Annotated in this window: 51 protein-coding genes and 1 riboswitch (2 of these 52 running past the window's edge); of the genes, 23 read left to right on the forward strand and 28 right to left on the reverse strand. The window is 58.6% G+C overall.

Annotation, left to right across the window (positions count from 1 at the left end; all coding sequences use genetic code 11):
* Both VNL17_07410 and VNL17_07415 read left to right on the forward strand, forming a co-directional pair.
* Positions 1–236, forward strand: partial view of a CbiX/SirB N-terminal domain-containing protein gene (locus VNL17_07410; GenBank protein HXI83903.1) — the 3' portion only. Its footprint begins 166 nt before the window's first position; 236 of the gene's 402 nt are visible here — the last part of the coding sequence; its start codon lies off the left edge, out of view; the stop codon is at positions 234–236.
* The gene (locus tag VNL17_07415) at positions 233–1,303 is read left to right on the forward strand and encodes a glycoside hydrolase family 99-like domain-containing protein (GenBank protein ID HXI83904.1); all 1,071 of its coding nucleotides are present in this window, start codon (positions 233–235) and stop codon (positions 1,301–1,303) included. Before VNL17_07410 ends, VNL17_07415 begins: the two co-directional genes overlap by 4 nt.
* 79 nt (positions 1,304–1,382) lie before the next feature.
* Here the strand turns inward: VNL17_07415 and VNL17_07420 are convergent, their stop codons facing one another.
* Positions 1,383–2,534 carry a tetratricopeptide repeat protein gene (locus VNL17_07420; GenBank protein ID HXI83905.1) on the reverse strand — a complete coding sequence of 384 codons (1,152 nt, stop codon included), beginning with the start codon at positions 2,532–2,534 and terminating at the stop codon, positions 1,383–1,385.
* A gap of 1,382 nt (positions 2,535–3,916) precedes the next feature.
* Positions 3,917–4,099, forward strand: a riboswitch (cobalamin riboswitch).
* Positions 4,100–4,124: 25 nt separating this feature from the next.
* Here VNL17_07420 and VNL17_07425 point away from each other — a divergent pair.
* Positions 4,125–6,002 carry a PEP-CTERM sorting domain-containing protein gene (locus VNL17_07425; GenBank protein HXI83906.1) on the forward strand — a complete coding sequence of 626 codons (1,878 nt, stop codon included), beginning with the start codon at positions 4,125–4,127 and terminating at the stop codon, positions 6,000–6,002.
* An 11-nt stretch (positions 6,003–6,013) separates the two neighbouring features.
* Positions 6,014–6,760 (forward strand): DUF1559 domain-containing protein, encoded by a 747-nt coding sequence (locus VNL17_07430; GenBank protein ID HXI83907.1) that lies wholly within the window; start codon positions 6,014–6,016, stop codon positions 6,758–6,760.
* A gap of 41 nt (positions 6,761–6,801) precedes the next feature.
* Here the strand turns inward: VNL17_07430 and glmM are convergent, their stop codons facing one another.
* The 4 genes from glmM to folP are packed head-to-tail and all read right to left on the reverse strand — an operon-like array spanning position 6,802 to position 10,651.
* Positions 6,802–8,181, reverse strand: a complete 1,380-nt coding sequence (gene glmM, locus VNL17_07435) for a phosphoglucosamine mutase (GenBank protein ID HXI83908.1) — start codon at positions 8,179–8,181, stop codon at positions 6,802–6,804.
* Between the two features lie 5 nt (positions 8,182–8,186).
* Entirely contained in the window at positions 8,187–8,876 is a 690-nt protein-coding gene (locus VNL17_07440; GenBank protein HXI83909.1) for a CdaR family protein, read from the reverse strand.
* Positions 8,876–9,808 carry a diadenylate cyclase CdaA gene (gene cdaA / locus VNL17_07445; GenBank protein HXI83910.1) on the reverse strand — a complete coding sequence of 311 codons (933 nt, stop codon included), beginning with the start codon at positions 9,806–9,808 and terminating at the stop codon, positions 8,876–8,878. Before cdaA ends, VNL17_07440 begins: the two co-directional genes overlap by 1 nt.
* A 6-nt stretch (positions 9,809–9,814) precedes the next feature.
* Positions 9,815–10,651 carry a dihydropteroate synthase gene (gene folP / locus VNL17_07450; GenBank protein ID HXI83911.1) on the reverse strand — a complete coding sequence of 279 codons (837 nt, stop codon included), beginning with the start codon at positions 10,649–10,651 and terminating at the stop codon, positions 9,815–9,817.
* A gap of 84 nt (positions 10,652–10,735) precedes the next feature.
* Here folP and VNL17_07455 point away from each other — a divergent pair, with 84 nt between their 5' ends.
* Positions 10,736–11,737: an MDR family oxidoreductase gene (locus VNL17_07455; GenBank protein HXI83912.1), complete on the forward strand. Its 1,002-nt coding sequence runs from the start codon at positions 10,736–10,738 to the stop codon at positions 11,735–11,737.
* A 16-nt stretch (positions 11,738–11,753) separates the two neighbouring features.
* Here VNL17_07455 and ftsH read toward each other — a convergent pair whose 3' ends face one another.
* Positions 11,754–13,790 carry an ATP-dependent zinc metalloprotease FtsH gene (ftsH, locus tag VNL17_07460; protein HXI83913.1) on the reverse strand — a complete coding sequence of 679 codons (2,037 nt, stop codon included), beginning with the start codon at positions 13,788–13,790 and terminating at the stop codon, positions 11,754–11,756.
* Positions 13,791–13,933: 143 nt separating this feature from the next.
* Between ftsH and VNL17_07465 the strand changes: the two genes are divergently transcribed.
* The 8 genes from VNL17_07465 (at position 13,934) to VNL17_07500 (ending at position 20,541) form a co-directional block, all read left to right on the forward strand.
* Positions 13,934–14,815: a histone deacetylase gene (locus tag VNL17_07465; protein ID HXI83914.1), complete on the forward strand. Its 882-nt coding sequence runs from the start codon at positions 13,934–13,936 to the stop codon at positions 14,813–14,815.
* 139 nt (positions 14,816–14,954) lie between these two features.
* Positions 14,955–16,427 (forward strand): glycosyltransferase family 39 protein, encoded by a 1,473-nt coding sequence (locus VNL17_07470; GenBank protein ID HXI83915.1) that lies wholly within the window; start codon positions 14,955–14,957, stop codon positions 16,425–16,427.
* Positions 16,428–16,530: 103 nt separating this feature from the next.
* The gene (locus VNL17_07475; protein HXI83916.1) at positions 16,531–17,082 is read left to right on the forward strand and encodes an STAS domain-containing protein; all 552 of its coding nucleotides are present in this window, start codon (positions 16,531–16,533) and stop codon (positions 17,080–17,082) included.
* Positions 17,083–17,160: 78 nt separating this feature from the next.
* Positions 17,161–17,511, forward strand: a complete 351-nt coding sequence (locus VNL17_07480; protein HXI83917.1) for an STAS domain-containing protein — start codon at positions 17,161–17,163, stop codon at positions 17,509–17,511.
* A gap of 22 nt (positions 17,512–17,533) precedes the next feature.
* Complete coding sequence (locus VNL17_07485) at positions 17,534–18,013, forward strand: ATP-binding protein (protein ID HXI83918.1); 480 nt, start codon at positions 17,534–17,536, stop codon at positions 18,011–18,013.
* Between the two features lie 30 nt (positions 18,014–18,043).
* A complete protein-coding gene (gene grpE / locus VNL17_07490) occupies positions 18,044–18,661 on the forward strand; it encodes a nucleotide exchange factor GrpE (GenBank protein HXI83919.1) in 618 nt (205 codons plus the stop codon).
* Positions 18,658–19,824, forward strand: coding sequence for a molecular chaperone DnaJ (gene dnaJ / locus VNL17_07495; GenBank protein ID HXI83920.1), 1,167 nt, complete (start codon positions 18,658–18,660; stop codon positions 19,822–19,824). The genes grpE and dnaJ overlap by 4 nt, the downstream gene beginning before the upstream one ends.
* 3 nt (positions 19,825–19,827) lie before the next feature.
* On the forward strand, positions 19,828–20,541 hold the full coding sequence (locus VNL17_07500; GenBank protein ID HXI83921.1) for a 16S rRNA (uracil(1498)-N(3))-methyltransferase: 714 nt from the start codon (positions 19,828–19,830) through the stop codon (positions 20,539–20,541).
* A 67-nt stretch (positions 20,542–20,608) separates the two neighbouring features.
* On the opposite strand, the gene VNL17_07505 is transcribed toward VNL17_07500, so the two are convergent.
* The 7 genes from VNL17_07505 to VNL17_07535 form a co-directional block, all read right to left on the reverse strand.
* Positions 20,609–21,127: a hypothetical protein gene (locus tag VNL17_07505; GenBank protein HXI83922.1), complete on the reverse strand. Its 519-nt coding sequence runs from the start codon at positions 21,125–21,127 to the stop codon at positions 20,609–20,611.
* Between the two features lie 35 nt (positions 21,128–21,162).
* Positions 21,163–21,579 carry a YcfL family protein gene (locus VNL17_07510; protein ID HXI83923.1) on the reverse strand — a complete coding sequence of 139 codons (417 nt, stop codon included), beginning with the start codon at positions 21,577–21,579 and terminating at the stop codon, positions 21,163–21,165.
* The gene (locus tag VNL17_07515; GenBank protein HXI83924.1) at positions 21,579–22,964 is read right to left on the reverse strand and encodes a hypothetical protein; all 1,386 of its coding nucleotides are present in this window, start codon (positions 22,962–22,964) and stop codon (positions 21,579–21,581) included. The genes VNL17_07510 and VNL17_07515 overlap by 1 nt, the downstream gene beginning before the upstream one ends.
* Before the next feature lie 29 nt (positions 22,965–22,993).
* The gene (locus VNL17_07520; GenBank protein ID HXI83925.1) at positions 22,994–23,899 is read right to left on the reverse strand and encodes a CsgG/HfaB family protein; all 906 of its coding nucleotides are present in this window, start codon (positions 23,897–23,899) and stop codon (positions 22,994–22,996) included.
* Positions 23,900–23,983: 84 nt separating this feature from the next.
* Positions 23,984–25,156, reverse strand: coding sequence for a PEGA domain-containing protein (locus VNL17_07525; GenBank protein HXI83926.1), 1,173 nt, complete (start codon positions 25,154–25,156; stop codon positions 23,984–23,986).
* Between the two features lie 182 nt (positions 25,157–25,338).
* Positions 25,339–26,493 carry a M20 family metallopeptidase gene (locus VNL17_07530; protein ID HXI83927.1) on the reverse strand — a complete coding sequence of 385 codons (1,155 nt, stop codon included), beginning with the start codon at positions 26,491–26,493 and terminating at the stop codon, positions 25,339–25,341.
* Positions 26,490–27,083, reverse strand: a complete 594-nt coding sequence (locus VNL17_07535; protein ID HXI83928.1) for an HAD family phosphatase — start codon at positions 27,081–27,083, stop codon at positions 26,490–26,492. Before VNL17_07535 ends, VNL17_07530 begins: the two co-directional genes overlap by 4 nt.
* Before the next feature lie 121 nt (positions 27,084–27,204).
* Between VNL17_07535 and VNL17_07540 the strand changes: the two genes are divergently transcribed.
* The 4 genes from VNL17_07540 (at position 27,205) to VNL17_07555 (ending at position 34,883) form a co-directional block, all read left to right on the forward strand.
* Positions 27,205–28,743: an alkaline phosphatase family protein gene (locus VNL17_07540; protein HXI83929.1), complete on the forward strand. Its 1,539-nt coding sequence runs from the start codon at positions 27,205–27,207 to the stop codon at positions 28,741–28,743.
* 864 nt (positions 28,744–29,607) lie between these two features.
* Positions 29,608–33,459 (forward strand): chromosome segregation protein SMC, encoded by a 3,852-nt coding sequence (gene smc, locus VNL17_07545; protein ID HXI83930.1) that lies wholly within the window; start codon positions 29,608–29,610, stop codon positions 33,457–33,459.
* Positions 33,460–33,521: 62 nt separating this feature from the next.
* Entirely contained in the window at positions 33,522–34,064 is a 543-nt protein-coding gene (locus tag VNL17_07550; GenBank protein ID HXI83931.1) for a DUF1287 domain-containing protein, read from the forward strand.
* A gap of 48 nt (positions 34,065–34,112) precedes the next feature.
* Positions 34,113–34,883 (forward strand): inositol monophosphatase family protein, encoded by a 771-nt coding sequence (locus VNL17_07555; protein ID HXI83932.1) that lies wholly within the window; start codon positions 34,113–34,115, stop codon positions 34,881–34,883.
* Positions 34,884–34,910: 27 nt separating this feature from the next.
* Here VNL17_07555 and VNL17_07560 read toward each other — a convergent pair whose 3' ends face one another.
* Together VNL17_07560 and VNL17_07565 are read right to left on the reverse strand one after the other, a co-directional pair.
* Positions 34,911–35,363 (reverse strand): hypothetical protein, encoded by a 453-nt coding sequence (locus VNL17_07560; protein HXI83933.1) that lies wholly within the window; start codon positions 35,361–35,363, stop codon positions 34,911–34,913.
* Between the two features lie 121 nt (positions 35,364–35,484).
* Positions 35,485–36,711, reverse strand: coding sequence for a type IV pilus twitching motility protein PilT (locus tag VNL17_07565; protein HXI83934.1), 1,227 nt, complete (start codon positions 36,709–36,711; stop codon positions 35,485–35,487).
* 191 nt (positions 36,712–36,902) lie between these two features.
* Here VNL17_07565 and VNL17_07570 point away from each other — a divergent pair, with 191 nt between their 5' ends.
* From VNL17_07570 to VNL17_07585, 4 genes are all read left to right on the forward strand, one after another.
* Entirely contained in the window at positions 36,903–38,756 is a 1,854-nt protein-coding gene (locus VNL17_07570; protein ID HXI83935.1) for a hypothetical protein, read from the forward strand.
* Positions 38,753–40,585: a glycosyltransferase family 39 protein gene (locus VNL17_07575; protein HXI83936.1), complete on the forward strand. Its 1,833-nt coding sequence runs from the start codon at positions 38,753–38,755 to the stop codon at positions 40,583–40,585. The genes VNL17_07570 and VNL17_07575 overlap by 4 nt, the downstream gene beginning before the upstream one ends.
* A gap of 349 nt (positions 40,586–40,934) precedes the next feature.
* The gene (locus tag VNL17_07580) at positions 40,935–41,786 is read left to right on the forward strand and encodes an AAA family ATPase (protein HXI83937.1); all 852 of its coding nucleotides are present in this window, start codon (positions 40,935–40,937) and stop codon (positions 41,784–41,786) included.
* A complete protein-coding gene (locus VNL17_07585; protein HXI83938.1) occupies positions 41,783–42,409 on the forward strand; it encodes a hypothetical protein in 627 nt (208 codons plus the stop codon). Before VNL17_07580 ends, VNL17_07585 begins: the two co-directional genes overlap by 4 nt.
* Before the next feature lie 10 nt (positions 42,410–42,419).
* Here VNL17_07585 and VNL17_07590 read toward each other — a convergent pair whose 3' ends face one another.
* From VNL17_07590 to dnaK, 7 genes are all read right to left on the reverse strand, one after another.
* The gene (locus VNL17_07590; protein HXI83939.1) at positions 42,420–42,938 is read right to left on the reverse strand and encodes a hypothetical protein; all 519 of its coding nucleotides are present in this window, start codon (positions 42,936–42,938) and stop codon (positions 42,420–42,422) included.
* An 83-nt stretch (positions 42,939–43,021) separates the two neighbouring features.
* A complete protein-coding gene (locus VNL17_07595; protein ID HXI83940.1) occupies positions 43,022–44,980 on the reverse strand; it encodes a hypothetical protein in 1,959 nt (652 codons plus the stop codon).
* 11 nt (positions 44,981–44,991) lie between these two features.
* Complete coding sequence (gene smpB / locus VNL17_07600; protein HXI83941.1) at positions 44,992–45,441, reverse strand: SsrA-binding protein SmpB; 450 nt, start codon at positions 45,439–45,441, stop codon at positions 44,992–44,994.
* Positions 45,442–45,491: 50 nt separating this feature from the next.
* Positions 45,492–45,731, reverse strand: coding sequence for a DNA-directed RNA polymerase subunit omega (locus tag VNL17_07605; protein ID HXI83942.1), 240 nt, complete (start codon positions 45,729–45,731; stop codon positions 45,492–45,494).
* Between the two features lie 127 nt (positions 45,732–45,858).
* Positions 45,859–47,493, reverse strand: a complete 1,635-nt coding sequence (groL, locus tag VNL17_07610; GenBank protein ID HXI83943.1) for a chaperonin GroEL — start codon at positions 47,491–47,493, stop codon at positions 45,859–45,861.
* A gap of 31 nt (positions 47,494–47,524) precedes the next feature.
* On the reverse strand, positions 47,525–47,812 hold the full coding sequence (groES, locus tag VNL17_07615; protein HXI83944.1) for a co-chaperone GroES: 288 nt from the start codon (positions 47,810–47,812) through the stop codon (positions 47,525–47,527).
* A gap of 116 nt (positions 47,813–47,928) precedes the next feature.
* On the reverse strand, positions 47,929–49,884 hold the full coding sequence (gene dnaK / locus VNL17_07620; GenBank protein ID HXI83945.1) for a molecular chaperone DnaK: 1,956 nt from the start codon (positions 49,882–49,884) through the stop codon (positions 47,929–47,931).
* A gap of 235 nt (positions 49,885–50,119) precedes the next feature.
* Between dnaK and VNL17_07625 the strand changes: the two genes are divergently transcribed.
* Entirely contained in the window at positions 50,120–51,082 is a 963-nt protein-coding gene (locus VNL17_07625) for a D-glycerate dehydrogenase (protein HXI83946.1), read from the forward strand.
* Here the strand turns inward: VNL17_07625 and pdxB are convergent.
* A complete protein-coding gene (pdxB, locus tag VNL17_07630) occupies positions 51,069–52,193 on the reverse strand; it encodes a 4-phosphoerythronate dehydrogenase PdxB (GenBank protein HXI83947.1) in 1,125 nt (374 codons plus the stop codon). The two genes, VNL17_07625 and pdxB, sit on opposite strands and share 14 nt — an antisense overlap.
* 94 nt (positions 52,194–52,287) lie before the next feature.
* Here pdxB and VNL17_07635 point away from each other — a divergent pair, with 94 nt between their 5' ends.
* Positions 52,288–53,973: a peptidyl-prolyl cis-trans isomerase gene (locus tag VNL17_07635; protein HXI83948.1), complete on the forward strand. Its 1,686-nt coding sequence runs from the start codon at positions 52,288–52,290 to the stop codon at positions 53,971–53,973.
* On the opposite strand, the gene VNL17_07640 is transcribed toward VNL17_07635, so the two are convergent.
* The 5 genes in view from VNL17_07640 to VNL17_07660 are tightly spaced (at most 32 nt apart) and all read right to left on the reverse strand, a layout consistent with a single transcriptional unit that may run on beyond the window.
* Positions 53,970–54,683: a gamma-glutamyl-gamma-aminobutyrate hydrolase family protein gene (locus tag VNL17_07640; GenBank protein HXI83949.1), complete on the reverse strand. Its 714-nt coding sequence runs from the start codon at positions 54,681–54,683 to the stop codon at positions 53,970–53,972. The genes VNL17_07635 and VNL17_07640 overlap by 4 nt on opposite strands.
* On the reverse strand, positions 54,680–55,816 hold the full coding sequence (locus tag VNL17_07645) for a putative sulfate/molybdate transporter (GenBank protein HXI83950.1): 1,137 nt from the start codon (positions 55,814–55,816) through the stop codon (positions 54,680–54,682). The genes VNL17_07640 and VNL17_07645 overlap by 4 nt, the downstream gene beginning before the upstream one ends.
* A gap of 32 nt (positions 55,817–55,848) precedes the next feature.
* Positions 55,849–56,757, reverse strand: a complete 909-nt coding sequence (locus VNL17_07650; protein ID HXI83951.1) for a DNRLRE domain-containing protein — start codon at positions 56,755–56,757, stop codon at positions 55,849–55,851.
* 6 nt (positions 56,758–56,763) lie between these two features.
* Positions 56,764–57,600 (reverse strand): substrate-binding domain-containing protein, encoded by an 837-nt coding sequence (locus VNL17_07655; protein ID HXI83952.1) that lies wholly within the window; start codon positions 57,598–57,600, stop codon positions 56,764–56,766.
* Positions 57,597–57,671, reverse strand: partial view of a prepilin-type N-terminal cleavage/methylation domain-containing protein gene (locus tag VNL17_07660; protein HXI83953.1) — the 3' end only. It continues 630 nt past the right edge of the window; the window shows 75 of its 705 coding nt (coding positions 631–705); the start codon falls outside the window, past its right edge; the stop codon is at positions 57,597–57,599. The genes VNL17_07655 and VNL17_07660 overlap by 4 nt, the downstream gene beginning before the upstream one ends.

Here is a 57,671-nt window from a genome sequence, read left to right on the forward strand (position 1 = left end):
GCAAACTCATCCGCCGCGGCGCCAACCACATTTTTGGTTACGCCTTCTTCCTCGTCCCTGGCTCGCACCTGCGCGAAGACATTCCGTTCATTTTCGAACAAACCCTGAAGAAATTCCCCGGCGTCACCTACGAGATCAGCCCGCCCATGATGTCCGACCCCACGATGATCGATTTCGTCGCCAAGCATGTGAAAAGCGCGCTGGCCGCAGAAGCTGAAAAATCGCGCAGTCTATGAATAGCAAGGTGCTGACTCCACGCGTTGCCGGCCTTCTGGCCGCCGTCCTTGTTTACAGCACCGCTGCTGCGCAGGATCCGTTGCCACAGGGCCGCGACAACGTGCACTGGAAGAACATACCGCGGCAAGTCCTGGCATTTTACTACGGTTGGTACGGCAATCCCGCTACATCGGGCCGCTGGTTCCATTGGGAAAACGCGAATGAAACCGCGAAGAAGATCGGGAATTCGACCCATTATCCGGTCTTGGGCCCTTACGACAGCCACGATACCAAGGTGATTGAGCAACATTGTCGTTGGGCCAAAGCCGCCGGTATCAGCGGGTTCATCGCAAGCTGGTGGGCACCGGGAGATTTCCACGATCAGGGCCTGCCGTTGCTGCTCGACGCAGCACAAAAGAACGGACTTACAGTTACCGCGTATTTTGAAATCGTTCATCCGGAAAACGCCCCGAAGCCGGACGGCGCAGTCAAAGACGTGCTCTATCTCCTGGAACATTACGGCAAGCACCCGGCGTGGTTGAAAGTGAACGGCAAACCAGTCGTCTTTGTCTATTCACGCGCGATTAATCAAATTAAAGTGGATGGCTGGCTTCAGGTAATAAACGAGGTAAATAAAAAATACCCCGGTGGCGCGATCTTCATCGGCGATCAAATCACCAAAGGCGCCGCGAGCGTCTTTGACGGCATTCACACTTATAATCCCACCGGCTCCACCGCCGGAAAATCGCCCGAACAGGTCCGCGCCTGGGCGCACGCCGCTTACCCCAACTGGATCCAAATCGCCGGAAAGAATCGCATCGCCTGTCTGACGGTCATCCCGGGCTACGACGACAGCAAATTAGGGCGCCCCGCGCCACGTCCGATTACGGACCGCCGGGACCGCGAAACCTGTCAGATTCTCTTCGAGGAGGCGGTCGCCGCCAATCCCGATTGGATTCTCATCACCAGTTGGAACGAATGGCATGAGGGGAGCGAGATCGAGCCTTCGCTTGAAAACGGCGAGCGCGCACTAAAAACGGTCGCCGCCTTCGCGCCAAATTTCTGTAGGTTGAGGCCGCGCCCATGATATCCGACCCCACCATCATCGACTTCGTCGCCAAGCATGTGAAGAGCGCGCTGGCCGGGACACGCCGCAGTTGATGGTGTTACTGTGTCTCAAGCCTATTGAGTATCGCTTGCACACGATTGACTTCGTCTGTGTGACCCGAAGCCGAGAACCCCGCCAGAGCCTCCTGGTACGCAGCAACTGCTTCGACTTGCCTTTGGGGCTGGTTCGTAAGCAGTTGGCCAAGATTTTCCAAGCAGAGCGGCTTTTCTTCGGCAGACGCGAGCTGTAAAGATTTCTTAATTAGTTCCTCTGCTTCTTCCCAGCGGTTGGAATCGGTTGTCAACATGGCTCCCAGGGCGTTATATGCCAACGCACTATTCGGTGAAAGACGTATGACTTCTCGGCAAGTTTCTTGTGCGTCCAGCAACTTGCCTTGGTTGAACTGATGTCGGCCTTTGCCTTCTAGCAAGAAGTGCGCAAGCTGCTTGGAGGCCATCGCGTACGAGGGAGAGAGGCGAACTGCCTCTCGAAACTCCTGCTCGGCCTCGGTTAGGTTCCCCTGCATCCAGTAGAGCGTGCCCAAATTGCCATGTACGTCATGGAAGCCTGGATTTAGCCGGAGAACTTCTTGAAATTCCTTTTGTGCCTCTCCTAGACGATCCATCTGCATTAAGAACAAACCGAGCGCGTTATGGGTTTTGACTCTCTGCGGTTGAAGTCGCACCGCCTCTCGGTATTCTGCCTCTGCCTCTTTGACCCTTCCCCTTTGAAACAGGATGTCAGCAAAGGTGGTATGAGGCATTGCCAAACCGGGGTCGAGCCGCATGGCTTCGCGAAGATGCACTTCAGATTCGTCCAAACGACCCAATGCGAGAAGTGAGGCGGCAAAATCATTTTGCAACTGAGCGATCGATGGGTTCAAATCGACGGCTTTGCGCATCCACTGTTCCGCTTCCACGGGACGTCCCAGGAAGAACAACGCCCCTCCTAATCCTCCTGCGGCATAGGGAGAACTTGGCGCTAGCGCAACTGCCTTGCGGTACGCACGTTCCTGTTCGTCGTATCGCCCAAGCATTTCCAGCGCGCCGCCGAGATGTTCCCAGCTCCATGCGTCATCTGGAACCAATACAACGCACAGTCGCGTCATCCGCTCGGTGTTGGTCCAATCGCCCGATCGTTCGTACGCGTAAGCCCTTCGACGCAAGTAGTAAGCGAGCCACTCCCGACTGAGCTTAAATGCTGCATACATAAGTGCGATGCAGGCAAATGCCGTGAGGCATACACATGCAACACGCCTACGTCTGTTTATTCCTGTCCGCATGGAACGACATGGGGTCAGGTCCACCTATTATGTGATGAGGCACCGGTGTCAGGTCCCATCATAAAACAGATTGGTTCCCAGCTTACTTTTAACCACTCGCCCCCACCCTAAGTCGTTGCGCAATTTAGTTCAAGATTGCGGTCATTGCCGTGAAGACGTGGGTTGTGATCTAACAGATTGTTGCCGGTGCGTTAGTTTGGAGGTGTGGCCGCTGCGTGTTGCCGCCTAAAGCTGTCCCGGAACTTAAAGAATGCGCCGACTATGCCGGAGCAAACGGCCAACAGACCAATGATCAACAGGGGAGTTACCACGAAGCGTAGAAAGAATGCGTCAGCTTTGTCATTCGGCGTCCTTCGATATAGCCATTTACGCTTCATGGCACGATGCCGCAATATAGCTAGTCCTCCGGGCAAAGTCGAGTTGTGGATGCTGCCTAAAGTCGAGCGACGCGTAGCCGGCTCGTGCGCAGTTTCACCGCCGATGTTTGTTGGGTCAGACGTTGGTCGCGGTCGGGATCAGCCGTACAACGCTTGCAGAACGTCCCGGGGATTACGTGAAGCGACTTTGAGGAGTGCGCGGGCCGGGGCGCGGGGTTGACGTTGCGATGTAGTGGCGCCCGTCCTGGGCGTGTCCCCATTTACGACGCCGGTCCAAGCCGCCGGGACGGCGGCAGCTACAATGATCTTTCTTCTGGACATCGGATTCCGATAATTGTATGATCCGGGGTGTGAGGCATCAGACAAGACGGCGCACGGAGTGCACGCCCTACCAAAAACCATTGTGAACGCCACGAGAGAGGAGAGAGACACCCATATACGTTTCTGCGAAACGAACCCATTTTGTTTTCGCACAGTTTTCGATGGATCGATTGTGTTTGCAGGAACTTATGCGGTTTGCAGACGAGTTTGCAAATGGGTTCGTTCTGGAAAACGAACCCATTTTGGAGGGGGTTTTTGGCGGATTTGGATGCCACAGGAGCGGAAAACAAAGCGAAATCTCGGATTGTGGAGGTACAAATATGGATTGGAGATTGCCGCGAAAACATCATCGCGGGTTTGCCGCAAACGACAGCGGCGTCTCGTCGGACTCGGCCCCGTCCGACTCGGCTTTCGGTCGGATGAAGTGCGCGGTCGGGAGACCGGCGCACAACGGACAGAAGACATTTGTGGAAATGAACGGCGCGCGGTTAGCAACCGCAGCTACAAGGGGACAGAATTATGACGGGCAATCGAACGACGGCGGTTCCGGCCCGAATTTTCTTGAAGTCACATCGGGTTCTGCTTACGCTCCGGGCAGTTCTTTGAGGTGCATTTATGTCTCAACACGTCGGTGCAGGGAACGCCGTGAGATTCGGCGACAGTGGCGCTGCTGTAACTGGTTACGAAAGCCCAACCCCGAAAATATTCGGGGTGAAGAGCCATCCAAACGGAGAAGGCGGGCGAGTAGGTCTGAAGCCAGAAGTCAGAATAACGGCCGACGCGTGATCCAACAATCCTTCGAACCAAAGGAGATCGTGTCATGTTCCGTCCCCAGGCCGTTGTTGTTTCTGCCGCAGTCTTTTGCTGGGCAGCGTTTGTTTCCGCGTCCACTCAAGCCAGCTCTTTCGCTGACTTCGTCGTTTCGTACAACCCCGGTACCAGCCCCGCGGCTGGTTTCACCAATACAACCGCGGTCCTCGGTGCGCCGACCGCTTCGGCAACAGTCACCGCTCCACCTTTCCAAAAAACCCAGATTCTCAGCCTGGGTTTCGGAGGTTCCTTGATCGTGGGGTTCAATTCGCCCGTCAGTAACAATCCGGCTAATCCATTCGGATTGGACTTCACGATCTTCAACAATTCGTTCTTTACCCTGTCGGGCAGTACTATTAATGGAGTCTTCACTCATGCGGGGTTGACCGTCTACGCCAGCCAGGACGATACGAATTTTTATCTCCTGAGCAGTTCCACCAATAACGGGGCCGGAGGTTTGTATCCTACGGCAGGCGCTGGCAATCCATTTCTGCCAGTCAACCCGGCGCTTGGCCTGTCGGCTTTTACGGGTGGAACAACATCGAACGCGTTGGCGTTGTACAACGGTTCTGCCGGAGGCGCTTCCTATGACCTCAGCAGCGCCATCGACACGAACAGCAATCCGGTGAACCTGAACTGGATCTCTTACGTGGAAATTATCAACACTTCCACAAATTCTGTCGGGGAAATCGACGCGTTCGCGGTCGTTCCCGAGCCATCGTCTCTCATACTTGTCGTCACCGCATCCTTGGGTGTGTTCGTGTTCAAGCGTCATCGCCGGCTTGTGTTGGGATTGGCCATCGCTGCATTTGCCGCGCAGTCAACTCTCGCCTCGACCAGCCTCACTGAAAACTTCTCCAGCAATCCGTTTGGCACCTGGTCATTCGGAATCGGAGACAACAGTAACAATCAGTTTACCTGGACCAATACACCCGGCGTTTACACCGGAGACTCAAACGGCGAACTGGACGTGCATCTGAATTCGTCCCTGCCGACGGCGCGGCTCCAGCGCCCGCTCGGCGTCATGGTGACGGACACCAACGACTTCACGCTCACCACGCGCTTTAGTTTTCACATCATCAGCGCGCCGGGTGAGCAAGGGATGCAGATCGCCTTCGGGCTTGTGAACAGTTCGCTCACCGGCGGCGACCGCACCGGCACCTCCACCAACTTCAATAGTGACAACACATTCCACACCGTCGAGTTCAACTACTTCCCGAATGTCTCGACTTTCTTTAACTCAGGACCGACGCTCACGCCCGCAGTGACCGGAGCGCAGACCACCAGCAACGCCGATGCATTCGGCAATTTTGCTTCGATCTTCGGCCCGGATTCCGATCTCGGTGATAACACCAACGGTGTCACGGAGTTGCCGCAGGACGTCACGCTGGAAGCCACGCTGGCCTATGACGGCGCGAGCAAAACGCTGGCGCTGACAGTAAGCCAGGTGAATTCCAACGGCACGCTCACGCTCATCGACACGGAAGTGCCCTCGATGGATCTTGTCGCGAACGGTTACAACACCAACTTCCCTTTCAGGGTCGATACCCTGGCGATCATGGCCTATCAGGATGGGTTTACCACCACGAACGATCCATCCCTGGTCGCGGATCTGCGGTTCCAGGGATTTGATTTCACGACATCCGCCTCCGCGCCCCAGCCGCCGGGCTTCGTGTCGATCAGCATCGTTGGCACAAATGTCTCCCTGGCCTTCCCCACGATCGCCACCTCCCTTTACGATGTTCAGAGCAGGACCGACCTTGCGTCCGGATCCTGGAGCACTATTGCGAGCAACATCGTCGGCACAGGCGGGTTGGTAACTAACATCGATGTTGGCGGGGCCGTGGTGCCTCGTCGGTTTTACCGGGTTGGCTTACAGACCAATTGAGTGAGCCCAATATGAAGCGTCGAGGATTCACGCTGATCGAACTGCTGGTGGTCATCAGCATCGTGGGCCTGTTGGCGGCGATGCTGCTGCCCGCGCTCAAACAGGCGCGCGAATCAGCGCGCGCCTCTTCCTGCGCATCCAACCTCCGCCAGATGGGGTTGGCGACCCAGATGTACGTGGACGATTACGGAAGATACTTTACCTATTTCACCATGCAGGGGGCAAATCGGCTGTGGTATTTTGGCCTGGAGTCACCCTACAACTTCAACGGGCCACCGGGCTCGCGTCACATCGACCTGACAAAGGCGAAACTTTATCCGTACATCCAATCGCTGCATGGGGTCGAGGTCTGCCCCAGCTACAATTATCGCTCGCCGTTGTGGCGACAAAAGTTCGACCAGATCACGTACGGCTATGGTTTCAACATCTACGGCCTCACCACGAACAACGTCGGCAGAACCCAGTCCGACGTGCGCAATCCGTCACGCATCATCTGTTTCGCGGACACGGCACAGATCAACACGTTTCAAGCACCGGCGTCACTGGCTCACCCCATGTTGGAGGAATCTTATTTTGTCGAGTACTCGAACCTGGTGATCCCGACCACGCATTTTCGGCACAACGGCTTTGCCAACGTCCTGTTCTGCGACAGCCACGTCGAACCCATGGCCTTGGCTCCAGGAACGATCGACACCCACCTGCCGCAGGAAAAAATCGGCCGTCTCAACGCAAACGGGGATACGACTTTATTTTGGTAAAGGAACGCAAATCTCCACGCAAAGAACCGCCGCACGCTCGACTATGCGCCGATTCGCTCTTTGATCCGTCCCGCGATTTCGTCAGCGAACGATTTGATCTGGTTGTGGTCGGGGCCTTCAATGAGGAGGCGGGCTTTGGGTTCCGTGCCGGAGTAACGGAGCAGGACACGGCCCCGGCCGTTGAGTTTGCCTTCGACCTCTTTGACGAGCTGCATCACGTCAGGAAGCGTGTCCCACGCGGGCTTGTCTTTCACTCTCACGTTCACCACGACCTGCGGAAACTTGGTGCACACCTTGCGCAGTTCACTCAACGTCTTGCCGGTGTCCATCATAATGCGCAACACTTGCAGCGCGCTGACGATGCCGTCGCCGGTGGTGGTGAAGTCACGGAAGATCATGTGGCCGGATTGCTCGCCGCCGACGTTCAGGTCGTCCTGCAGCATCCGCTCGATAACGTAGCGGTCACCGACCTGTGTCCGCACGACCTCCCCGCCGGCCTGGTGAATCGCGTGGTCGAGTCCGAGATTGCTCATTACGGTGGCCACGAGTGTGTTCTTCTTGAGCGAGCCGCGCGCGAGCCAATCCAACGCCGTGATCGCCAGCACGTCGTCGCCGTCGACGAGATTGCCCGCTTCATCGCACAACTGGACTCGGTCGCCATCCCCGTCGTGCGAGAGGCCGATGTCGGCTCCGTGTTCGCGTATCGCGCGGCAAACCACATCCGGATAGGTGCTGCCGCATTCCTTGTTGATGTTCGTGCCGTCGGGAGTGTCGTTGAGCACGGTGACTTTCGCGCCCAACTCACGCAAGACGCACGGGGTGCTCTTGTACGTCGCGCCGTTGCCCGCGTCCACCACGACGCGCAGGCCCTCCAGCGTCATCCCTTTGGGAAAAGCCGCCTTCACAGACTCGACATACCGGCCGAGCGCGTCATCGATGCGCATGGCCTTGCCGATGGCATCGGCGGTCGGGCGAATCTTTTCGATCTTGCCGCTGAAAACCAAATCCTCGATCTCCTTCTCGATCGCGTCGTCGAGTTTGTAGCCATCATCACGAAAAAACTTGATACCGTTGTCTTCGTAAGGATTGTGAGAAGCGGTGAGCACGATCCCCGCGTCGGCGCGTAGCGAGCGCGTCGTGTAGGCGACGCCAGGGGTTGGCAGCGGACCGATGAGGAGCACGTCCACTCCCATCGAAAGGATGCCGGCGGAGACGGCGTTCTCCATCATATAGCCGCTCAGCCGCGTGTCCTTGCCGACAACGATCTTATGGCGGCCGTGCCCCTTGGCTACCGGAGTGCGCGTCTTGAAAACATGCGCTGCCGCGCGGCCGAGCTTCAGGGCCGTTTCCGAGGTGACCGGCTCGACGTTGGCCACGCCGCGGACCCCGTCGGTCCCGAACAACTTCTTGTCATTCCCCATAAATTTTACGGCCTTTGTTCTATACCCCGCCCCGGCGTGGTGTCAACCGAGCGCCCCACGCCAATCCGTACGTCCACCTCCACCCAATGCCGCTGCGCAAGCCGCTCGGGAAACGCCAGCGGTGTCAACTCAACGCGCTCGCGAAACGAGGTGTGCCGCCCTGTTACGTCGATGGGCAGGGTGGTGATATTGGCCATTCCGCTCAGGAGTGTCTTCGGTCCCCTCACTTTTACGGTCTCGGGCTGGGTAATCACGCGTTCGACGGACAAATTGGGAGGCAGTTCGCCGCCGAGTTGTGGCTGCACCGGCAGGTTGCGCTCAATCATTTCGTCAACGTTGACGGTCACTTCCGCCGGATCGACTTCCGTCACCTGCACGCGCGGAGGATGTCGGACCGAGGACGGTGAGAGCCGCATGGTGATTGATCCCAATTGGTTGGTCCGGGTCAAATCCACCACCGCGGACAAATCCTGCCGCGAGACTTGCCGCACGTCCTCGCGCGTGCCGCGCACGGTCACATTGACCGTCGCGGTGCTGGTGGCCAGCACGGTCAATCCCGTCTTCACCTTGACCTCCAACGGCACGCCGTTGATCGGGCGCCTGTCGCTGGTGATGCCCTTGACGAAAAACCACGCGCACGTCGCCAATACCAACGACGCCACTTTGAGACCCGCGTTATTGGAGATCCAGCCCATTAACGCCGTGCCTCCCCGTGCCGCTCTTCACTGTGCTCCGCTTCCGTCTCCGCGTGGTCACTGAATCCCTCAGCCGTAGTGTCGATCACTTCTCCGGTTCCCGACCGTGTCTCACGGACCGACAGACTGCTGAACACACGCCGTCCCAGTTCCGCCAGCCAGTTGCCGCGACGAGGAACGGAGATCAACGTCGTCGCCAGGAACGCCCGCAAACCGTCGGGATCGAGCCCCTGCACCAAATGGCCGCGGTGGGCGACGGAGATTTCGCCGGTCTCTTCGCTCACCACCACCACGACGGCATCCGAATCCTCGGTCAATCCCATCGCCGCACGGTGGCGCATCCCCGTACTCGCGCTCAACCCCTGCCTCTGTGTCAACGGGAACACGCACGCCGCCGCCACGATCTGATCGCCGCGCAAGACCACGCCACCGTCGTGCAAAGGCGTGTTTGGGAAGAAAATTGTCGTGAGCAACTCCGGGGTGGCCTTCGCGCCAATCGGCACCCCGGTATCGGAGACGCCCCGGAAACCAATTTCGCGTTCGACTGCCATCAGGCCACCGCAACGCTTCTGCGACAGTGAGCGCGCGGTTTCCACCAGGACGTCGATCATCTCTCCGCGTTGCTTGGGACTCGAGAACAATTGGCGGCTGCCGACCTCCGCGAGGGCCCGCCGCAACTCGGGCTGGAAGATGACCAACACAGCGATGGCGAGGAAGGTGAAAAAGCGGCCGAGAATCCAACTGATCACGTCCAACTCGAACAGTTGCGTCAGGCCCACAATGACGAGCAGGACGATGATAAAACCGGTGAGCACCGCTGCCCCGCGCGTCCCGCGGAACAGCAAAAACATATAGTAAATGAATGCCGCCAGCAGCGCGATCTCAAAGACCGGCTTCCAGTACGCGGCGATAAATTCTGGAATGGTTTCCATTGATTGTTATCGGGCCTGCTGCACAGCTTCCACCATTCGCACCACGTCAGACATCTCGGCCACGTCGTGCACACGCAGGATGCGTGCCCCGTGTGCCACGGCCCACGCGACGGTGGCGGCTGTTCCCCAAAGCCGGCCATTTGCCTCACGCGCCGGCCCGGCTCCGACCGGGACGAGCACCTTGCCAATGAATGACTTCCGCGATGTGCCCACCAGCACCGGACAGCCCAACGAGCTGAATTCCTCCAGGTGCGCGAGCAATCGCAAGTTATCCGCTACAGTTTTGCCGAAGCCGATACCGGGGTCAACGGCGATTTGTGTTTTTTTTAGCCCCTGCGCCTCGGCAAACGCGATTCGACCCGCCAGGAATGAGATTACTTCCGCGACCACGTCATCGTAACGCGGTTGTTGTTGCATCGTTTGCGGCGTCCCTTGCATGTGCATCAACACCAAGCCGGCCCCTGCGGTGCACACAGTTTCGGCCATCCGTGGATCGAACCGCAACGCGCTGACGTCGTTCACGATGCGCGCGCCCGCCACCAGTGCCTTCTCCGCAACCGCAGCTTTCGTTGTGTCCACGGAGATGACCAAATCCCGCAAACATTCGATCACCGGCAGGACACGGCCCAATTCCTCATCCGTGCTCACGGACGTGGCGCCCGGCCGCGTGCTTTCCCCGCCAACATCGATGATGTCGGCCCCCGCTTTGGCCATGTCACGGGCGTGCGCAACAGCGCGGTCAACATCGAGAAATTTCCCGCCGTCGGAAAACGAATCGGGGGTGACGTTCAGTACGCCCATGGTGAGCGCGCGCGAAGTGTCCCATTGAAATGTCGCCGCCACACACCCAGCTTACGCTACACGAAGACATACATAAACTGGAAAAACCTTGCCGGGCCGACGCGTCTTGTTAACGTGTGACGACACATGGCACTTCCCAACCCATTCAGAGCCGTGGTCCTCGAGAACTCAAACGGCACTGTCCGTGCCGTAGTTAAGGAACTCCCTGTCAATTCCCTGCCGGAAGGTGACGTTCTTGTTTCCGTTGCCTATTCGAGTTTGAACTACAAGGACGCGCTCGCTGTCACCAACCGCGGCAAGATAGTGCGTCGGTTCCCGATGGTACCGGGCGTTGATTTCTCCGGCGTTGTAGCGGAGGCAACAGCAGGGCCGTTCCAACCCGGCGATCCGGTCGTGCTCACCGGCTGGGGTGTGGGCGAGGAACATTGGGGCGGGTTCGCACAACTCGCGCGCGTGAAATCGGAGTGGCTGGTACCGTTGCATCAGGGATTGACATCAAAACAGGCCATGCAGATTGGCACCGCTGGCTTGACGGCAATGTTCTGCATCATGGCGCTGGAGGAACGTGGTGTGCGACCTGACAAGGGCGAGATCATTGTTACAGGTGCAACGGGAGGCGTGGGTTGTGTTGCGGTGGTGTTGCTGGCAAAACTCGGATACCGCGTTGTCGCCTCGACCGGCAAAGCCGACGCGCACGAGTTCCTGCAATCTCTTGGCGCACATGAGGTCATTGACCGTAGTGAGTTGGTCGCCCGGAGTGACAAGCCGCTGGAGCGGGGACGGTGGGCGGGAGCGGTGGATTCGGTCGGCGGGGAAACGCTCGCCGCATTGTTGCGACAGATGGACCGCGAGGGCTGCGTGACGGCGGTCGGCCTGGCGGGCGGCGCGGAACTTCATGCAACCGTTTACCCATTTATTTTGCGTGCGGTGAGCCTGGTTGGTATTTCTTCCGTGTACACAGCTACGGAACGCCGACGCGCAGCGTGGACACGGCTGGCGAGCGAATTACCAATGGAAACACTCGATCGTCTGACCCGGACAGCGCGACTGATCGACATGCCCGCGCTGTGTGAGCAGATGATCGACGGAAAACTTCGCGGTCGCGTGGTGATCGATGTGAACGCGTGAACCGACCGCGAAACGCTCAGGCATTTGCCGGCGACGGCCCAATGCCGGGCGCTGGGAAAGCTTCGGGCTTGGGCTCTCCCTTGGCCTTCTCAGGCTGGGGCGCTGCCGGGACGGACGCCGACAGTCCCGGAGGACGGGCGGGCGGGTTCTGGAGCTTGCCGGTATCAATGATTTCGGTGATCTCCGTCGCGTCCAGCGTCTCATATTCCAGCAACGCTTCGGCCAGGGCGATCAGCTTGTCCCTGTTGGACACGAGAATCTCCTTGGCACGGGCATAGGCCGCGTCGATGATCCGCCGCACTTCTTCATCGATGTCGCGAGCGGTTTGTTCGCTCACTTCGCGGCCCTTGAAAAGGTCGCGGCCCAGGAACATGTGCTCTTCGTGTTCGCTGACGTTGACCATACCGATCTTCTCGCTCATGCCCCATTCCGTGACCATCTTGCGGGCGATGTGCGTGGCCTGCTTGATGTCGCCCGAGGCACCGCTGGTGGAATCACCGAAGGTCAACTCCTCCGCAATGCGGCCACCCATGATACCGGCGACTTCATCGAGCAACTGCTTCTTGCTTTCGTGATATTTGTCCTTCAACGGCAACGAGAACGTGGCGCCCAGGTACATGCCGCGCGGAATGATGGTGACTTTGTGCAGCGGCTCGGTGAAGTCGAGCTTGAACATTACCAATGCGTGGCCGGCTTCGTGATAGGCTGTGACCTTCTTGTCTTTCTCGTCCATCACGCGGCTGCGTCGCTCACGACCCCAGCGCACCTTGTCGCGGGCTTCTTCGAGTTCTTCCATCCCGACGCCCTTCTTGTCATTGCGGGCAGCCAGCAGCGCCGCCTCGTTGATGAGGTTGGCAAGGTCGGCACCGGAGAAGCCGGGTGTCCCGCGGGCGATGACGGTAAAGTCAACGTCTTTGGAGAGCTTCACGGCGCGGGCGTGAACTTTCAAAATCTCTTCGCGACCCACGAGGTCGGGCATATCGATGACGATCTGGCGGTCAAAACGTCCCGGGCGCAGCAACGCCGAGTCCAGCACGTCAGGCCGGTTCGTGGCCGCAATGATGATGACGCCTTCCTGCGTGTCGAAACCGTCCATCTCGACGAGCAACGCATTGAGCGTCTGCTCGCGTTCATCGTGGCCGCCGCCGATGCCGCTAAATCGCGAGCGGCCGACCGCATCGATTTCATCGATGAAAATGAGGCAGGGCGCGTTCTTCTTGCCCTGCTCGAACATGTCGCGCACGCGGCTCGCGCCGACGCCGACGAACATTTCCACGAAGTCCGAGCCGCTAATGCTGAAAAACGGCACGTCGGCTTCTCCCGCGATGGCCTTTGCCAGGAGGGTTTTGCCCGTTCCCGGCGGGCCGACCATCAACACACCTTTCGGGATGCGACCACCGAGCCGCTGGAATTTCTTCGGGTCTTTAAGGAATTGGATGATCTCCTCGACCTCTTCCTTGGCCTCCGCCATGCCGGCGACTTCCTTAAAGGTGACTTTGTTCTTGTCGCGGCTCAGCATGCGGGCTCGTGACTTGCCGAAACTCATGGCCCCTTTACCGGCGAGCTTGATTTGGCGGATAAAAACAAAATAGATGACGGCGAAAATCAAGATGAGGGGCAACAATCCCGAACTCATAATCGCCATCCACCACTGGTTGGCCTCGGTGTACTCCAGCGAGATGTTGTGCGCCTTGAAAAACTTGTAGATCTCGTCGCTGTATTTGACTTTCGCCGCGAAATTGACGTCTTTCTGTTCAACGCCGTTCTTGGCCGGTACCGAATAGGTACCTTTGATGGTATCCAGCGAAGTCACGCCGAAAACGACGGTGACCTTTTTGCCGACGACGCCATCCTCGACCTTTTGCTCCAGTTGGCCTTCGGAGATTTCTTCGACGTTGTCCTGCTGGGATTGGCGCAACTTCCAGAACAGCGGCACCATAATCAGGACGACCACCCAAATGAGTATCACCCGGTAGGGAAACCGCGGATCGCGGTTGTCGCCAGGGCGTTTCAGTCGGGGCAACCGACCCTTTTTATTGTCGTTATCTTCCATTGTGATAAATCCACCCTAATTTACTTCACCGGAGGGCATCGCGCCACGGCAAAAAAGTTGGGTCAACCTAGCACACGCCTCCGGCCAATGCAACAGGATAGGTTTACGCGGGCGTGGCTTGCTGTTATGATACCAAGCCACGCATGGTTATTGTCCACTCCCCTCGCTGCCTCGATTATGCCGCGGCTGGCCATCCCGAAAGCCCGGAACGCGTCCGCTCCACTGTTGCCCAGCTACAGCGTGAATTTCACACGTGGATGTTGCCCACGCCGTGTTCCGACGAGGACATCCTGCGCGTCCACACCCGCGAACTCCTCGACGCCGTGCGTCTGGGCTCATTCACGGATGCGGACACTCCGTTCTTCCCGGAAATCCCCGAGATTGCGAAACTCTCGGCGGGCGCCGCCATTGGCGCCGTCGAACAAGCGCTCGCCGGCCGACCGGCATTTTCCGTGATGCGCCCGCCCGGTCACCACGCGGAACGCAACCGCGTGATGGGCTTCTGCTATTTCAATAACATCGCCATTGCGGTCGCCCGGGCGCTCCGCCTTTCACCCCACATACGGCACGTCGCCATCCTCGATTTCGACTGTCATCACGGGAACGGCACCGAAGATATTTTTCGCGGCGATGACCGGGTCATGTTTGTCTCCTTGCACCAATCCCCGTGCTATCCCGGCACCGGCCTCACCACCCAAGGCAATTGTCTCAATTATCCACTGCCGCCGGGCACCCGGCCCGCGCAATTTCTAGCGATATTGGACGAGGGCCTCAACCACATCCGTAATTTCCAGCCGGACTTGCTCGCGGTCTCCGCGGGATTCGATGCCTATAAAAATGATCCGATCACCAACATGGATTTGGAGATCGATACCTTCCGCGAAATCGGCCACCGCATCGCGGCGGTTACGCAACCGGCATCGAACGCGTCGACGCTGCCCTATTTTGCTGTACTGGAGGGCGGATACTCCCGCGATTTCGCGCGGTGCGTGGAGGCCTTCGTGAGCGGATGGGAGCGGCACTAAGATTCCGTCTCGACGCAGGCAAATCTGCTGTGCGAAAGTAGTGAAAGCTGCGGTGAATCTGACAATGTGCGTACCGACCGAAAATACCACAACCACACCGTGCCCGTCCGACAGAGGTCTGTGGCTGGCTGTCGTCTGCATGGTCGCCATACTGACCGTGTTGCGCTTCTCGCTCTGCGGCATCGTCGAATTGCTACCCGAAGAAACGTATTATTGGACCTATGCGCAACATCCGGCCTTTGGCTACTTTGACCATCCGCCGATGGTGGCCTGGATCATTACGGTCGGGACGACGCTGTTTGGCGATACCGCATTGGGCGTGCGCAGCGTGACGTTTCTGCTTTGGGTGGCGTCCGCCGGTTTGCTGTTTCTTACGGGCCGGATGTGGTTTGGGCGACGAACGGCACTGGCGGCGACGCTGTTTTTCACTCTGCTACCGATTTACGTCGGGATGGGCCTGATCGTGACTCCGGACGCGCCGCTCGTGTTCTTCTGGGTGGCGACGTTATATATGATGTCGAAGGCGTTACATACTGGCCGTGGCGGTTACTGGCTGCTGGCGGGCGTGACATTCGGCGGCGCGCTGCTCTCCAAGTACTACGCGCTCCTGCTCGCGCCGTCGTTGCTGTGGTTCCTGTTACTGTCACCCAACCACCGCCACTGGCTCCGTCGCCCACAACCATGGCTGGCATTGCCGATAGCGCTGGCAGTATTCAGTCCTGTAATCATATGGAATGCGCGGCACCATTGGGTTTCGTTCCTCTTTCAGTCCACGCGCACCGCGGGACCCCAGAAGAATACCCTGCGCAATATGTCCCTGTTCTGGCTTGTGCAGCTCGCCATGCTCACCCCGCCTTTCTTTGCGCTGTTCGCGGGCGCGGCGACGCGCGGAATCCGCCGTGGCTGGCTGCAGCGCGACGACCACTGGAATTTCGTCGCTTCGTTTTCACTGCCTCTCTTTTTCCTCTTCGCCGCCGCCAGTTTCAAGACGGAGATCCATGTGAACTGGACCGCCCCTGCGTTCCTGACGTTGGCGATCGGCGGGGCGTCGATTCTACTGGAAGGCCTCGGCTACGCGGATCCGACGCGGGCGAAACGCTGGCGCGCGGGCGCGTGGGGGACGATTGCGCTGTGTGCACTGGCCATTGTGCTTGGACATACGAGCCTTGCCTGGGGATTCCCCCGGTTCCTGGCGTACACACACGCGGGCGGCTGGCAGGCAACCGCGCAACAGGTGGACGCCATGCGCACACGGATTCGAAATGAAACCGGCAAGGAACCCTTTGTGCTGGGGATGGAAAAGTATGGCGCCCCGGAAGTAGGTTTCTACCTGCACCAGCCCGATGAATGCGTCAACGCGTACGCGTTGGGTGCGCCGGGGTTGGGCTACCGTTACTGGACGGACCTCGGGAAGTTCGAGGGCCGACCCGCCGTGGTTGTGTTTCCCAAACCCCCCGGCAATTTGCTGGGCCAACTTCGCCTGCATTTTGACCATGTGGGTGAACCAGAGCATTCACAGGTGCGGGCGGGCGGAACACGCCAGCGCCACATGTATCTCGTTAGCTGCACAGGGTACCATGCCAAGGAACAACCGTCTTCGAGTTCACGGTGAAGTTGACAGGGACCCCTGATGAACGGGCTGTGGTGGCGAAATCGCCCTTTCGTTTCTGCGCGTTTCGTTGTATCATTTACCGTGAAATTGCTGAGGTTGCATCATGGGTGAGTTGCCCAAAGGGATTTCTGTCGGCTGCGCGAACAATCGAGTCCACGCCCGCGTGGTGGGCCGTGGAACTTTCCAGAACAGCCAGCCGCTGCGCCAGTTCGCCGAGGAGAAGATCGACCAGGGGCAGGAAGAATTCGTTGTCGATCTCGGCGCCTGTCAAGGTATGGACAGCACCTTTCTGGGTATGTTGGCGGGTATTGGACTGCGGCTGCGGCAAAACGGCACGACAGCCTCCGTCCACATCGTGAACATCAACGCTCATAATATGGATCTGCTCCAGACGCTCGGACTGGATCGGCTGTTTCTTATCAATGCCGACGCACCCGCGTCTCTGTCCGAAGCCGAGTATCACCTGTTGCCTGACACCGACATCACGCAACTCGAACATCCGTTGGACAAGGGTGAGACTACCGATTTGGTGATCGAGGCTCACGACAACCTCGCTCGCGTCGACCCACGCAACACGCCAAAGTTCAAGGAGCTGGCCCGGTTTTTGCGCGAAGCCGTCGAGCGTCGCCACCCTAATGGTCTGGAGAAGAAGTAAACCCGCGTATATGCGAAACGAACAAGCCATCACCTCCAGCGGCGACATCCCTCTGGCAATCCGGAGGACGCGACGCATATGAGGGATTTCCGGATCGATCAAGAGTCTCGCGGCCCCGTGCATCTCGTCCGTCTGACCGGATCGCTGGACATGTATTCGTTCCCGCGACTCGAGTCCCAGCTCAATACCTTGTTTCAGCAAGGCCGGTATTCCCTGATTCTGGATTGCCGGGATCTCGATTATATCGGGAGCGCGGGCCTCGGCGCGCTCATCGGCTTTGCCAAACAGGCGCGCGAGCACAACGGCGATCTCCGCCTGCTCAGCGTGCCCGAACGCATTTATAAAATAATCGAGCTTCTCGGCTTTACGAAAGTTCTCCAGGTCCACCATACCGAGGACGATGCAGTCACCAGTTTTCAAGCGAAGTGAATCATAAATATTTTAAGGCCGCATGGAGTTACCCGAAAACATTCGTCACGAAGAATCAGCGGACAGGCTTTTTATCCAGACGCCGGGCCACGGCAGTTATCTCGCCTATATCCGCGCGATCGTCGGGGACCTCGCCCGCAAGGTCGGGTTTAACGAGGGCGAGGCCGCCAAGGTTGAAATGGCAGTTGACGAAGCGTGTTCCAACGTTGTCCGTCACGCCTATTCGTCGGGCAAGGAATGGTGCTGGCAGCAGCGCGACCCCGAAATCCGGCTCAGCATCCGCGTCGAGGACGGCCGCCTGGTCATTGAGATCAATGACCACGGCCAGCGCTTCGACTTCGCCAATTACCGGCACCCCAGTCTGGATGACTGCCTGCGGGAAATGAAACCCGGTGGCTACGGCATCTGGATCATGCGCAATTTCATGGACGAGGTGCAGTACGATTCCAGCAACCAGACCGGCAATACCCTGCGGATGGTCAAATACTTGAAAAAACCCTAGCTCTCCGCCATTGTAGTCCAGAAGTTTTTTATGAGCAAAAAAGACAAATACGCAAAACCTGCGCCGCCGGTGGACACGGATGAAAGTACGCCTGCGACAGATGACGAAACCACGACAGAGGTCCAGCCCGATTCCATTTCCGTGGAAGAATTGGAGGACTTGAAGACCAAAGCGGCGAAGGCCGACGAGAACTGGGACAAATATCTACGCGCCGTCGCCGACCTTGATAATTACCGCAAGCGGGTCGCCCGCGAAAAGGAGGAACTTGCCCGCTTCACCTCCGAACGCGTTGTCAGTGCACTATTACCCGCACTCGACAACCTCGAGAGGGCCATTGAAGCCGCACAGGCGCACGGCGCGGAAAACTCCTCCCTCCTGGAAGGCCTCACCCAGGTCTACAACCAATTTCGCCGGACGCTCATGGAGTTCGGCCTCCAGGAAATTATCACGGGCGCCGGCCAGCCTTTCGACCCGAACCTCCACGAAGCCGTCAGTCAGGTCGACTCTGCCGCACACGCGGAAGGCCACGTTATTGAGCAACTTCAGCGTGGCTACAAACTCGCCGACCGTCTGCTGCGTCCCGCGCGCGTCGTCGTTAGCAAAGGCTTGCCCGACCCGGCGGGTCCCGACCCTGAAATTTCCGAATGACCAAGCGCGATTATTACGAGGTGCTCGGGGTTGCGCGGGAGGCTTCGGACGAGGAACTCAAGAAGTCCTACCGCAAGCTTGCTCTCAAGTACCATCCCGACAAGAACCCGGGCAACAAGGAAGCCGAGGAGAAGTTCAAGGAACTTGGGGAGGCGTACGAAGCGCTGAGTGATCCGCAGAAACGCGCCGCATACGACCGTTTCGGTCACGCGGCCTTCGGCCCGGGCTCCGGCGCCGGGGCTGGTCGCGGTGGTGGAGGATTTCACGATCCGTTCGAGATATTTCGCGATGTCTTCGGAGGCGGAGCAGGCGGTGGCGGCATCTTTGATGATTTTATTGAGCAGGCGTTCGGCGGCGGTGGCCGCTCCTCGCGCGGCGGCGGACAGCGTGGTAACGACTTGCGTTACGATTTAGAGATAGAACTCGAAGATACGGTGCACGGCTTGGAAAAGGAAATCACCTTTACCAAGCTCGATACGTGTACGGAATGCCACGGGCGCGGCGCGGCAGAAGGTTCCAAGGCCGAAACCTGTCCGACGTGTCGCGGCCAGGGCCAGGTGGCGCATTCGCGCGGCTTCTTCACCGTAGCGTCCACTTGCCCGCGCTGCAACGGTACCGGCCAGATTGTGAAGAACCCATGCAAGCGTTGCGGCGGTGAAGGGCGGATGCAGAACCGCACGAAACTGAAAGTCCGCATACCGGCCGGCATCGAAGATGGCTCGCGTCTCCGCAGTTCGGGCCACGGCGAAGCCGGCGTGCGCGGTGGCGCGTCGGGAGACCTGTACGTCGTCGTCCACATCCGGCCGCACGACATTTTTTCACGCCATGGCGATGACCTGCTTTGCGAAGTCCCGATCAGTTTCCCAACAGCAGCCCTGGGCGGCGAAATCGAAGTCCCGACGCTCAACGGCGCTGCCCGTTTAAAAATTCCGCCCGGCACGCAGGGCGCGACCCTCTTTCGCCTGCGCGGCAAGGGTTTGCCTAATGTGCACGGTCGCGGTCACGGCGACCAGCACATCCGTGTCCTCGTCGAAGTCCCGTCCCGACTCTCCCGCGCCCAACGCGAAAAACTTGATGAGTTCGCCGCGCTCGCGAGCGAGGACTCTTACCCGCAGTTGAAATCGTTCCTCGACAAGGCCAAGCGCTTTTTCGGCGGCAAATAGTCCATGCACCGGTTTTTCCTTCCGAATCTGCAAACGACCGTCCTCGGAGCGGAGGAGGCGCATCACGCGTTGCATGTGTTGCGGCTGAAGACCGGTGATACGGTCAACGTGTTCGATGGTCGTGGGCATGAGGCGCAGGCCTCGATCTCGCAAATCTCCAATCAATCTGTGCAACTGAAGTTGCTCACGCAGTCCAACGCCACGCCGTTGCCCTGCCGCATCACGTTGGCACAGGCGATCCCGAAAAAGAGCATGGATCTGATCGTGCAGAAAGCAACGGAGTTGGGGGTGGCAACGATTGTGCCATTGGTATCAGAACGTTCGGTAGTGAAACTCGACGACGATTCCAAGAAAGTGGAGCGTTGGCGGGAAATCGCGCTCGAATCGTGCAAGCAATGCGGCAACAACTGGCTCCCGGAAATTCAATCGCCGCGCAAGGCGCATGATTTTCTCGTGGCATTGCCGCAGTACGATCTCAAACTCATTGGCTCATTGCAGCCCGACGCCAAACCGCTGAAGAAGATCCTTGGCGACTCCGCAAAGCCGTCGTCCCTCCTGATTCTTATTGGTCCCGAAGGTGACTTCACTCCCGCCGAATTAGGTCTGGCGAAATCCGCTGGCTGCCTGCCGCTTTCGCTTGGCCCGCTCGTGCTCCGCGCCGAAACCGCGGCGATTTACACCCTCAGCATCTTGCATCACGAGTTGCAGAATCGGTAAAAAAACAGGTGTCCATGGCGTACACCATGGACACCGTTTCGAGGCGGTCCCGCAGTAAACAGGCGGACTAGAATCCGGCTCCGGCCCGTTCGGACTGCTTCGTAACTTCTTTCTGCTCTTCCCAAGCCGCTGTGCCCGCTTGATCGGACAGGGACAGCTGGAATGTGTAGGTCGATTGGCGAATGTTTCCCTGGCGGACGCGGTTCTCGATGATTTTGCCGGAGAGCGTGAAATCCGGGTCACTCAAGGCCCCGCCGGTGACATCGGTTGTCGCCTTGCCGCTTTTGTTGAGGGCTACGCGGATATTCTTGGTCAGTAGATCGGTATCCACCTGGCGCGTGGTGTTATTCACGATGCGCCCAACAACCATGACCGCAGGCTTGCGGGTGGATTTGTCAAGAACGCCCGAATTCAACAAGGATTGAATCATCTGGTCTGCCTGGGAGGCAAAATCGTCGGTGTCAATGCCCATGGAGGTGGCTTTGTTGGGTCCTTCCACAACGTGCGGCGAAGTAGCGCAACTGCTAAACGGCAGGGCGGCAAGGGCCGCGATAAAACAATGAACGAGGATTCGTTTTGTGCTCATGATCTGGGCTTCCTTTTGGTTTGTGGTTAACGTGGCTATTTACGGGCAAGCTGAATACGGAAATCCTTCACGGACTCGCTGGGCGCAATGGCCGTGATGTCCACGGTCTGGCCGGGCAGAATCTGGCGATTCATCCATCTCGAACTGGTGCTGCTGACGATCATGCCGTTGGCGTCGAACCACTCGATCAAGTAGGCAAAATTCTGGCTGGATGTGCTCCGGTTCAAGAGTTCCACCTGGATCTTCAAGAGGCCGGTGCTGATCGTGGCTTCATTCACCCCGATGACGCTGACCATGCGGTCGAGGGTCTGGTCCGTAATCACCCGACGATCGGGAACCATCTGGCGATTCCCCACGGGATCCTGCCGTTGAACGGTATTGACGCTGGCGCACGACGAAAGAAATGCGGTGGCGGCCACAGCCACCAAGCTCGACCAAGAAGTGTTTCTCATTATTTCAGTCTCCCTTGCGATACCAACAACGGGGTGCTTTCGTTGGCGGCCTTTACCCAAACCAAATTCACCGTTCCTTCGTTAACCGCCACGCTGGTCTTGTTCCCATTGGGCATCGCGAGTTCGATCTTTCGATCCGCGGGCGTGGAGATGTGGCAAAAATAATATTCCTTGGGCAACGAGCCCCAGCAGCGCAAGTCGGCATGATTGACTGTTCTTAACCAGGTCTCAACAGCGAGACCGGCCACGGCGCCACCAATGCCGCCAAACCCGCCCTTTTTCGCCGCGTTGCCAGCCACCCCGCGCGCAAAATAGGCCGTCAGGGTCGTTGTCATCACCAGGGGCCATTCATCCTTGAACTCGTGGGCCACAACACTGTCCGTGCTCGACAGCAACGCGGCCGTTGCATTCGTGCCGCTGGCGCTCACGGTAAACGGCGTCACGGCCTTGTTCTGGAACCTCAGCTTCGGGAAGGCAACGCTGGCATTCCTCACGCTGCCCATGCCCTGGCCCCCGGCCATATACGCCGGGGTGTTGAGGTGCGTCTCTTCCCGGACCGGTGCTTTGCCGGCTTCAAATATCACATAAGTCATCGGCCCCGGGGATTGGCCGGCCTGTGCGTGGATAACCGCGTCGATATCATCATTGATAAACCGGCTGTCGCCCGACATCGCGCGGACGCGATCAAAGGATTTATGCGACCGTTCGTAATCGGAACTGCCCGAGGCCTGGGTCATGAAGAACAATCCATCCAGGTACACCGTCAGGGGATTGACATAGTCTGCATAGAACTTCATCCCGTCCAGGTCGCCGTACTCCTTCTTCGTCTCGCTCTGGAATTGTTCGTCGCTCTGGACCTTGTCCGTGTCGGCCTGGTTTTGCTGCTTCCCGGCCTTTTCCCGGGCTTTTTCCAAGCGAGCGGCATTCAACTCGACCGCTTCCCGCTGGCGCTCCAGTGCCCGGTTCAATTCCACGCGCGCCTTGTCGTACTGGCCCAATTGGATGTAATTCAGGGCCTTGTAGGTGTTCATCAAAATCTTGTCGGAAGCGTGACCTTCATAGGTCAACGAGGATGGCCCTAGGATGGTGGTCTTGGCCGTATCCGACACCTTGACCTTGGCCTGGTCATCAAAGAAGTTGATGCGATCCTCAGCGAGGTCGAAAGCCTGGTTGCTCTGTTCGTACTTGCCCGCGCACCTCCACGCCGCGCCTTCTTCCAGCTTCAACAGGATCCCGTCCTTGGAATCAGCGATCTTGCCCGCCTTCTTTGCGCATTGTTCGGCAGTCTGCTCGTAGCTGGCTTGATTCTGCGCCCGGCCCGTGATGGTGAGGCTGAGCAGCGTCGTGAAACACAAACCGTAATGGAGGATTTTTCGTGTTCTCATTTTACGATATCGAACCCGCAACACAGTTTTTAGGGCTTGGGCATTCTCAAAATAGCGCCCGTGGCAATTCCGTTGTCCTCACCGACGACCTCAGCCGTGGAGAATTTCGGCTGAACGGCTGTCACCTTGACTTCACCGACCTTGGCTTCTTCTCGTCCAAGGGATTCTTTCGTGTCGGGATCGATCATTTCTTCACCGAGGGCGTAAACTCCCCAAACTTGTCCGGCGGCGATGCCCGTGCCGTCGCCGCGGTTGATCGTGACCTGCTTGTCACGTTTGGCGATGACCTTGGCCGGGAAGATCACGTCCGCCACGCGATTGGCGATCTTCTCCGCCATGGACCGGGCCACTCCCACCAACAACTCATCGCTCAAGGCCGCGTTTTCGTTCCCGCGCTTCAAGCTCAGTAGCCGTTGGTCCTTGCGGATTTGAAAATTCGTCGCCTCCAGCAGCTTTCCCGTGGTCGAATTGTAGATCTTGGCGACTGCCGAAAGACTGAGCACGCGAACCATCGCGCTTTGCCCCGTCTCGCCGACAATCGAGTTCTCGCTGAAATCCTTGAAGCCATCCACGCTGGTGACCAGCAGGTACTTCGCGCCCGCCTCTTTGAATTGTTTCGCCGCCGCCTTGTCGTTGGGGTCCACATTGCCCGAATTGGCGTACTGCTGCTCGGCATGCACTTCCTTGAGATCGCTGCGCGAGATCAACTCAAACTTCCGGCTGGCGTTGATGGCATCAATCAACTGCCCATCCAGCGACTCGATGACCTGTCGCATTTCAACGTCCTTGCCGTCCCGCTTCACGCTCTCGACCAACGACGGCGACGGCTTGACCGTCGAGACCCCCAGCGTGTCCTTGTCCGCCAGTACCGAGGGCACAGCCAAAACGGTCATCCCCAACACTGCCCAGATTAATTTGATCATCGGATTCTTCATGGATCCTCTTCGTGGTTCATTAGCCGTTGACAAATTGGAGGTCATCTCGCAGTTGCCTCAGCGGCCATTCTATTATAATGAATCTCAAAAAATGGTGCGGCGTTTCACGTCGACTTTGACGTCAGATTTCACGTCCACCTTGTACCCGCTCTGGCGGAACATCTGGGCGATCCCCCGAATCTTCTCCGCCTCGGCATCGGTCAATTTCTTGTTGTTCTCCAGGGCCGCCAGGAACGCGGTGTTGTCCTTCCAGCGCTGATACCCGGCCTCGGTCATCTGCAACGCCACCTTGAGTTTCTGGCCGTCGGTGAGGTTAATGGTGCGTTCCCAGGGTTTGAAAGCTTCCCGGCTCAGGCGGATCTTGTGTAATCCGGGCGCGGCCTTGAAGCTGGAGGGCGCCGAACCGATCACCACGCCATCCAGTTCCACTGTCACGTCCAGTGCCTGCACTTCCAGCTTATCCTTGCCGATCGATACATTGTTGCCATCGTCAAGTCGCACATCCGGAATGCTCATCGGCACATTCGCCAGGTCCTGCATCCCGCAAGCGATGCTGAAATCGACTTGATCCTTGGACAATGAAACCACCTTGATGTCCTTCTTCCCAACGCTTGCCGCCACCTGTTCACTGGCGTCATCCAGCAAACCATTGATGAGATCGCTGTCAACCTCCGAGGCGGTCTCCGAGTAGCGGATGGTCTTGCTCGTCTTGATCGTATCGCTGGCCAGCGTGCCGCCGTGCGTCGCATCGAGAATCTTGTAGGTTACGCGAAGATTGTGGATGACATTGACGGTCTTCTCGCCGTAGGCATCCGTGGCCCTCTTGTCGCTCCCGTAGGAGCTGATCGACGCCAAAATCAAATAGTCCACCCCCAACAACTGTCCCAGGCGCAGCACCGAGGAATTGTCGCTCAGCAATTGGTCGGCGTCGGTTGGCTTGCTATCCTTCTTCAAACTGCTTAACGCGTCCGTCGCCACCTCGCGGCTGATGACGGTGAATCCCTTCTCCGTAATGTGGCTGGTAATAAAATCTTCAAACGTCCCGAGCTTGTCATCCAGGCTTTTGTCCGCGCGGTTGGCCACAAAAATGGCCGCCTTGCGCGCATCGCCCGTTTCCGCCATGACTGTGGTCACGAGACAGCCGGCCAGGGACAGTAAACATCCGGCCACGAGAAGGGTGCGGCGGGAATTATTGAATGGTCGCCTCGTTTGTTGGCCGCCATTGAACATCATGATTGACCGGTTCTTCATGCGCATGGACGTCTCCCTTTCCTCAACTAACGAATCGGCTCGTTCCGAGTATCACGGTCAGACGTTCCCCTCAAGAGAAAATTCACCAGCCTGACAGCGTGTGTATAAGGGTGATGCACTCGCGCTTTTCCTCACCATCACCCGCCACCAGAATGCGCATAGACGGGCGGATTTTACAAACTCATTTTTTATCGCCCCAGGTTGCCGCCGTCGGACAAAAGGAACCTCTCCAACACCTGCGCCGCATGGAGAACTTTCCGGCACTCCACGAATTCATCGGCAGTATGGGCCTGGGCGATGTTGTCCGGGCCGAAGGCGACGGCGGGGACGCCGTATTGTGCCAGGATCCCCGCATCACAAAACCAGGGCGCGCCGACGAGCGCACTCTCGGGATGTCCCGTTGCTTCGGCCAGCTTCTGCACAAACGCGTTTTGCGGGTCGGTCCGCAGTGGCGGGCAGTCGCTGAGGATTTCTGTCGTAATTGGAACGTGATGGAACGTCTGGCGCAGAGTCGCAAGAATCTCTTCGTGGTTCTCGCCCGGTACCGTGCGGCGATCGACTTCGATCTCGCAGTAGTCCGGTACGATATTACTTTGCGTGCCGCCGCGGATCGTCCCCACGTTCACTGTGGGCGCACCGAGAACCGGATCGGCGGCTTTTGCCAGCACGTGCGTGTAATCGCCCAGGAGGTACCGGACGACCTCCGCCATTTTCCCGATTGCGTTGACGCCCTTCTCCGGCAGGGAACCATGAGCGCTTCGTCCCCGCGTGACAATCTTGCACCAGAGCGCACCCTTGTGAGTGTACACGATGCGGCCCTCCGTCGGTTCGCCTGCCACCGCAAAATCCACCTTGAACCCTGACTCGGCCAACGCCTTGGCGCCATAATTGCCGCTTTCTTCACCCATCACCGCGCAGAAATACACATCGAGGTCGCCTTCGCGAAATTCTTTCTTCCGAACAGCGTTGGCCAGTGCCGCTAGCATGGCGGCCAGCGGGCCTTTCGCATCGCACGCCCCGCGTCCGTAGAGTTTGCCGTCACGAATCTCGGCGGCAAACGGGTCAATCGTCATCCCCGCCACGCTGACGGTGTCGGTGTGGGGCGCGAAGGCGACGGAACGTTTCGCGCCGCGCGAGGTGAATTTCCCGATGATATTGGGGCGGCCCGGTTCAATTTCACGGAGCTCCACATCGAGCGCGAGTTTACGCAGGACCTCGGCGATATACTCGGCGATCTGCGCTTCGCCCGTATTTTTCTGTGCGGTGCCAGGATCACCGTGGGGACTCACGCTCGGGATCTGCACGAGATCCTGCAGGAGACGTTGGATCTGGTCGTCGTTCACGGTTTGCGATGGGGCGGTTCCACAAGCACCCATTTCATGTTGGCGGCCCGGGCCGCGGCGATGCCGGCGCTCGTGTCCTCGAAGACGAGGCAATGTTGCGGAACGACGCCGAGTTGTCGGGCGGCTTCGAGAAACGGATCGGGCGCGGGTTTGCCGTGACGATAATCTTCCACGGTGACGATGGCCTGGAATTTGCGCAGGATGCCCAGCGCTTCCAGGGTTCGGGTTACGATGTCCCGTGTGCCTCCGGACGCGACAGCCAGCGGTTTCTCACCGTGGAACTGATGCACCAACTCGACCACCGGCTCGATCGGCAGTGTCTGCGGGATCATCTGGACGAACAGGTCATCTTTGTAAGTCGCGGTTTCCCGCACGGGCATCGAACAGCCGTGGCGTTCGTTGAGAATCTCGACAATCCGATCCGTGGGCACCCCGCCAAGTTCGTAGAACAGCGCTTCCGGGAAGGCGCAATTATACTCTTTCAGGGCCGTCAGCCAGGCCTGGTAATGCAGCGGCATCGTGTCGGCCAGGGTGCCGTCACAATCAAAGATGTACGCCTCGAAATCGCCCGGTGGTAACTCAATCTTCATGTCTGTTTACCCAACCACGGAACCTCGCGCTTCCCCCGCTCAAATTCGTCATCATAAAGTAACGTAACACGAACCGCTTTCCCGTTGCAGCCTCGAAAATCGACGCTACAATGCCGCGCTTATGCGCCTTCTTTCCATCATCCTGGCCGCTGTTTTGTCCGCGGCTGTACCCGGATTCGCCGCCGGAAAAGCCGAGCACGTTGTCGTCGTGGTGTGGGACGGTATGCGGCCGGACTTCGTTAACGAGACCAACACCCCGACGTTGTATCAACTCGCGCACGAGGGCGTGTTCTTCCAGAACCACCACGCCGTCTATCTCTGCTCGACCGAGGTCAATGGCACCGCGATCGCGACGGGCTGTTACCCGAACCGTAGCGGCATTCTCGCCAATCGCGAGTATCGCCCCACCATCAATCCGCTGAAGCCCGTTGATGTTCAGGATCTCGCTGCTGTCCGCAAGGGCGACGATGTTACACATAACCATTACCTCCAGGTGCCCACACTTGAGGAAATCCTGCAGCACGCCGGGAGGAGAACGGTCATCGCAGGCGCCAAACCCGTCGTGCTCTTGCATGATCGCCTGGAACAGGGACGGATCTGCGCCGATTGCGTGAACCTGTTCGAACACGCCACTGTCCCCGCCGCCGCTGTGGAAAAACTGGATCTGCCCGCTTTCACGCCCAAGGACATCCCGAATACGCGTCAGGATGAATTCGCGACGCATGCGCTGATCGGCCCGCTGTGGGACAAGGGTGTGCCGGCATTTTCGTTGCTCTGGCTCAGCGAGCCGGACGCCACCCAGCATAACGCGGGTCTTGGCACGGTCAGGGCTTTCAAGGCGCTGAAAGGTTCCGACGACAATCTCGCCCGCGTGCTGCAGGAGTTGACCGCCCGCGGCGTCCGCGACAAGACCGATGTTTTTGTCATCTCCGATCACGGATTTTCGACGACTTCCCGCTCGGTGGACATTGCAGCCTTCCTGAAAAAGGCGGGCTTCAATGCCGTGCGCGAGTTCCTGCAGCCGCCCGTCAACGATGACATCCTCGCAATCGGCAATGGCGGAACGGAATTGTTCTATGTGGTCGGCCATGATTCCAAACTCACTCATAAGATTGTCGAGCTTCTCCAGGCGCAGGATTTCACAGGCGCGATTTTCACGCGCGAGACGATGGCAGGGACGTTCACCCTTGACCAGGTCCGCATCAATACATCGGACGCGCCGGACATCGCCCTCTCGTTCCGATGGACCACTGACAAGAACACCGAAGGGATCGCCGGCTCGGTCATCAGCGACGGCGGCAACGGCCCGGGACGAGGGGTTCATACCAGCCTCAGTCCATTCGACCGGCACAACACTCTCGTCGCCGCCGGCCCCGACTTCCGCAAGGGGCTTGTGAATCAATTGCCGTCCGGCAACATCGACCTCGCTCCAACGGTCCTCCACATCCTGGGAGTCCCATCGCCCGAGCACATGGACGGTCGCGTCCTCTCCGAAGCGCTGGCGTCGGAAACCTCGAAGTCCCCCGACCCGGTCACCCAGACTTTGAATGCAACGGCTGATCTTGGGGCGACAGTCTGGCAGCAATACCTGCGCGTGACCGAATTTGGCGGAACCACCTACCTCGAAGAAGCCAACGGCCATCAGGAACCCAGGAAATAGGTTTCCCTCCGAGGTTGTTCGCCTGTTATTCACAAGCCGAATGTGGCACTGGCCACATGAGACGCGCCCATGTTGTTTTGGGCGCAACCCTCCTCGCCAATTTCCGGAGGCCAAACGCGTAACCAGTTCTTAACGCGCATGTTAACTGGGGGGTTCGTTTCGTAATTTGTGTATTTTTCGCGCCCTCCGCCTCGGCCTTCGTGGCGTCTCGCGAAGTAGGCTCCCCTGAAAAACAACGCCTGTTGTCCGCCATCCTGTCCTCCATAGCTTTAGCGAAGGAGGAAACCGTGGCGGCGGATCACGATCCTGTCAAAGAACCGCACCAATCATATCATTCCCTCACACTATGTCGAGTAGAATTATCGTTTTACGATAAGAAAAGACCTCGCACTTTCCGCGTTCTTTGGGTTTTCATCTTGCCCAAGCGGTTCTAATTGAATACCCTCCGCGTCAAGGAACGGAGATCTTATTATGCAATGTCGAGCCCACCTGATTAGGAGAGCTGTTTTCGTCGCCGTGCTTGGCTTGGCTACGACCGGCTGCGCGTCTTATTACGTCGTTAAGGATTTGAACCGTGACAAGACGTATTACGCGACAGAGATACACAGAGCCAGCGGGACACTGCGATTTGTTGACGCGAAAACCGGGGCCACTGTAACCATAAAAGAATCCGAGGTTCGAGAGATCAGCCAGGCAGAGTTTAACAAAGACTTGGTTCAGAATTAGAGGTTCAGAAGTAAAGAAGTGAGTTTTAGTAACTGCTCCTTCCCCGGCGAATCCGGGCGCGTAAGTACTTGATTTTTAGCTTGCTTTCACAAAGGCTCTCGCTATCTTTCCCGCAAAGAAAGGGGTGGGGACCTCATTATGTATCTGAAGAGCCTTCAGCTCATTGGCTTCAAGTCATTTGCTGAAAAGACTACGCTTGAGTTTTTGCCGGGCGTGACCGCGGTGGTCGGTCCGAACGGCTGTGGAAAATCCAATATCTCCGACGCGATCCGCTGGGTGCTCGGGGAGCAATCAGCCAAGGCGCTGCGCGGCAGCGAAATGGCCGACGTTATCTTCAACGGCACCGACGGCCGCCGGGCCATCAACCTCGCCGAAGTCAGCATGACCTTTGCCGAGGTCGATCCCACGAGCCTCTCGCTACCGGGCGTCAATCTCGACTTCTCCGAAATCACGATCTCGCGCCGCGTCCATCGCGACGGCAATGGCGAGTATTTCATCAACAAAACGCCCTGCCGCCTCCGCGACATCCAGGGCCTGTTTATGGACACGGGCATTGGCCGTTCGAGTTATTCGCTGATGGCGCAGGGACAGATCGACCAGATTCTCAGCGCGCATCCCGAAGATCGCCGCACAATTTTTGAAGAAGCCGCGGGCATTAACAAGTACAAGCACCAGAAGAAAGAAGCCCTCCGCAAGCTCGAGTACACCGAGGCCAACCTCGTCCGCATCACCGACATCATCAAGGAAGTCAAACGCCAGATCATTTCGTTGCAGCGCCAGGCCGGCAAGGCCCGCCGTTACAAGGAACTCTTCGACCAGCTCAAGGGAATCGACACGCGTCTCGCGCGGCACAAATACGATCTGTTGCAGGCCGACATCACGGGCCTCGAATCCCAAATCGCCAATTTCGTTCACCAATCCGAGGCGTTTTCAGGTCAAATCGCCGAGAAGGAACAGCAGATCGCCGATCTCCGACGTTCGCTCGCGGAAATCGAGCGCGCCATCAGCGAAGCCGTCAACCGCGACCACGAACTCAAGAGCGAAGCCGACCGACATCAGCAGCGCACGACGACCAACACCGAGCGGATCACCGAACTCGAACAACTCATCGAGAACAACCATCGCGAGACCGCGGGCGCCGAGGAGAAAATTCGCGTTCAAGAAGAACTCCTCGCGTCACTCAATACCGAGTTCGAGCAGATCGATTCCAGCCTCGCCTCCGAACAGGCCAAATTACAGGCCCAGCAGGACGCTGTGCGGCAACTCGACGCCGACCTTTCTCAGAAGAATACTGCGTTGACCGAAGCCAAGTCTGCGCTCGTCGACCTGGAGAGCGCCATCGCCCATAGCCGCAACGAACTGGCGGGACTCGACCAGAAAAAGAAGTACGATGTCGTCCGCGCCGAGCGTCTCTCGACCGAACGTTTGCAACTAGAAGATCAGCGCCGCGCGCTGGAGCAACGCCTCCAGACCTATAACGATGGCCTTGCCGAACTGCGCAGTAGCGTGAATACGCTGCGTGCCGCGTTGACCGCGAAGCAGTCCGAGTTGAACGAGGTTTCTTCGCAAGCAAGCGTCGCCACGCTGACGCATCAAGTGGGAATCACGGACGCCTCGCAGAAGGGCGCGCGACTCGACGTGCTGCGCCAGTTCTTCGCCGCGCCGGATGGACGGACGACTCTTGGCAACATCCTTGACGTCGAACCCCAATACGGTGCCGCCATTGAAGCCGCGTTGCATCACGCGATTCACACGATCTTGGCCGATGACCTCAGTGCCGCCCGTCAATTGCTCGCGAGCGGACTGCAGAATCCATCCGTCGCCGCGCCGGAATCACCGCGCGTCAGCCTTGATCAATCGACCGGCGACCTGCCGCAAGGCGCGATGGCTTGGGCAACCGCTGTCGCCTGCGTCCGCGATGTGCGCTTTGAGCCACTGGTTCGTTCGCTGCTGCACGGCGTGGTGATAGCAGGCGATCTGGATATCGCACTTTCTCTGCGGCAATATCATCCGCACTTGGCGGTCGCCACGCTTCGAGGAGAGTTGGTGGATGAGCACGGCATCCTGAGCGCTGTCTCCAAGAGCCACATCGCTGAAATCGGCGAGCTGACGCAGGAAGTCGCGCAACTTCAGGCGCGGGTTTCCGGCCAGGAAACTGCCCGGGTTGAACTGGAGCAGAAGGAGGCCGCCCTCGAAACCGAGCTTTCCGTTCTCCGCGCCGATCTCCACGCGAAGGAAATCGCCCTCGCCGCGAAGGAAGGCGAGCTCAACGCGTTGGCGACCGAAGGCCGCGACCTGGAGAGCAAGGTCCACACGGTGGTGTTCGAGTTGCAGTCGATCGAACAGCAGGACACTGAGGAGAAACAGCGCCGTGAGACGATTCTAGTTGCCCTGCGCGGGTCGGAAGCGCGCCAGGGTGAACTGCAACAGCAGATGAACGTCGCCCAGCAAGCGGTTAACGAACTGCTGGTTCGCAAGGAGCAGATGACCCAGCAACTCACCGAGTTGCGTGTCAGTGTCGGCGGCATCGAGCACAAGCGCCGGGCGATCGAGAGCCAGCGCGAGCCCATTGCGGCCCGTGTGCGCGACCTGCACGAGCGCATGGAGATCTGCGCCAGTGAAATCACCAGTTACACGGCAAAGATCGAACAGTTTCGGACGGAGATTGGCGAGTCGGAGCAGAAGATCGCCGAACTCGCCGGTGCCCGCGAGCAATCGCAACAGCACATCAGCGGCCTCCAACACCAGCGCGCTGAAGTGGCCACCGGCATCGAGCAGGCCGAGGAAGAACTGCGCGGCATCCGCAAACAGGCGAACGACGCGCAGTCGCAAAAATCAGGCTTTGAAGTCCAGCTCGCTCAAAAGCGAATGGAGAGCCAGAACCTCAAGGACCGCGTCTGGCAGAAGTATCAAGTGAATGTCGAGGATGTTCGCGCGGACCTGATCAATATCACCGTTGCCGACCAGGGTCCCGCGATCACTGAGCAAGTGGAACTGCCGGTCGATTGGGACGCCATCGAACTCCAGGTCACCGAGCTTCAGTCGAAGCTCGACGCGATGGGCCCGGTAAACGTGGAAGCCATCAACGAGTTTGAGGAATTGGAGCAGCGCCACAATTTCCTTTCCCAACAGCACGAGGACCTCGTCAAGGCGAAGGACCAGCTCCTGCAGGTCATCACCAAGATCAACCTGACCACGAAGCAGCTTTTCCAGGAAACCTTCGAGAAGATCCGCGAGAATTTCCAGATCATGTACACCGAGTTGTTCGGTGGCGGGAAAGCCAACCTGATCCTGCTCGACGAAAACGACCCGCTCGAAAGCGGCATCGAGATCGTGGCAAAACCGCCGGGCAAGCAACTCCAGAGCGTCACCCTGCTCAGCGGCGGCGAGAAGACCCTGACCGCCACCGCGCTGCTATTCGCCATCTATATGGTCAAGCCGTCGCCGTTCTGCGTGCTGGACGAGTTGGACGCGCCGCTCGATGAATCGAACATCAACCGTTTCGTCCGCATCCTGCAACGGTTCATCACGCAGTCGCAGTTCGTCATCATCACGCACAACAAGCGCACCATCGGCATGGCCGATGCGCTCTACGGCATCACGATGGAAGAGCACGGCGTCTCGAAGGTCGTGAGCGTGAAGTTCAGTCCGCGCGAGGAAACCCAGCGCAAACAGTCCGAGAAAGCCCGCGAGCTGCAGGAAGAACGCATCGACGGTGCGGCAACCCTGGCCGCCGACCTGCGCCCGCACGAAGAAGATTTGCACAACGATCTCCTGGAGCGCAAGGAACAGACTGTCGCGTCGATTCCTGATGCCGCGCCCGTCTTCGTGGAAGCGGTCCCTACGTTGGGCCAACCCGCCCCCGACGATCTCAAAGCCGAAGTCCAAGCCGCCATCGCCTCTGCCGTCGAGGCCGGCGAATCGGCGAAGCAAACGGCGGATGCGGCAGGCGATCAGACTTCAGGCACGTCAGCTCCCTCGTCCAGTTAGAGAGTTTCGTATTCGAGGTTCTTAGCCGTTGGGATATGAAGAAGTTCGTCACAGTCGCCCTGATGCTTGGCGCTGCCATCTGCTCCGCCGAGGTCCAACCGGATAAGCTGATTACGGCAGCGAGAAACCAGATTGGAATTACCGTCTCTTACGACTCTTCCTACCGCAAGTTAAAATATCCCGGAGGGGATGTTTCCATGGATACTGGAGTATGTGCTGATGTCATAGTCCGTGCCTTCCGGGAACAGGGGGTTGATCTACAGAAGGAAATCCATGAGGACATGTTGCGGGAGTTCGCTGCGTACCCACGGAAATGGGGTTTGAAGAAACCGGACCAGAATATCGATCACCGCCGAGTGCCGAATCTAATGACCTATTTCCAACGGAAGGGATACGCGCTACCCAATGACCGGGAGGTGGAGCACTACGCCGCGGGCGATGTCGTCGCGTGGGACCTGGGAGGCGGGATCACGCACATAGGATTCGTCTCCGACAAACGCTCTCAGAACGGCGTTCCGCTGGTGATCCACAACATTGGTGGTGGAGTGCAAGAAGAGGGCATTCTGTTCCAGTTTCAAATAATTGGACACTATCGTCTGAAATGACAAGATAATGGTTGGCAAGCAGGCAGTGTCCCCTACAATCTCCCACCTATGTTGGAAACGGCCATCGAAGCAGCGAGTGCCGCCGGGAAACTGCTGCGGAAGAATTTCGGCTCGACACTAAACGTCAACCTCGCCACACAACACGACATCAAGCTGGAACTTGACGAGCAGGCGCAGGCAGTCATCACCCGGGTCATTCTCGCGGATTTTCCCGACCACTGCATTCTCGGCGAAGAAGCGGTGACGGGTAATCCCAACGCGGACGTGCGCTGGGTGGTCGATCCTCTCGACGGGACGGTGAACTATTTCTACGGCATCCCGCATTACGCGGTGTCCATTGCGGCGCAAGAGCGACGGGATGGCGATCATTGGGAGACGGTGGCCGGCGTGGTGCTTGCGCCGGAGATCGATGAGTTGTTCACCAGCGCGAAAGGTCAACCGGCAACCCTGCAAGGCAAACCAATCCAGGTCAGTACCCGAACACTGCCTTCCGAGGCCATCGTGGTCATGGGTTTCTTCAAGAGTATGGAGACAATCGATCAAGGCCTGCAAAGCTTTGGCCAGATCATCCACAAGGTGCGCAAGGTCCGCTTGATGGGCGCGGCGGCGCTCGACGTGGCGTACGTGGCCTGCGGCCGCTTCGACGCGTACTTGGAATACGGCATCAAACTGTGGGACATCGCCGCCGGCCAACTCATCCTTGAAAACGCCGGTGGTCGCGTCGAAAGCAAACCATTACTCGCTCCACACACTTTTGACGTGCGGATGTGGAATGGAAAGTTGCCGCTCGCGGAATTATTCAAACCGGCCCAGCCGTGAGACGCTGGCGTCGTGACGTACGACAGTTTATTTTTTCCCCATCATCCGCGCGAAGAAACCCGGCGGCTTGGCCATCAGCGTCACGGCGCCACGGCACTTCGGGCAGACCGTTGATATTTTGCCGGCAACCTGTTGCGTGAGAAGTTTCGCCTCAGGCACGATCGCCTTACAGTTCGGGTTGTTGCAACGATATTGTACACCCTTGCTGCCTTTTCCCGGTTTGCCAAGGGTCGCGACCGGAGGAGCAAGTACAGGAACGGCTGCTGCCGCTGCGGCCTCGGCGGGCGACTCAGCTCGCAGGCGCGGCAAAGTTCGCACGGCCGGTTTAATCGGCTGAGGAGCTACCGCCAGCGAAGCCTTTGCGGGCGACGGAATGGTCAACGGTGACTGGCAGTCGGGACAATTGATTTCCAATCCGGCTCCCGACTCGTCAACCTTGATGTGACGTTTACAGTGCGGACATTCAAAACGGATATCCATAATTCCAAACTACATTGTAAGAGTCAGTCTGGCAAAGTAAAAGTCCATCCTCCGTGAGCGGATTATTGATGACAGCGGTGTGGCGACACCGAAAACGTCGGTCAACGGACAGGATTATCGGTCAGTTAACCACAAGTTCTTCGACGCGCTGGGCCAAATTCCGGTCGGGAACTCGCGGCGGCGGCGGCAACGACTCGCTGCCATTTCCACCGTTGCCGGCTTCGGCCTGTTCGGCGGCCTGGAGCAACTCCTCTTCCGTCCACGGCGCACCCTTGGGCGAGCGGCAGTTCGGGAGTGTGCCCATGCGCTTGAGGAATTCGTCCTTGGAAATCGCTTTCTGGTAGGCCTCGGAAGGCTCCACGATGCCCCTCGAAACCAGATCCAACAACGAATCATTCAGCGAGCACATACCTTCTTTGCGCCCCATCTGGATGAAGTTCGGGATCTGCTGCAGTTTGCCCTCGCGAATATTGGCGCTGAGAGCGTAGCTGCCCATGAGAATCTCCAGCGCCGCGACGCGTCCGCCGCCCTTCTTCTTGCACAGGGTTTGCGAGACGACGCCTTTCAAGCCTTCCGCCAGGCTGCAACGGATTTGCGGCTGTTCGTCGGCGGGGAATTGGTTGATGAGCCGGTCCACCGTCATGTGCGCGCTGTTGGTGTGCAGCGTGCCGAAAACCAAATGCCCCGTCTCGGCGGTTTCGAGCGCGATGCCCACGGTCTCGACATCGCGCATTTCGCCGACGAGCACGATGTCGGGGTCCTCGCGCAAGGCGGCCCGTAGCGCGCGCTTGAAGCCGTCGGTGTGGGAATGGACCTCGCGCTGGTTGAGAAGGCATTTCTTGTTCGGATGCACGAACTCGATCGGATCTTCAATGGTAATGATGTGGTCGGTGCGTTTTTCGTTGATGAAATCAATCAGCGCCGCCAGCGTCGTCGATTTCCCGCTGCCGGTCGGTCCGGTGACGAGCACGAGGCCTTTTTGGAGGAAACACAATTTCTTGATCGTGTCGGGCAGGCCAAGGTCTTTGAAACTGAGGATCTTTGACGGGATGAGACGGAACACCGCGCCAATGCCGTTGCGGTCGGCGAATGCGTTACAGCGGAAACGAGCCGTCCCGCTCAGTTCGTAGGCGAAATCGGTATCGTGAGTCTGCTCCCATTCGACGCGGTTGCGTTCGGGCATGATCTCATAAATGAGCGTTTTGACAGCGTCAGCCGTGAGAATTTCCTTACCGACAGTGGTCATCGTCCCACCCATGCGGAAGGTGGGAGTATTTCCACTGGAGAGATGGAAATCCGAGGCGTTTTTGGTCACCATGTCACGGAAGTATTGGTCTAGTGCAGGCATAGGACGGAATAAAGCAGGCCCGGTGCCACCTATAAGGAACCCGGGGCGTCACCGAGGTATCAAATGGGCCTGCATGAAACAGCTTGTCAGAAGGTGAGGGGGCGAAACAACGACAGGGATCGCTTGAACTGGATTACGCAACGGCTTACGATGATTGGCTTCGTTTCGTCGCCAACTGACCGCAATGGACGATGACTATAAATCCGCAATTGCCCGGGACTGAACCCAACACCTTCGTCGATCGGTTCTGCCTGAATCAATCCTGGATCTTGTGGGTCCTGATGCTGATTGTCGGCGGAGTGTTTTTATGGGTGCAATCGATTCCGCTGCCCTCATTCCGCGGTCCGCACGGTTATGTCCTCGTCGATCCTGACAGTTATATGCATTGGCATCTGATGCGGCGCGCGTTGGCGGGCGAGGGCGTGCGAATCCGCTGGATGAACGAAGACAACGCACCCTATGGCCGCCTGAATGAATGGACATCGCCGACGACGATTTTTGGGGTGACGTTGACGCGGATGTTTGAAATCTTTGGCGGCGAGCCGCGCGAGCAGGCGTTGCGCGCGGCCAGCCACTGGATGGGACCGGTCATCGGGTTGTTGAACATCCTTGCGTTGGGATTATTCGGCCGGCGCGCCGGAGGCGTGGCTCTGGCCGCCTGTTGGCTGCTGGCCTGGCCCGGTCTGAATTGGGCGCTGTACAAAACCGAATTTGGCGTCGTGGGCCACCGCGGTCTTCATCAATTGTTGTTCATCTGTCTGGTGGGTGGTTGTCTAGCGTGGCGGAGACAACCGCGAGTGGCAGGCGGTGTTTGCCTCGGGCTGATCGGCGCGCTGGGTCTTTGGTCGGGTGCCTCGGAATTGCTGCCCGCCTGCCTGTTGGTCGCTGGTTTGGCAGTCTATGACAATGTTTTCGCAACCAGCGTCGATGAAGCGGTCTTCTCATTCTGGCGCGCCTGGTGGATCTGTGGGTGCCTCGGCACGTGTGTTGCCTGGCTTTTCGAATTCTGGCCGCATCCGTTTCACGGTCACCTGGAGTTCATCTCAGTCTGGCATGTGGCGTTATGGGTCATCGTCGGCGGACTCATGGAAGCCAGTCGCGGATTCCCGTGGGTCCGCTCTCATCGTTTGCTCGCCATTTCGATTGCGGTACTGCTGGCGTTGCTGGCCGCCGGCGCGATGCGCGGGTTTGCCTGGGGAAAACTGCATGTAATGCAGGATCCAAGGTTCGGGCTACAGGCGCTGATGACCGTTGAATTTGCCTCGGTGTTCGAAGCTGGCTGGAGACACGCTCTGGAAGACGCGTGGTGGGGATATGGACTGCTCCCGCTCCTGTTCGTGTATCTGAAGGGTCGATGGTCAAACCTGGAGCGGACGGGGCGCTGGTTGTTGTTGGTCGCGGGGATGATGCTCTTGGTGAGTCTTTACCAGGAACGGTGGCAAGCGTTGTTTGTGATCGCGTTGGTGATGAGCAGCGGCGTCATCATCCGGCTCCGTTGGCCGCAACGACCGCAGTTGTGCGTCCTGGCGATGGTGGTGGCGACCCTGCCCGCGTGGCACAACGTTCTGCGCCAGGAACAAGGCATCAAAGCCATGGGTGGGAACCCGATGCGCGGACTAAACCGCACGACGATCGGACTGGAAGTAGTGTCCGATTGTTTTGGCCGCATGGCTCCCGGGAGCGTGGTATTGGCGCCATGGGACCAGAGTGGTGTGCTTGCCGGGTTGGGAAACGTGCGGGTTATCGGCAGTGGCTATTGGTCGAATCTCGATGGACTCTTTGCTGACTATGAATTGTTCACGACGACCTCCACCGAGCGCTTTCGGGCTTTGGTGGGGGAACGGCAGATCCAATTCCTGCTGGTTCGCCGTCCGAATGAATTGTATGGGGACATTGTGGTTTCGTTCGTAACGTTGTTGGGCCGCATCCCCACCGAGACGGAAGTCGGTCAGACCGTGCTGTGGAAAACAGCCAATGATCCCCACGCCCGGGTTGTCACCTGCCCGGAATTGGGGAGTGGTTGGAAGATCATTCAGTTGCCATGAATCTCGCACAGCTATGGAAGAATGAGGCTGTGCGGCAGCGATTGAATTCAACGACTGTTCATTTGTTGGCTCTGGCCGCCTTGACCGCCTATTGCGTCGCCACCTCCTGGCGGCGGTGGCCGCAGCCATTAACTGACTTTGGAAATGATCTTTACCGTCCTTGGCGCATTGCACACGGTGCCGTGCTCTATCGGGACCTGGATAGCTTTTACGGGCCGCTTTCGCAGTACATTAACGCAACGATCTTCGCCCTTTTTGGTCCGGGCATGATGCATTTGGTATGGGCAAATCTGGTTGTCTTGGGAGTCATTCTGGCGACACTTTATCGGCTTCTGCGCCAGGCGTGGGGAGGGGGCACGGCACTGCTTGCTTCAGCGCTGTTTGTGACGGTGTTTGGTTTCTCACAGTCCAATTACACCTATGTTGCGCCCTACTCGCAAGAGACCACTCATGGAATGCTCGCCTTGCTTCTGCTGCTGGTGGCGCTCGACCGATGGCTGGTGAATCCTAGCCGTCTGTGGAGTTTCTCTGCCGGCGTTCTTTTTGGTCTCACCGCTTTGCTCAAGACCGAATTCATGTTTGCCGGGTTTTTGCTCACCCTGGTGGCGGTTGTGTTGCGCTGGCAGTCTGTTCGTCAATTCGGTAGTGGCTGCCTGGCGGCGTTGGCGACGGGCGCCGTCTTGCCCACGCTGCTGTTCGTTGGATACTTCGCGCGGCATCTTTCCCTGGGAGACTCTTGGGTGGCTGCATGCCATGTTTGGTTGAATGTCACGGCTACGATTGCCTTTGTCCGGGATCCGCTCCAGATTGAATTCCTTGGCTTCGATCAGCCTTGGGCGCATTTGCTGCAACACCTGCAAGCGACCTTGATCGCCACGGTCATCATCGCCTCCGTCATCGCTCTCGCCAAGATCGCCGACCTCCAAGGCAACCGGGTGCGGGGTATTGCAATCGGAGCGGCGACGATGGTGCTGGTTTCAGGGATTGCCTGGTGGGCGGTTAACTGGGTCAACATCGGGCGCTGCCTCCTGGGTCTGGTGCTGCTGTACCTCGCAGGGCAAGTGACAGCTTTCATCTGCAACCCCAGCCGCCACAGTCACCCTGCCATGAATCTTCGAATTCTTTTTGCGGTCCTGGCAGCAGCGCTCATGGCGAGAATGGTGCTCAATGGCCGTATCTATCAATTCGGTTACTATCAGGCGGCGATGGCTGGCACGGTTGTGCCTGCCGTACTCTGGGGCGAGTCTTCATGTTGGGCAAGAGTTCGACGGCAAGGCCGCGCGACCATCCTTTTCGGCTTCCTCGCCCTGCTCTTGCCCGGCGTGGCGATGCTGATGGCCCAATCAAGACATGTGTGGAAGATGAAGACGTACGCGGTCGGCGAGGGTCCTGACCGGTTCTATACGTTTCCTCCGAGAAATGAACCGATTGGAGGGATCGTGCGGACTGTTGTGAAGTCATTGAGCCAGCAGCCGGGCGATCGGACCTTGCTGGTTTTGCCCGAGGGCTTGATGCTTAATTATCTCGCACGCCTGCGCAGTCCCCTGGCCCCACCGATGTACTTCTCCATATACACCGAGCACGGAAGGGAAGCGTTGCTTGTCGACGAGTTACAGCGTCAACCACCCGATTTCGTTGTAATCATCAGTCGTGATCTAACAGAGTATGGGATCAATCGATATGGTGAAGCTCCCGGCCGGGGACAATTGCTGTTGCGCTGGGTCCGCGCGAACTATCGGGTCTTTGAGGCGGTCGGTGGTGATCCGTTGGATGTTCAACAGCGAGGGGCAATCATTCTGCAAAGAGACGGGTCACAACCCGTTAGCTAATCTTGAAATCGCTTCCGTTGCGATTGTTCCTCCGGGTACGCTTTCCCCCGGTCGACGGAATCGCGCTCACCGAGCGCGGCTACGGCGACGTTCGTTCAGGTTGTATTGTGGGGGAAGAGGAACCGCAAAAACATGCGCTAAGACGTTGGACATAAATGTGATAGATAGTAGAATTGTGCAGCATTACAAACAGGTTCGTTTGGCGCAAAAACGACATCACGGCCGGCGGAACACGAACCCAAATCCGGGGAACCGCGGGAATCAACAAGGTGTCAAATGGGTTGTATGAGACGGCTTGTCAGGAGGCGGGGGAGGGTGGTAGCATCCGCGGGAAGCTGGAGCGAGGGCGATGTATAAAGAATTCTACGGACTGCGCGAGTATCCGTTTAACATGACGCCGGACCCGGCGTTCCTTTTCCTGAGCCGCCATCATCGCGTCGCTTTGGACGTCCTCCTTTACGGTATTCGCGAACGCAAGGGGTTCATCGCGATCACGGGTGAGGTTGGCGCGGGGAAGACGACGCTCTGTCGGGCACTCCTCAATTCGCTCGACGCCAAGACCAAGACCGCGCTGATCCTGAATCCGTCCTTGTCCGATTCGCAGATTTTGCGGGCGATCACGGACGAGTTCCGTCTGCAGCCCGCGAAGACGACGAAGAAGGATTTGTACGACTCGATCAACGGGTTCCTGTTGCGCGAGCTTGCCGCCAACCACAACGTCGCGTTGATCGTTGACGAGGCACAGAACCTCAAGCCGAGCGTGCTGGAGCAGATCCGCTTGCTCTCTAATCTCGAAACCGAGAAAGAGAAACTCCTGCAGATTATCCTCGTCGGCCAGCCCGAGCTGGCAGAGATCCTCGACCGCGACAGCTTGCGCCAGCTCAAACAGCGCATTTCACTGCGCTATCACGTTGCGTCGCTCGCTCCCGAGGAAATCGGCGAATACATCGACCACCGCCTGCGCGTGGCCGGTGGGGACGGCCGGATCCAGTGGGCGCCGGAAACGTTGACGTTCATTTACTCCTACTCGCGCGGCATTCCGCGCCTGATCAATGTGCTGTGCGACAAGGCCCTGCTAGCCGGCTACATCGCCGAGACCTTTGTCATCGACGCGCGGAACATCAAGCGCGCCATTGAAGACACCGAGTGCAAACTGCCCGCAAGTGCCGTCGAGCGGATGGCGGAGGTGGCCGCCGAATGAGCCTGGTTCACGAGGCGCTTCAGAAAGCCGAGCGCGAAAAGCGGCGCAAACTTGGCACGATGCCGAGCGCGCCTGTTTCTCCGGGCGCACCGCACCCGGCTTCGACGCCGGTCTTTCACGCGCCCGTCGCAACCGCACCGGTGGTTTCCGTTGCGCGCCCGGTGATGTCCCACAGCCCGGCCGCGCCTGTCGAGGAGCCGCAAAAGACGAACAACGTCCTCCTGCCCGCGCTGATCGGTTGCGTTGCCATCGTGGCGACAATCGCGGTCGTCTTTCTTGTGAGCAACGCGACTTCCGTGCTGCGGCAATTCAAGGAGAGTCCATCCATCGCCGCGTCGGCCGCTCCTGCGCCAGCGGCAAAATCGACATCATTTGCCGCGTCGTCGCCAGTCGATTCCCCGGCTCAAACCCGCGTCCCGCCTCCGGTGGTGTCGGTCGCCGATGAGTCAAGCTACAAGCTCAGCGGCATCATGAAAGACCCCGATGGCAAACGTGTTGCCGTGCTCGATGGCCGGGTCGCGTACGAAGGGTATTTTATAGACGGCGCGACAGTGAAGAAGATCGAGACAGACCGCGTGACCCTCGATGTCAAGGGCCAGGACCTTGTACTCCGCCTCTACTGAGGACCGCTTGCTAGTGAAGCTTCCAGCGGATCAGGATTCCCGTGAGTTCGTTGACGATGATTGTCGGTGGAGAATCCGCCGATCTGATCTGGTCCGGGTGGTCGAGGCGATGGTCCGAGGGTGGGGGAGCATGCGGGTCGGGCATCCGTTTGTCCTTGAGCCAGCGCGGCTGAATATCAATGCCCGCATCGGTGAAAGCCTTGTCGCCTGTGATGAGGATGGCGTTGGCGCCAGCGGCGGCGGCGGCGAGGGAAGCGTGCTTCACGGCCAGGTCTCCGCTGGCGGAAACTGTGCCGAGTACCTCGTAGGGCCGGTCGGGCAACTGGTCGTAGATGGGGACACCACCCCGGCCAATCTCGGTGGGAGTCACGTGCTTATCCGAACGAGGCCAATCCCGCTGTTGGCCCGTATAGGGAGCGTACGCGGCCTTTCTCAGCGCTTTTTCGGACGACACGGCCTCGGTCACCGGGCCGCTGGATAGAATAATGAGAGCGGGAACCGAACAGAGAATCAACGCAGTAAGCTTCATGATGCATGACCTCGCTTTCGTTGCCCCATTATTTCGGATGGTGACGGCGGGTGTCAAGCCACCGTTGCGGCGAACCCGGTCCTCTACGGCTTCTGGTTGGCAAAATTGATTTTGAATTGGGCAGGTAGCTGCGATAGCGCGACCCATTTCTGGGCCGAGTCCGCGTCAATCTTGAACCATTGATTGGCCACCTGTTGCGCCGCGTTTTGCCAAATACCGTTGTCCTGAATCGTGTCCACCAACTTGGCGGCAGCGGCGGGATTGCTTTCCACCAATTGTTGGGCGACGGATTGGGCGGATTGGTCATGCGCCTTGCCGTCGGGAAGACTGTCCACCCATTTGGCGGCCCCGGTGGGATCAGAGTTGGCCCATTGGCCGGCGATTTGAATGGTCAGGTTGTCCTGGGTTTCACCGCCGGATAATTGACCGACCCACTTGGCGGCGGCCTGGGGATCCAGACGGCTCCAATTGGCGACGAGCGTGTTGGCGCCCTGGGTTTTCTCCGCTCCGTCTGGCAATTGGTTGACGAAAGCGGCAGCGGCTTGGGGATCAGAATTGACCCACGTGGACACGAGAGATTGAACGACGCGGGCGCGTGTCGTGCCTGTCGGCACGTTCAGGGCCCATGCCCGGGCCGCGGCGAGATCGCTGTTTGCCCACTGCGATGTGATGTTGGCCAACAGATTGTCCTGTTGCGGTCCCGCTGGCAGGCTGAGCGCGAAGGCAACGGCTCCGCCGGGGTCGGTTTGCGCCCACACGCCGGCGACGCTTTGGAGGGCGTTTTGTTTTGCGGTGCTATCGGGGAGTTGTTTCACCCAGTTGATGGCGCTGGTGAGATCGTTTTGCGCCCACTGCCAGGCGAGCTGCTGGTAGAAGTTCGCGTTGTCTTGCGTGAGTGGAAGAGTGCCAAGCAGGCCGGCCGCGCTCTGTGGATCGTTGTACATGAGTGAGAAAAAGGAACTCGTAACAGCGCTGTGTTTGGCAGCCCCATCGGGCATGGATTGAATCCACGCGACCACGGCGGTGGGATCCGACTGTGCCCACGCGCTTGCAACGGCGGAAATCGCCTGGTTGAGTGTGATACCGGGCGGCTGTTGAACCGCCCAGGCCGCCGCAGCCTCTGGGTCTCTCGACGCGTAAGCCCCGAGGGCACTTTGGACCGCCTGGTTTCGGGTGTTGCCGGCGGGAAGACTGGCCGCCCAAGCCAATGCCGCGTCTACATCCTGATTTGCCCAAGAGTAGGCGATGCTGCCGACAGCTTGATCGCGCTCGCGACCGCTCAGTTGGAGCGCGGCGGTGGCGGCCTCCGCAGGGGACTGGTTGGCCCATCCACCAAACAATTGATAGATCACACCTTGGCGTGATCGACCAGGGGGCAGGCTGTTCATCAGCGTGATGGCAGCCTGCGGGTTCGCAATGGAAAGAGTCGAGGCAATAGCACCGATGGCTTGATCTCTGGTTCGCCCGGCGGGAAGCTGTTTCGCCCAAGCGGTGGCCGCCGCTGAATCATTCTCAGCCCAGCCAGCCAGAACATTCGCGATGACCTGGTTGCGTTGGTTAAAATTACTCAGCGTCTGGGCAAATGCGAGGGCACTCTGCGGGTCGATCCGTCCCCAATGGGCAGCAAGTGCGTAGAGGGCAGCGTACCGGCCAAGGGAGTCGTTATTCTTCAGGCACAGGTTGATGGCTTCAGGGAACTGGTTGGTGCCAAGACCACCGAGCACCTGATAAATCTTCCCAAGATCCCAACGGTTACGCGACGCCCGCAACGCGGCTTGGAGATCAGCCATGGTGGATCGCGTTATTGGGGCCGCGTTGGTCTCGCTTCCAGTGTCCAAAGAGGCGCCGATGGATCCCACGTTGCGCGAGCTTGAAGGGTTCATACCCGGTGTGAATGAGGTGGAGCCGGGTGTGCGGGGCTCAAGTGATGGGTTGGCTGTATTGGTTGCAGCCCTGTGGAGAAGAATGGTGGCGCTGAATAGCCCGATCCCGAAGCAGACCAGCCCGACGATGGACGCGGCGGTCATGGCTTTCCGATTCATGGTCAACTCCTCTATTTCGTCCGGTCGCGCAGGGCGCGCTGAATCTCCCGGTCGGCGGTCTTGCGTTTCAGCGTCTCGCGCTTATCGACCTGGGACTTGCCCTTGCCGATGCCAAGTTGGACTTTGGCGTACCGCTTGGTGAAGTAAATCTTCAGCGGAATGATCGCCATGCCTGCGGTGTTGATCTGATTGCCGAGACGAACGATTTCTTTTTTATGGAGCAACAGGCGGCGGGGACGGAGCGGATCGACGTTGTTGCGATTGCCGAATTCGTAGGGATTGATGTGGGCGTTGTACAGCCAGCACTGGCCGCGCTCAACGCGGGCGAAGGCTTCGTCAATGGAAGCGCGGGCGTTGCGGAGGGATTTGACCTCCGTGCCCTTCAACTCAATGCCCGCTTCGCAGGTCTCGGTGATGAAATAATCGCGGCGGGCTTTATGATTGAGAATCTGTGAAGCCATCGACGGCCAGTATATTGGCCGCGCCCGCGCAATCCCAACTTAAAAACGCGCTACTCGACAGGGAGCGCCGGGGCTTGCGGCAGAACCTCGGCATCGGTTGGGAATTCGTACCCGAGCTTGCCTTCGCTGATTTCCTTCAGCGCGATCTCGGACATATCCATCCGGGGATCGGTTTGCGTCAGGGGCCGATGTCCCTGCGCAAGTTGGCGCACGCGCCGCGACACGAGGTTGATAAGCAACTCAGGGTTCGGAATAGTTAGTTGTGCCGGTTCCAAAAATTTACTCTTCATTCGTAAGGGGAGTTTGACTATAGGGGAATCGGTTTGCATGGACAAGCCTTATTTTCCTTTTAAAAAGGGCGGGGACGGCCGCTGAGACCGCCCCCGCACCTCGGGTTGTTAGTGAATTACGACCGCCTTAGTAGTCCATGCCGCCCATGCCGCCGCCCGGAGGGCCGCCCATGGGTGCCTTTTCCTTCTCAGGCACTTCGGTGACGCAGCACTCGGTGGTCAGCAAGAGACCGGCGATGCTCGATGCGTGTTGCAGGGCGGAACGGGTGACCTTCGTCGGGTCGATAATGCCCGCCTTGCCCATGTCCACGTATTCGAGCTTGTCCACGTCGAAGCCTTCCCAGCCTTTGCGGGCCTTCAACTCCTGGACAACGAGCGAACCTTCCCAGCCGGCGTTATCGGCCAACTGACGCAACGGTTCCTCAAGCGCGCGTTTGACGATCTCGGCGCCAATCGCCTCGTCGCCCTTGAGCCGGAGCTCATCGAGCGCCGGAATCGCGCGGATCAATGCCGTGCCGCCGCCGGGGACGATTCCCTCTTCGACAGCTGCGCGGGTCGCGTGCAATGCATCTTCAACGCGCGCCTTCTTTTCTTTCATTTCGGTCTCGGTCGCCGCGCCGACGTACACCACGGCCACGCCGCCCGCCAACTTGGCGAGACGTTCCTGCAACTTCTCGCGGTCGTAGTCGCTGGTGGTCTCTTCGATGGCCCGGCGAATCTGGTTGATGCGGCCCTGGACATCGGACTGCTTGCCATTACCCTCGACGATGGTCGTGTTTTCCTTGTCGATGATGATGCGCTTGGCCCGGCCGAGATCGTCGAGTTCGACTTTCTCCAGCTTGATGCCGAGATCTTCGCTGAGGAACTTACCGCCCGTGAGGATGGCGATGTCGTTCATCATTTCCTTGCGACGATCACCGAAGCCAGGAGCTTTCACCGCCGCCACGTGGATCGTGCCGCGCAGTTTGTTGACCACGAGGGTCGCCAGCGCTTCGCCTTCGACATCTTCGGAGATGATCAACAGCGGTTTGCCGAGCTTCGCGGTCTTCTCGAGCAACGGCAGCATGTCCTTGAGGCTGCTGATCTTCTTCTCGTTGATGAGGATGTAGGCGTCTTCGAGGATGCACTCCATCGACTCGGGGTTGGTCACGAAATAGGGCGAGAGATACCCCTTGTCGAACTGCATACCCTCGACAACGTCGAGTGTAGTCTCAATCGACTTGGCTTCTTCGACCGTGATCGTGCCGTCTTTGCCAACCTTGTCCATCGCATCGGCAATGATGTTGCCAATGGTCTTGTCGCCGTTCGCGGAGATCGTCGCGACCTGCATGATTTCGCTGCGGTCCTTGACCTTCTTGCTAATCTTGTTGAGGTGCTCGACTACCGCTGTAACAGCCTTGTTGATGCCGCGCTGTAACGCCATCGGATTGGCGCCCGCGGTCACGTTGCGCAGGCCTTCGCGGTAAATGGACTCGGCCAGAACCGTCGCGGTGGTCGTGCCATCGCCGGCGATGTCGCTGGTCTTGCTGGCGACTTCGCGCACCATCTGGGCGCCCATGTTCTCGTACGGATCTTCCAGTTCGATTTCCTTCGCCACCGTCACACCGTCCTTGGTGATGGTTGGCGAACCAAATTTCTTGTCGAGGACCACATTGCGGCCCTTCGGTCCGAGCGTGACCTTGACGGCCCGGCTCAGTTTCTCGACTCCGCGCAACAATGCCTTGCGCGCGTCTTCATCAAACAACAATTGTTTTGCAGCCATGTTAATTCGCTCCTTAAATTACCGTTTCGCGTTATTCCAAAATCCCGAGGATCTGACTCTCTTCCATGATCAGATACTCTTTGCCATCGATCTTGATCTCCGTGCCACCATACTTGCTGATCAGCACGCGATCACCCTTCTTCACCTCAAACGGAATGAGTTTCCCGTCCTCATCGCGCTTGCCGGTGCCCAGGGCGACTACCTTGCCCTCCTGGGGCTTCTCTTTGGCGGTATCCGGAATGATGATTCCGCCCTTCTTCACTTCCTGCTCTTCAACCGGCTGCACCAGCACCCGATCGCCCAATGGTTTTACGCTCATCGTTTTCTGCACTCCTGTTGGTTCGTGTTGTTGTAGCGGCGGTCTGCGACCGTCGCCTCGGTTAAATCGGCGCTCACAGAGCGCCGCTACAAAATGAATGCGGTGTCGCTACCGCCTCACTTCTTCTTGTCGTCGTCCACCATTTCGAAATCGGCGTCCACGACCTCGCCTTCTTTGCCGGCGGGCTTCGCTGGCTCCGCCGACGCTTCGGGCTGGGGTCCGGGCCCACCGGGGGCCGCGCCGGCACCGGACTTCTCGCGCGCCTTCGCGTAGATGTCCGATGAAACCGCGTGCCACACTTCGGTCAATTGTTCCTCGGCGGTCTTCATCGCATCGAAGTTCTCAGTCTTGAGCGCGTCTTTGACCTTCGCCAACGCGTCTTCCAGTTTCTTGCGTTGGTCATCATTGATGAGGTCCTTGTGCTCCTTCATCAACTTCTCGGTCTCGTACACACGCGCATCGCTACGGTTCTTCAATTCGACCTGCTCGCGGAGTTTCTGGTCTTCCTCGGCGTGCGCCTCCGCTTCCTTCCGCATCTTCTCGACCTCTTCCTTCGAGAGGCCGCTCGATGCCGTGATGGTGATCTTCTGCGATTTGCCCGTGCCGAGGTCCTTCGCGCTGACGTGCAGGATGCCGTTGGCATCGATGTCGAACCCGACTTCAATCTGCGGCACGCCTCGCGGCGCCGGTGGAAGGTCCGTCAGGTGAAACCGCCCAATCGTCTTGTTGTCGCGCGCCATCGGTCGTTCGCCCTGCATGACGTGAACTTCGACGCTGGTCTGGCTGTCGGCCGCGGTCGAAAAGATCTCGCTCTTACGGGTGGGGATCGTCGTGTTACGGGGAATGAGCGGGGTGAACACGTTCCCCAACGTCTCGATGCCGAGAGACAGCGGCGTTACGTCGAGCAGAACGATGTCCTGTTTGACCTGACCGGTGAGGACGCCGCCCTGGATGCCCGCGCCAATCGCGACGACTTCGTCGGGATTCACGCCCTGGTGCGGCGCTTTGCCAATGAGCTTGCGCGCGGTCTCAACGACCTTTGGCATACGTGTCATACCGCCGACGAGCACCAGCTCGTCCACTTTCGACATGTCGAGCTTGCCGTCACGCAAACAGGCTTCGACGGGAGGAACCGTGCGCTCAATCAATTCATCGCAAAGTTGTTCGAGTTTCGCCCGCGTCAGCTTCTTGACGATGTGCTTCGGACCGCTGGCGTCCGCGGTGATGAAGGGCAGGTTGATCTCGTATTCCATCGCGCTGGAGAGCGCGATCTTGGCCTTCTCGCTTTCTTCTTTGATGCGCTGTAGTGCGTCGGGTTGCTTTTTCAGATCGGCCCCGGTCTCCTTCTTGAAGTCGTCGATGATCCAATTCATCACGCGCTCGTCGAAGTCGTCACCGCCGAGATGCGTGTCGCCGTTGGTGGCGAGCACTTCGAAAACGCCGTCGCCGATGTTTAAAAGGGAAATATCGAACGTGCCGCCACCGAGGTCGTACACGGCGATATGCTCATCCTTCTTTTTGTCGAGGCCGTAGGCGAGCGAGGCCGCGGTGGGTTCATTGATAATGCGCAAGACTTCCAGCCCGGCAATCTTGCCGGCGTCCTTGGTGGCCTGGCGCTGGGCGTCGTTAAAATATGCGGGAACGGTGATGACGGCTTGCGTGATCTTTTCGCCGAGGTAGGCTTCGGCATCGGCCTTCATCTTGCCCAGAATCATCGCGGAAATTTCGGGTGGCGTGAAAGTTTTCTCTTCGCCGCCGACCACGACCTTGACGCCGGCGTCGCCGTTGGAGGCGCGGACGACCTGATAAGGGACGCGCTTGCGCTCCATCTCGACCTCGTCGTACTTGCGGCCCATGAAACGCTTGATTGAATAGACGGTGTTCGTCGGATTGACGACACCCTGGCGCTTGGCGGCCTGACCGACCAGCCGCTCGCCGGATTTCGTGAACCCCACGATCGATGGTGTGGTGCGTCCGCCTTCCGCGTTGGGGATGACGACCGGCTCGCCTCCCTCCATGACCGCCATACAGGAGTTGGTTGTTCCTAAATCGATTCCTAAAACTTTTGCCATTGTAGTGGTGCTCCTCTCCGAGCATTGAAAATCCGCCAGTTCCTTTAGCAATGCCAATGCCATGAAATTTATTTTGTGTGCAAGCTATTATTGCGCAGTTTGTTAGGAAACATCCAACAAGCGAAGCAGGTGCGCCATGTCTCAGTCCATGTCACACATCTTCGACTTCCACTGTCTCACACGCGCCATCGTGTCACAGCTTGACCAGCCCATTGCTGATGGTCAGAATCGCCGCATGAGTTGGAATGTCTTCGTGACCCGCCGCATCCCGCCCGAGGGCATCGATCTGCTTCGCCAAAGCGGCGTGGACATCCGCTTGCACGACGAAGAAACGCCTTTGCCACGCACTGAACTCCTGGCGCTAGCGCGCTCCTGCGACGGTGTCGTCATCGGGGGTGGCGAACGCGTCGATGCTGAATTCCTCGACGCGGCGCCAAAACTTAAAGTCGTTTCCTGTATCGCGGTCGGCTACGACAACGTCGATCTCGCGGAGGCCACACGCCGCCGAGTTCTTGTTACCAACACACCCGATGTCCTCACCGATGCGGTCGCCGATCTCACGTGGGCGCTTATCCTTGGTGTCGCGCGCCGTGTCGTCGAAGGCGACGCTCTCACTCGTTCCGGTAAATGGCAGGGCCTGTCGCCCACGCTATTGCGCGGCGTCGACGTGGCGGGCAAGACCCTCGGTATCGTCGGGGCCGGCCGCATCGGCGCGGCGGTTGCCAAACGCGGCACCGGTTTTTCGATGCGCCTGCTGTATTTTGCGCGCAGTACGAAGCCCGAGATGGATGCGCTCGGCGGCAGGCGCGTCTCCTTCGATGAGGTTCTGCGAGAATCCGATTTTCTTTGCGTCCATGTCCCCTTGACGCCCGACACGAGGCACCTGTTCGGCGCGGCAGAGTTTCGGAAGATGAAACCAATGGCGTTTTTCATCAACATGGCGCGCGGCGCGGTGGTCAATGAGGCAGCGCTGGTGCAGGCGTTACGCGAAGGTTGGATCGCGGGCGCGGGACTGGATGTTTACGAGCACGAGCCGCAGATCAGCCCAGAATTGGCGTCGATGCCGAATACCCTTTTACTGCCTCACCTCGGCAGTGCAACCATCGAGACGCGTCGTCGCATGTCAATCCTGGCGGCAGAGAATCTGCTGGCGGTGCTGGACCGTCGCCCGTGTCCGAACGTCGTTAACCCTTTTTGAAACCAAGAGCTGCGAACTTGCGCTGCAGCCGGTCAGGAGCACCTGATAATACCGCGCTCATATTAAAGAACTCACGCCGCACAGGATATTCTGCACGAAGTTTGTCGAATCGACAGACATCCGTGCGCAACGCTGTATCGTCCGCTGAAATGTTGTAAACACGTTCGATAACGCCCCGCAATACGTCTTCATCGTCCTCCTCGTTGCGAAAGTGGGCTTTGAAACGCGGTTCCGGCGGCGGTGGCAGTATCGGCTCCCAACCGGGTTTGACGCCAAAGGATTCGCAAAAAGCGCGATAGATCATTCGAGTGCCATTCACCTTGCCGTCAAAGCTGTAGCCCGCGATGTGGGGTGTGCCGATGTCGATAACGTCCAGCAACTCTGGTGAAATGTTCGGCTCATTTTCCCAGACATCCAGCACAACACCTCCAATCTTTCCCCCATCAATTGCTTTGAGTAGATCTTTGTCGTCAATCACAGCACCTCGTGAGGTGTTAATAAGAATCGGCAGTCGGTCTTCTAAAGCAGCGAGCGCATCCCTTGCGACCAGATGGTACGTGGAGTGCGCGCCCGATTTTGTGAGTGGGACATGCAATGAAATGATGTCCGCCTCGGAGAGTACCCGATCAATCGCGACATAGTCACGGAGACGCTCAGCGCGCGCGCGCGGCGGATCGTTCTGGAGTACGCGCATGCCAAGCGCCTCGGCATTGCGGACAACGCGTGAGCCGACGTGACCCACGCCGATGACCCCCAGCGTTTTGTCGCGGAGTCGAAATCTCTGCCGGTGGGCCATTTCCAGCATGGCCGCCACCACATATTCCGCCACGGAATTCGCATTACTGCCCTGGGCGCTGGCAAAGCCGATACCCTCCGCGGATAGGTATGCTTGATCGACATGGTCGGTGCCGATGGTGGCCGTGCCAACAAATTTCACCGAACTGCCATCCAGCAACGCGGCGTTCACCGGAGTGACCGACCGGACGAGCAGCGCATCGGCGTCGCGCACCGATCCAGCCGTAATCTCGCGCCCGGGCACCAGCCCCACCTCGCCCAGGGGGCCAAATGCCTCCTGCACGAGGGGGATATTTGGATCGGCGACAATTCTCATATATAAATGATACAATCAGTCTAACAATGATTTTGGCGTTTGACGATGGCGGAGCGCGCGGGTATTCTCGCCACTCCCTACGGGAGAGATTGATATGTTTATAGCTCACGGCGAACGATTACAAAGATGGGGCCCCTGGATTCTGGGAGGCGTGCTGTTGCTGTTGGTCCCGAGCTTCGTCGTGATGTTCAGCCCATCGGCTTCCCTGAAACAACAGCGCACGGAATTGCCGACGATCGGCGGCAAGCCCGTAAACTTCGCTGATTTTCAGAGCGCCAAGAACGTCGTGATGACCGAGATCGTATTCAGCAGTGGCCGTCAGCCCGCTCGTTCCCTTGAATTCGAAGACCAGCTCAACATCGAGGCTGTGCAGCGTCTCATCTTGCTGCGCAAGGCCAGGGAATTCGGCATCAGCGCCAGCGACGATGAAGTGGTCCAGCAGCTTCGCATGCTGCCCGCCTTTCTGAACGAACAGAAGCAGTTCGACCCCGATCGCTACCAGCGTTACGTGAACTTTCTGAACAACCTCAGCATCAGCGAAGCGCAGTTGGCGGAGACCATTCGCGAGCAAATCGAGTTGTCACGCCTCCGCGCGCTGGTTGCCACCGCGGCGAAGGTCACCCCGGCTGAGTTGAAGCTCGCGTATACACCACTACACGAAGAGACAACGATCGACTACGTTGAGTTCAACGGGGCCGACCGCAAGGAAAAATTCACGGTCAAAGACGACGAGGCCAAAGCGTTCTATGACCAGAATAAAGAGAAGTTCCGCAAGCCCGCGCAGGTCAAAGTCCGCGAGGTCTACTTCACGATTTCCGAGGCCCGGAAGTCCGTCACGCTCGGCGAGGGTGAGATTGGGGAGTATTACGAACTCAACAAGAATAAATATCTCGACGACCAGAAGAAACCCAGGCTGTTGGCCGATGTGAAGGACGAAGTGAAGAAGGACCTGCTCGACCTCCGCGCGGAGCGGCTCGCGGGAGACCGTGCGACCGGGTTTTCGGTCAAACTCGTGCACGAGCCGGGGGCGGCCCGTCCCGATTTTGCGAAGATCGCGGCGGATTTCGGCATCACGCCGCACGAGACGGACTTCTTCAGTTTGCGGGGCACGGTTGCCGGCGTCAGCGCCGGGCTGCAGTTCAACCAGGCGGCATTTTCACTGAGCCCGGAAGTACCCTTCAGCGATCCCGTTCGCGGGGAAGACGGCTATTACGTGATGGAGTATATCGCCAGCAAGCCGAGTGAGGTCCCGCCTTTCGATGAGGTGAAAGAACAGGTCGTCGATCTCCTGAAACAGCAACAGGCCCGCGATGCCGCAGTCAAGCAAGGTCGTGAACTCGCCGCCAAAGTCAAGGAGGCTGTCACTGCGGGCAAGAATTTCAGCGACGTCTGCGCCTCCGCCGGAGTGAAGGCTAGGACGACGGAGCCGTTCACCATCGCGCAGGACACGACCAATATCCCGTTCGCCAACCGAATCAAGGACATGGCGCTCGGTATGCCGACAAATGCCGTCAGCGACTTTATCCTTACGCCCAACGGAGGTTTGTTCTTCCACGTCAAACAGCGCACCCCGCCGAACCCGGAGGATTTCGAGAAGAACAAGGTCCAGTTGGCAGCGCAACTTCTCGACCGCAATCGCCAGGCGCTCTTCGAAGATTGGGCCAATTCAGTGATGCGGGACGAGCATGTTGAGTACAAGCGCAAGGCGCATCCGCGGCTACAAGAGTCGCCTACCGAAGAAACCGAGCCCGACGAATCGTCGGCTCCCGCAAAAAGCTAGGCATCGCGCCCTCGGCACGCCTTCACAAACTCCCGGAAGAGTTTCTGGAATTGGGGCGCCCTTTTCACAAGCCTTTCCGGATGAAACTGCACGCCGCAACAAAACCGGGCATCCGGTTTCTCCATCGCCTCAATGACGCCATCGGGCGCGCGCGCGACCACCTCGAAACCAGGCGCGACGCGGTCCAGCACCTGGTGATGGCTCGTATTCACACGGTCAAAGCCATCCATCGCACGGTTTAACGTGCCCCGCTTCGTCCACTCGATCTTATGCGCGAAGGCGTCCGGCTGCGGATTGCGGTGGCCGGCGATGTGTGGCAGCAGCGTGCCGCCGAAGGCCACGTTCATCACCTGGATGCCGCGGCAAATTCCGAACAAGGGTTGGTCGCGCTCCCGCAGTTTGCGCGCCACGTAGATCTCCATCTCATCCCGCACCTCGTCCGCGCCCGAGATTTTCTTGCGTAGCGTCGCGGACATCCGTGGCGCGTAGAACTTCGCAGCCACATCGCCGCCACCGGTCAATAGCCAGCCATCGCAAGTCTTAAGAAAATGATCGAGCAATGTTTTGTCGCGTGTTAGCGGCACGATGAGCGGCACGCCCCCGGCCAGTTCGATAGCCTCCGAGTAGGAGACGCCGCAGAACGAGCCGCGCCCGTCCATCCGTGACCGCAGCGTGATGGCTTCGGGTGTGATGGCGATGACAGGTTTCATATTGTTTGTTGCCGGTTACGCCATAGATAAACCAGCGCGGTCCCAACAATCAATCCTATCGCGTATCCGTACGACAAGCCGGCCGCCATCAGTCCCACCAACATCGCGATGAACAGGTCAGGCTTCGAACCAGCGATGTCCCGAACCAGCAGCAGCATGGCGAGCCCCTCAAATGCGAGCATCACACCGAGAATCGGCTTCGGGAAAACCTGGATCAGTTGTGCGAAGCAGCCGCTGAAGAAAAGGCCCAGCGCCAGGTAGAGGCATCCGTAGATAATGACCGAACCGCCCGTGCGCGCCCCGAACGTATAGTGCCCCGCCATCCCGCCCGAGCCGTGACAGGTCGGGACGCCGCCAAACCAGGGATTGATCAGGTTCATCATCGAGTACGTGAAGCTAATCTGGCGGATCGTCAGCGGGCGTTCCGGAAAAAAATCCTCGGCCACTTGTCGCGTGGCCAGGATTGAGTTGCCCAGCGACAACGGAATCTGCGGCACAGCCAGAACAATCAGGCCCGCCAGCAAATCCTCTCGCGTCACCACGTGCAGTTGGGGGAGGTGGAGGCCTGCGCCCCGCCACACCATGCCGGAATCGACCTTGAAAACAAGCGCGTAGGCGACTCCCAGCGCGATCACGAACAATGCTGCCGGAAACCGGCGGTTGCCCAGCAAGATGATCGTGATGACAAACCCGGCTGCCGCCAACGCGTACCCCGCCGCGCCATCCGCCGGGACGTAATCCTTTATGGCGAGCATCGCGAGTTGGAGGCCGAGGCCAAACTGAATCCCCCGCACCACGGTCTTTGGAACGACACGCGCCAGCCATTCGATCAGGCCCGTCACCGTCAGGACGAGCATGAGTACGCCAATTGCGAGGCCGCCGCCGAAGAGCACGCCGCCACTCAGTTTTTGCGCAATCACCAGTGCTGCCATTGCTTTCAACGGCTGCACGGGCATCGGAATCCCGTAGCGCAACCCCGTGAAAAGCTGCATTACGCCAAACATGATCAAGGCGCTCGCCGCGTCGATCCCCGCCACGAGAATCATCGCAATGATGAGCGGCAAGTCGGTCCCGATGTCGCCAAACGCGCCGGCAAATTCGTTGCGGTCGAAGCGAATCCAACCTTTGCGCATGGGGGGTGAGTATAACATGCGGAAGAACCAGTTCAGTACCCGGCGCCGACCTTGTAAAAGCGTTGCGGCGCTGTTGCCGCGCCCGAATCCGTGACCGTGACAATGCCACCGGTGCCAGCGATGCCGTTTGTCAGGGGATTCCAGCTGCCGGTGACCAAGTTCGTGCTGTATTCGACCGAGTATGAAATGTTGTTTGTCGTGATGAAGCCGATTTTTACATCCGAGCCGACGACCACCAGCGACGTAATCTGCGGAATCGGGATCGCCGTAATTTCCAAGAAGGGAAATTGCGAGGGGTCGATAAAATTGCGCGAATGAAACGTGAAGCCAACAGTGCTGTTGGTGGTCGCCGTCAGGAAAAGACTGACCAGGTTTCCTGTCGAAAGATTACTGACAAAACCGGCGGACGCCCCAAGCGACAGTCGCACCACGCCGTTGGTGCCGCCGTTAACGAACGTGCCCAGCGACTTGTCCAGATTGGAGTTCAGGAGGGACGGCTCGTCATTATACACGATGCCGTCGGTTGTGGGATTGTTCGGCTTGCCCGTGCCTTCTGTCCACGTATTGGTTGCGATCCACCGTATCTCGAACGGGCCGACACCGCCATTAAAGTCGGTGTTGTTAACGTCCGTCTGCTCGAAGACGACCAGGGTGACACTGCTTATTCCCCAGCGTCCCGCCCCGTAAATACTGTTGAAATTGCTCGCGACCCCGGACACATCAAACCGCAGGAAGGAGTCCAGCAATCCCGCCTGCTGACCGATGACATTGGTGGCGATCAACCCTGACACCGACAACGCGCCGGCCCCACCATAATTGTGGGTGGGATCCAATGACCGCACGAAGGTGTCCGCTACCGGATAGTTCGTAAGAACGACCTGTGCCGTGACGGAAGAGGCGACCAGGAACCACAGGCAAGCCATCAGAAGCCGGACGTTCATGCGAATTTATTCCGCCCCTATCGGATAGAACAACGGAACGCCATCAGGCTGCCTGGCGGCGAAGTCTTTCAGGAACTGCTGCCCCTTTTCTGAGGTCAGGTAATCGGCCAACGCCTGAGCACCCGCCACATTCGCATGGGGGAAACGGTTCACGTTGGCGACCATCACCACGAACGGGCGGCGCATATCGGGGTCGCCGCGGACCATGATTTCCATGCCATCCGAGTTGATCTTGCCCTTCACGACGGGAATGCGCCCGACAATCACGTAGGCGTGATGTTTCTGCGCGAACATGACCACACCCTGCCCATTATCGCTCTCATCTTTCAGGACCCAGTCGCCCTGCGGCACGAGGCCCGCCTTTTTCCAAAGTTTGTCCGCTACCTGCCGCGCCCCGGCGTCAAAGAAATCCACATACGGTGCGTGTGCCTCAGCAATCTTTCGCAACGCTGCGGCGCCATCCGTCATGCCCTTGATGTGCGCGGGATCGTCGGGCGGTCCGACGATGATCAGTTCATTGCGCGCCCACGGTTTCATTCCCACAGCATAGCCGTCGGCGACAAGGTCCATCGCGTCGTCGGTCGAGTGCATCGTCAGAAAATCCGCGTCGCCTTTGCGGAACGATTCGACGAGGACCTGTTTATTTCCCGCCATGACGACCTTCACCTTGTAGCCGGTGTCGGCCTCGAATTGTTTGGCGATCCCCTGCCACACGCCTGTCATGATCATGCCGCCGATGATGGCGACGCGAACTGGAGGGTTGGCCGGGGGCGAAGACGGCCCGCAGCCGTTCGCGATGGCAAGAACTGCGGCGAGGCAAACAGGGAAAAGCCGGCTGCTCATGGCAACGGCGCCTGGTTGATGCCGGCGGTAAGTGTTTGCCAGCGGATGTCCGGCCGCGTCGGCTCGCCAAC

The organism is Verrucomicrobiia bacterium, from assembly GCA_035577545.1.
Lineage (GTDB): Bacteria > Verrucomicrobiota > Verrucomicrobiia > Palsa-1439 > Palsa-1439 > Palsa-1439.

What these genes read in the sequence shown, in the direction of transcription:
- VNL17_07635 (HXI83948.1), top strand. Translation starts at nt 52,288, where the DNA reads ATGTTTATAGCTCACGGCGAACGATTACAAAGATGGGGCCCCTGGATT.
- dnaK (HXI83945.1), bottom strand. Translation starts at nt 49,884, where the DNA reads ATGGCAAAAGTTTTAGGAATCGATTTAGGAACAACCAACTCCTGTATG.
- VNL17_07505 (HXI83922.1), bottom strand. Translation starts at nt 21,127, where the DNA reads ATGAGCACAAAACGAATCCTCGTTCATTGTTTTATCGCGGCCCTTGCC.
- smc (HXI83930.1), top strand. Translation starts at nt 29,608, where the DNA reads ATGTATCTGAAGAGCCTTCAGCTCATTGGCTTCAAGTCATTTGCTGAA.
- VNL17_07655 (HXI83952.1), bottom strand. Translation starts at nt 57,600, where the DNA reads ATGAGCAGCCGGCTTTTCCCTGTTTGCCTCGCCGCAGTTCTTGCCATC.
- VNL17_07535 (HXI83928.1), bottom strand. Translation starts at nt 27,083, where the DNA reads ATGAAGATTGAGTTACCACCGGGCGATTTCGAGGCGTACATCTTTGAT.
- VNL17_07580 (HXI83937.1), top strand. Translation starts at nt 40,935, where the DNA reads ATGTATAAAGAATTCTACGGACTGCGCGAGTATCCGTTTAACATGACG.
- glmM (HXI83908.1), bottom strand. Translation starts at nt 8,181, where the DNA reads ATGGGGAATGACAAGAAGTTGTTCGGGACCGACGGGGTCCGCGGCGTG.
- VNL17_07510 (HXI83923.1), bottom strand. Translation starts at nt 21,579, where the DNA reads ATGAGAAACACTTCTTGGTCGAGCTTGGTGGCTGTGGCCGCCACCGCA.
- VNL17_07570 (HXI83935.1), top strand. Translation starts at nt 36,903, where the DNA reads ATGACTATAAATCCGCAATTGCCCGGGACTGAACCCAACACCTTCGTC.
- ftsH (HXI83913.1), bottom strand. Translation starts at nt 13,790, where the DNA reads ATGGAAGATAACGACAATAAAAAGGGTCGGTTGCCCCGACTGAAACGC.
- VNL17_07425 (HXI83906.1), top strand. Translation starts at nt 4,125, where the DNA reads ATGTTCCGTCCCCAGGCCGTTGTTGTTTCTGCCGCAGTCTTTTGCTGG.
- VNL17_07645 (HXI83950.1), bottom strand. Translation starts at nt 55,816, where the DNA reads ATGCGCAAAGGTTGGATTCGCTTCGACCGCAACGAATTTGCCGGCGCG.
- VNL17_07540 (HXI83929.1), top strand. Translation starts at nt 27,205, where the DNA reads ATGCGCCTTCTTTCCATCATCCTGGCCGCTGTTTTGTCCGCGGCTGTA.
- VNL17_07420 (HXI83905.1), bottom strand. Translation starts at nt 2,534, where the DNA reads ATGTATGCAGCATTTAAGCTCAGTCGGGAGTGGCTCGCTTACTACTTG.
- smpB (HXI83941.1), bottom strand. Translation starts at nt 45,441, where the DNA reads ATGGCTTCACAGATTCTCAATCATAAAGCCCGCCGCGATTATTTCATC.
- VNL17_07485 (HXI83918.1), top strand. Translation starts at nt 17,534, where the DNA reads ATGGAGTTACCCGAAAACATTCGTCACGAAGAATCAGCGGACAGGCTT.
- grpE (HXI83919.1), top strand. Translation starts at nt 18,044, where the DNA reads ATGAGCAAAAAAGACAAATACGCAAAACCTGCGCCGCCGGTGGACACG.
- VNL17_07555 (HXI83932.1), top strand. Translation starts at nt 34,113, where the DNA reads ATGTTGGAAACGGCCATCGAAGCAGCGAGTGCCGCCGGGAAACTGCTG.
- VNL17_07625 (HXI83946.1), top strand. Translation starts at nt 50,120, where the DNA reads ATGAGTTGGAATGTCTTCGTGACCCGCCGCATCCCGCCCGAGGGCATC.
- VNL17_07595 (HXI83940.1), bottom strand. Translation starts at nt 44,980, where the DNA reads ATGAATCGGAAAGCCATGACCGCCGCGTCCATCGTCGGGCTGGTCTGC.
- VNL17_07500 (HXI83921.1), top strand. Translation starts at nt 19,828, where the DNA reads ATGCACCGGTTTTTCCTTCCGAATCTGCAAACGACCGTCCTCGGAGCG.
- VNL17_07590 (HXI83939.1), bottom strand. Translation starts at nt 42,938, where the DNA reads ATGAAGCTTACTGCGTTGATTCTCTGTTCGGTTCCCGCTCTCATTATT.
- VNL17_07455 (HXI83912.1), top strand. Translation starts at nt 10,736, where the DNA reads ATGGCACTTCCCAACCCATTCAGAGCCGTGGTCCTCGAGAACTCAAAC.
- VNL17_07480 (HXI83917.1), top strand. Translation starts at nt 17,161, where the DNA reads ATGAGGGATTTCCGGATCGATCAAGAGTCTCGCGGCCCCGTGCATCTC.
- VNL17_07650 (HXI83951.1), bottom strand. Translation starts at nt 56,757, where the DNA reads ATGAACGTCCGGCTTCTGATGGCTTGCCTGTGGTTCCTGGTCGCCTCT.
- VNL17_07640 (HXI83949.1), bottom strand. Translation starts at nt 54,683, where the DNA reads ATGAAACCTGTCATCGCCATCACACCCGAAGCCATCACGCTGCGGTCA.
- VNL17_07440 (HXI83909.1), bottom strand. Translation starts at nt 8,876, where the DNA reads ATGGGCTGGATCTCCAATAACGCGGGTCTCAAAGTGGCGTCGTTGGTA.
- VNL17_07560 (HXI83933.1), bottom strand. Translation starts at nt 35,363, where the DNA reads ATGGATATCCGTTTTGAATGTCCGCACTGTAAACGTCACATCAAGGTT.
- VNL17_07465 (HXI83914.1), top strand. Translation starts at nt 13,934, where the DNA reads ATGGTTATTGTCCACTCCCCTCGCTGCCTCGATTATGCCGCGGCTGGC.
- cdaA (HXI83910.1), bottom strand. Translation starts at nt 9,808, where the DNA reads ATGGAAACCATTCCAGAATTTATCGCCGCGTACTGGAAGCCGGTCTTT.
- VNL17_07605 (HXI83942.1), bottom strand. Translation starts at nt 45,731, where the DNA reads ATGAAGAGTAAATTTTTGGAACCGGCACAACTAACTATTCCGAACCCT.
- VNL17_07575 (HXI83936.1), top strand. Translation starts at nt 38,753, where the DNA reads ATGAATCTCGCACAGCTATGGAAGAATGAGGCTGTGCGGCAGCGATTG.
- VNL17_07415 (HXI83904.1), top strand. Translation starts at nt 233, where the DNA reads ATGAATAGCAAGGTGCTGACTCCACGCGTTGCCGGCCTTCTGGCCGCC.
- VNL17_07515 (HXI83924.1), bottom strand. Translation starts at nt 22,964, where the DNA reads ATGAGAACACGAAAAATCCTCCATTACGGTTTGTGTTTCACGACGCTG.
- VNL17_07550 (HXI83931.1), top strand. Translation starts at nt 33,522, where the DNA reads ATGCTTGGCGCTGCCATCTGCTCCGCCGAGGTCCAACCGGATAAGCTG.
- VNL17_07475 (HXI83916.1), top strand. Translation starts at nt 16,531, where the DNA reads ATGGGTGAGTTGCCCAAAGGGATTTCTGTCGGCTGCGCGAACAATCGA.
- VNL17_07470 (HXI83915.1), top strand. Translation starts at nt 14,955, where the DNA reads ATGGTCGCCATACTGACCGTGTTGCGCTTCTCGCTCTGCGGCATCGTC.
- VNL17_07525 (HXI83926.1), bottom strand. Translation starts at nt 25,156, where the DNA reads ATGCGCATGAAGAACCGGTCAATCATGATGTTCAATGGCGGCCAACAA.
- groL (HXI83943.1), bottom strand. Translation starts at nt 47,493, where the DNA reads ATGGCTGCAAAACAATTGTTGTTTGATGAAGACGCGCGCAAGGCATTG.
- VNL17_07430 (HXI83907.1), top strand. Translation starts at nt 6,014, where the DNA reads ATGAAGCGTCGAGGATTCACGCTGATCGAACTGCTGGTGGTCATCAGC.
- VNL17_07585 (HXI83938.1), top strand. Translation starts at nt 41,783, where the DNA reads ATGAGCCTGGTTCACGAGGCGCTTCAGAAAGCCGAGCGCGAAAAGCGG.
- dnaJ (HXI83920.1), top strand. Translation starts at nt 18,658, where the DNA reads ATGACCAAGCGCGATTATTACGAGGTGCTCGGGGTTGCGCGGGAGGCT.
- VNL17_07520 (HXI83925.1), bottom strand. Translation starts at nt 23,899, where the DNA reads ATGAAGAATCCGATGATCAAATTAATCTGGGCAGTGTTGGGGATGACC.
- groES (HXI83944.1), bottom strand. Translation starts at nt 47,812, where the DNA reads ATGAGCGTAAAACCATTGGGCGATCGGGTGCTGGTGCAGCCGGTTGAA.
- pdxB (HXI83947.1), bottom strand. Translation starts at nt 52,193, where the DNA reads ATGAGAATTGTCGCCGATCCAAATATCCCCCTCGTGCAGGAGGCATTT.
- VNL17_07565 (HXI83934.1), bottom strand. Translation starts at nt 36,711, where the DNA reads ATGCCTGCACTAGACCAATACTTCCGTGACATGGTGACCAAAAACGCC.